The organism is Lentzea kentuckyensis (assembly GCF_002150765.1).
Taxonomy (GTDB): Bacteria; Actinomycetota; Actinomycetes; order Mycobacteriales; family Pseudonocardiaceae; genus Lentzea; species Lentzea kentuckyensis.
In genome coordinates this window covers 49573-100738 of record NZ_MUYM01000059.1, presented here as the reverse complement: position 1 = coordinate 100738, position 51166 = coordinate 49573, and the positions used below count along the sequence as shown (strand labels likewise).

Annotated in this window: 47 protein-coding genes, 2 tRNA genes and 1 riboswitch; of the genes, 18 read left to right on the top strand and 31 right to left on the bottom strand. The window is 69.2% G+C overall.

Annotated features, from left to right (window positions below):
- On the bottom strand, nucleotides 1–466 hold a 466-nt coding region (locus tag B0F77_RS26635; RefSeq protein WP_158102829.1), incomplete at its 3' end, for a GNAT family N-acetyltransferase.
- Nucleotides 467–551: 85 nt separating this feature from the next.
- On the opposite strand from B0F77_RS26635, the gene B0F77_RS26630 reads away from it, so the two are divergent.
- Complete coding sequence (locus tag B0F77_RS26630) at nucleotides 552–1307, top strand: SAM-dependent methyltransferase (protein WP_086665712.1); 756 nt, start codon at nucleotides 552–554, stop codon at nucleotides 1305–1307.
- Here B0F77_RS26630 and B0F77_RS26625 read toward each other — a convergent pair.
- The 3 genes from B0F77_RS26625 to B0F77_RS26615 all read right to left on the bottom strand — a co-directional run bounded on the left by B0F77_RS26625 (nucleotide 1308) and on the right by B0F77_RS26615 (nucleotide 2813).
- A tRNA-Lys gene (locus B0F77_RS26625) sits at nucleotides 1308–1380 on the bottom strand.
- A gap of 6 nt (nucleotides 1381–1386) precedes the next feature.
- Nucleotides 1387–1459: transfer RNA gene (locus tag B0F77_RS26620), tRNA-Gln, on the bottom strand.
- A gap of 16 nt (nucleotides 1460–1475) precedes the next feature.
- Complete coding sequence (locus tag B0F77_RS26615; protein ID WP_143466920.1) at nucleotides 1476–2813, bottom strand: hypothetical protein; 1338 nt, start codon at nucleotides 2811–2813, stop codon at nucleotides 1476–1478.
- Nucleotides 2814–2873: 60 nt separating this feature from the next.
- Here B0F77_RS26615 and yaaA point away from each other — a divergent pair, with 60 nt between their 5' ends.
- The 4 genes from yaaA (at nucleotide 2874) to B0F77_RS26595 (ending at nucleotide 7859) form a co-directional block, all read left to right on the top strand.
- Nucleotides 2874–3602 carry a peroxide stress protein YaaA gene (yaaA, locus tag B0F77_RS26610; RefSeq protein WP_086665710.1) on the top strand — a complete coding sequence of 243 codons (729 nt, stop codon included), beginning with the start codon at nucleotides 2874–2876 and terminating at the stop codon, nucleotides 3600–3602.
- Nucleotides 3603–3814: 212 nt separating this feature from the next.
- Nucleotides 3815–4783 (top strand): serine protein kinase RIO, encoded by a 969-nt coding sequence (locus B0F77_RS26605; RefSeq protein WP_425435726.1) that lies wholly within the window; start codon nucleotides 3815–3817, stop codon nucleotides 4781–4783.
- Between the two features lie 225 nt (nucleotides 4784–5008).
- On the top strand, nucleotides 5009–6562 hold the full coding sequence (locus B0F77_RS26600; protein ID WP_425435725.1) for a DEAD/DEAH box helicase: 1554 nt from the start codon (nucleotides 5009–5011) through the stop codon (nucleotides 6560–6562).
- A 67-nt stretch (nucleotides 6563–6629) separates the two neighbouring features.
- Nucleotides 6630–7859, top strand: coding sequence for an MFS transporter (locus B0F77_RS26595; RefSeq protein WP_086665708.1), 1230 nt, complete (start codon nucleotides 6630–6632; stop codon nucleotides 7857–7859).
- Here the strand turns inward: B0F77_RS26595 and B0F77_RS26590 are convergent.
- The 13 genes from B0F77_RS26590 to B0F77_RS26530 all read right to left on the bottom strand — a co-directional run bounded on the left by B0F77_RS26590 (nucleotide 7772) and on the right by B0F77_RS26530 (nucleotide 22539).
- Nucleotides 7772–8635, bottom strand: a complete 864-nt coding sequence (locus B0F77_RS26590) for an RICIN domain-containing protein (RefSeq protein ID WP_245848668.1) — start codon at nucleotides 8633–8635, stop codon at nucleotides 7772–7774. The two genes, B0F77_RS26595 and B0F77_RS26590, sit on opposite strands and share 88 nt — an antisense overlap.
- 124 nt (nucleotides 8636–8759) lie before the next feature.
- Nucleotides 8760–9968, bottom strand: coding sequence for a uroporphyrinogen-III C-methyltransferase (gene cobA / locus B0F77_RS26585; RefSeq protein ID WP_086665706.1), 1209 nt, complete (start codon nucleotides 9966–9968; stop codon nucleotides 8760–8762).
- A gap of 51 nt (nucleotides 9969–10019) precedes the next feature.
- Nucleotides 10020–10733: a PIG-L deacetylase family protein gene (locus B0F77_RS26580; protein WP_086665705.1), complete on the bottom strand. Its 714-nt coding sequence runs from the start codon at nucleotides 10731–10733 to the stop codon at nucleotides 10020–10022.
- A 44-nt stretch (nucleotides 10734–10777) separates the two neighbouring features.
- Entirely contained in the window at nucleotides 10778–11551 is a 774-nt protein-coding gene (locus B0F77_RS26575) for a S1 family peptidase (RefSeq protein WP_086665704.1), read from the bottom strand.
- Nucleotides 11552–11675: 124 nt separating this feature from the next.
- A complete protein-coding gene (locus B0F77_RS26570) occupies nucleotides 11676–13046 on the bottom strand; it encodes a M36 family metallopeptidase (RefSeq protein WP_086665703.1) in 1371 nt (456 codons plus the stop codon).
- Between the two features lie 103 nt (nucleotides 13047–13149).
- Nucleotides 13150–14406 carry a cobalamin biosynthesis protein gene (locus tag B0F77_RS26565; RefSeq protein WP_086665702.1) on the bottom strand — a complete coding sequence of 419 codons (1257 nt, stop codon included), beginning with the start codon at nucleotides 14404–14406 and terminating at the stop codon, nucleotides 13150–13152.
- On the bottom strand, nucleotides 14403–15233 hold the full coding sequence (locus B0F77_RS26560) for a hypothetical protein (RefSeq protein WP_086665701.1): 831 nt from the start codon (nucleotides 15231–15233) through the stop codon (nucleotides 14403–14405). The genes B0F77_RS26565 and B0F77_RS26560 overlap by 4 nt, the downstream gene beginning before the upstream one ends.
- Nucleotides 15233–16285, bottom strand: coding sequence for a cobalt-precorrin-4/precorrin-4 C(11)-methyltransferase (locus tag B0F77_RS26555; RefSeq protein ID WP_086665700.1), 1053 nt, complete (start codon nucleotides 16283–16285; stop codon nucleotides 15233–15235). Before B0F77_RS26555 ends, B0F77_RS26560 begins: the two co-directional genes overlap by 1 nt.
- Before the next feature lie 30 nt (nucleotides 16286–16315).
- Nucleotides 16316–17695, bottom strand: coding sequence for a cobyrinic acid a,c-diamide synthase CobB (locus B0F77_RS26550; RefSeq protein ID WP_245848666.1), 1380 nt, complete (start codon nucleotides 17693–17695; stop codon nucleotides 16316–16318).
- A complete protein-coding gene (cobO, locus tag B0F77_RS26545; RefSeq protein WP_086665699.1) occupies nucleotides 17689–18303 on the bottom strand; it encodes a cob(I)yrinic acid a,c-diamide adenosyltransferase in 615 nt (204 codons plus the stop codon). Before cobO ends, B0F77_RS26550 begins: the two co-directional genes overlap by 7 nt.
- Before the next feature lie 11 nt (nucleotides 18304–18314).
- Complete coding sequence (locus B0F77_RS26540) at nucleotides 18315–20219, bottom strand: putative cobaltochelatase (RefSeq protein ID WP_086665698.1); 1905 nt, start codon at nucleotides 20217–20219, stop codon at nucleotides 18315–18317.
- Between the two features lie 59 nt (nucleotides 20220–20278).
- Nucleotides 20279–20347, bottom strand: a riboswitch (cobalamin riboswitch).
- 148 nt (nucleotides 20348–20495) lie between these two features.
- Nucleotides 20496–21455, bottom strand: a complete 960-nt coding sequence (locus B0F77_RS26535; RefSeq protein WP_211294036.1) for a threonine aldolase family protein — start codon at nucleotides 21453–21455, stop codon at nucleotides 20496–20498.
- Nucleotides 21456–21477: 22 nt separating this feature from the next.
- Complete coding sequence (locus B0F77_RS26530; RefSeq protein ID WP_211294035.1) at nucleotides 21478–22539, bottom strand: cytochrome P450 family protein; 1062 nt, start codon at nucleotides 22537–22539, stop codon at nucleotides 21478–21480.
- A 43-nt stretch (nucleotides 22540–22582) separates the two neighbouring features.
- On the opposite strand from B0F77_RS26530, the gene B0F77_RS26525 reads away from it, so the two are divergent.
- Nucleotides 22583–23776: an 8-amino-7-oxononanoate synthase gene (locus B0F77_RS26525; protein ID WP_245848664.1), complete on the top strand. Its 1194-nt coding sequence runs from the start codon at nucleotides 22583–22585 to the stop codon at nucleotides 23774–23776.
- Here B0F77_RS26525 and B0F77_RS26520 read toward each other — a convergent pair.
- Both B0F77_RS26520 and B0F77_RS26515 read right to left on the bottom strand, forming a co-directional pair.
- Nucleotides 23730–24188 carry a GNAT family N-acetyltransferase gene (locus B0F77_RS26520; protein ID WP_245848662.1) on the bottom strand — a complete coding sequence of 153 codons (459 nt, stop codon included), beginning with the start codon at nucleotides 24186–24188 and terminating at the stop codon, nucleotides 23730–23732. The two genes, B0F77_RS26525 and B0F77_RS26520, sit on opposite strands and share 47 nt — an antisense overlap.
- 13 nt (nucleotides 24189–24201) lie before the next feature.
- Nucleotides 24202–24936 (bottom strand): serine protease, encoded by a 735-nt coding sequence (locus B0F77_RS26515; protein WP_086665695.1) that lies wholly within the window; start codon nucleotides 24934–24936, stop codon nucleotides 24202–24204.
- A gap of 148 nt (nucleotides 24937–25084) precedes the next feature.
- Between B0F77_RS26515 and B0F77_RS26510 the strand changes: the two genes are divergently transcribed.
- Nucleotides 25085–25693 (top strand): LysE family translocator, encoded by a 609-nt coding sequence (locus B0F77_RS26510; protein ID WP_086665694.1) that lies wholly within the window; start codon nucleotides 25085–25087, stop codon nucleotides 25691–25693.
- Between the two features lie 4 nt (nucleotides 25694–25697).
- On the opposite strand, the gene B0F77_RS26505 is transcribed toward B0F77_RS26510, so the two are convergent.
- The 3 genes from B0F77_RS26505 to B0F77_RS48080 form a co-directional block, all read right to left on the bottom strand.
- On the bottom strand, nucleotides 25698–26690 hold the full coding sequence (locus B0F77_RS26505) for a YcaO-like family protein (RefSeq protein ID WP_086665693.1): 993 nt from the start codon (nucleotides 26688–26690) through the stop codon (nucleotides 25698–25700).
- An 87-nt stretch (nucleotides 26691–26777) separates the two neighbouring features.
- Complete coding sequence (locus tag B0F77_RS26500) at nucleotides 26778–27794, bottom strand: aKG-HExxH-type peptide beta-hydroxylase (protein ID WP_086665692.1); 1017 nt, start codon at nucleotides 27792–27794, stop codon at nucleotides 26778–26780.
- Between the two features lie 79 nt (nucleotides 27795–27873).
- Nucleotides 27874–28011, bottom strand: coding sequence for a hypothetical protein (locus B0F77_RS48080; RefSeq protein ID WP_158102828.1), 138 nt, complete (start codon nucleotides 28009–28011; stop codon nucleotides 27874–27876).
- Nucleotides 28012–28185: 174 nt separating this feature from the next.
- Between B0F77_RS48080 and B0F77_RS26495 the strand changes: the two genes are divergently transcribed.
- On the top strand, nucleotides 28186–29493 hold the full coding sequence (locus tag B0F77_RS26495) for an MFS transporter (protein WP_158102827.1): 1308 nt from the start codon (nucleotides 28186–28188) through the stop codon (nucleotides 29491–29493).
- A 55-nt stretch (nucleotides 29494–29548) separates the two neighbouring features.
- Here B0F77_RS26495 and B0F77_RS26490 read toward each other — a convergent pair whose 3' ends face one another.
- Nucleotides 29549–30859, bottom strand: a complete 1311-nt coding sequence (locus B0F77_RS26490) for a serine hydrolase domain-containing protein (RefSeq protein ID WP_086665690.1) — start codon at nucleotides 30857–30859, stop codon at nucleotides 29549–29551.
- A 53-nt stretch (nucleotides 30860–30912) separates the two neighbouring features.
- Between B0F77_RS26490 and B0F77_RS26485 the strand changes: the two genes are divergently transcribed.
- Nucleotides 30913–31536: a TetR/AcrR family transcriptional regulator gene (locus tag B0F77_RS26485; RefSeq protein WP_086665689.1), complete on the top strand. Its 624-nt coding sequence runs from the start codon at nucleotides 30913–30915 to the stop codon at nucleotides 31534–31536.
- Between the two features lie 5 nt (nucleotides 31537–31541).
- Complete coding sequence (locus B0F77_RS26480) at nucleotides 31542–33734, top strand: tetratricopeptide repeat protein (protein ID WP_086665688.1); 2193 nt, start codon at nucleotides 31542–31544, stop codon at nucleotides 33732–33734.
- Here the strand turns inward: B0F77_RS26480 and B0F77_RS26475 are convergent.
- From B0F77_RS26475 to B0F77_RS26465, 3 genes are read right to left on the bottom strand one after another with little or no spacing between them, the layout of a single operon-like run.
- Nucleotides 33715–34437 carry a S1 family serine peptidase gene (locus tag B0F77_RS26475; RefSeq protein WP_245848660.1) on the bottom strand — a complete coding sequence of 241 codons (723 nt, stop codon included), beginning with the start codon at nucleotides 34435–34437 and terminating at the stop codon, nucleotides 33715–33717. The genes B0F77_RS26480 and B0F77_RS26475 overlap by 20 nt on opposite strands.
- Before the next feature lie 21 nt (nucleotides 34438–34458).
- On the bottom strand, nucleotides 34459–35235 hold the full coding sequence (locus B0F77_RS26470) for a S1 family peptidase (protein ID WP_086665687.1): 777 nt from the start codon (nucleotides 35233–35235) through the stop codon (nucleotides 34459–34461).
- Nucleotides 35236–35250: 15 nt separating this feature from the next.
- Nucleotides 35251–36273: a M48 family metallopeptidase gene (locus tag B0F77_RS26465; protein WP_086665686.1), complete on the bottom strand. Its 1023-nt coding sequence runs from the start codon at nucleotides 36271–36273 to the stop codon at nucleotides 35251–35253.
- 70 nt (nucleotides 36274–36343) lie between these two features.
- On the opposite strand from B0F77_RS26465, the gene B0F77_RS26460 reads away from it, so the two are divergent.
- From B0F77_RS26460 to srmL, 6 genes are all read left to right on the top strand, one after another.
- Nucleotides 36344–37240, top strand: coding sequence for an alpha/beta hydrolase (locus B0F77_RS26460; RefSeq protein ID WP_245848658.1), 897 nt, complete (start codon nucleotides 36344–36346; stop codon nucleotides 37238–37240).
- A gap of 34 nt (nucleotides 37241–37274) precedes the next feature.
- Nucleotides 37275–39149, top strand: a complete 1875-nt coding sequence (locus B0F77_RS26455; RefSeq protein WP_086665685.1) for an ABC transporter ATP-binding protein — start codon at nucleotides 37275–37277, stop codon at nucleotides 39147–39149.
- Nucleotides 39146–39781, top strand: coding sequence for a CatB-related O-acetyltransferase (locus B0F77_RS49955; protein WP_086665684.1), 636 nt, complete (start codon nucleotides 39146–39148; stop codon nucleotides 39779–39781). Before B0F77_RS26455 ends, B0F77_RS49955 begins: the two co-directional genes overlap by 4 nt.
- A complete protein-coding gene (locus tag B0F77_RS26445; protein ID WP_086665683.1) occupies nucleotides 39778–40293 on the top strand; it encodes an AAA family ATPase in 516 nt (171 codons plus the stop codon). The genes B0F77_RS49955 and B0F77_RS26445 overlap by 4 nt, the downstream gene beginning before the upstream one ends.
- A 218-nt stretch (nucleotides 40294–40511) precedes the next feature.
- Complete coding sequence (locus tag B0F77_RS26440) at nucleotides 40512–42392, top strand: patatin-like phospholipase domain-containing protein (protein WP_086665682.1); 1881 nt, start codon at nucleotides 40512–40514, stop codon at nucleotides 42390–42392.
- A gap of 129 nt (nucleotides 42393–42521) precedes the next feature.
- On the top strand, nucleotides 42522–43550 hold the full coding sequence (srmL, locus tag B0F77_RS26435; protein WP_086665681.1) for a PheS-related mystery ligase SrmL: 1029 nt from the start codon (nucleotides 42522–42524) through the stop codon (nucleotides 43548–43550).
- On the opposite strand, the gene B0F77_RS26430 is transcribed toward srmL, so the two are convergent.
- Nucleotides 43523–44317 carry an SAM-dependent methyltransferase gene (locus B0F77_RS26430; RefSeq protein ID WP_086665680.1) on the bottom strand — a complete coding sequence of 265 codons (795 nt, stop codon included), beginning with the start codon at nucleotides 44315–44317 and terminating at the stop codon, nucleotides 43523–43525. The two genes, srmL and B0F77_RS26430, sit on opposite strands and share 28 nt — an antisense overlap.
- A 146-nt stretch (nucleotides 44318–44463) precedes the next feature.
- Here B0F77_RS26430 and lon point away from each other — a divergent pair, with 146 nt between their 5' ends.
- Nucleotides 44464–46812: an endopeptidase La gene (gene lon, locus B0F77_RS26425; RefSeq protein WP_086665722.1), complete on the top strand. Its 2349-nt coding sequence runs from the start codon at nucleotides 44464–44466 to the stop codon at nucleotides 46810–46812.
- A 64-nt stretch (nucleotides 46813–46876) separates the two neighbouring features.
- On the opposite strand, the gene B0F77_RS26420 is transcribed toward lon, so the two are convergent.
- The 3 genes from B0F77_RS26420 to B0F77_RS26410 all read right to left on the bottom strand — a co-directional run bounded on the left by B0F77_RS26420 (nucleotide 46877) and on the right by B0F77_RS26410 (nucleotide 48566).
- A complete protein-coding gene (locus B0F77_RS26420; protein WP_143466919.1) occupies nucleotides 46877–47350 on the bottom strand; it encodes an AMIN-like domain-containing (lipo)protein in 474 nt (157 codons plus the stop codon).
- A 62-nt stretch (nucleotides 47351–47412) separates the two neighbouring features.
- On the bottom strand, nucleotides 47413–47859 hold the full coding sequence (locus B0F77_RS26415; protein ID WP_143466918.1) for an AMIN-like domain-containing (lipo)protein: 447 nt from the start codon (nucleotides 47857–47859) through the stop codon (nucleotides 47413–47415).
- 26 nt (nucleotides 47860–47885) lie between these two features.
- Nucleotides 47886–48566 (bottom strand): polysaccharide deacetylase family protein, encoded by a 681-nt coding sequence (locus B0F77_RS26410; protein ID WP_342746831.1) that lies wholly within the window; start codon nucleotides 48564–48566, stop codon nucleotides 47886–47888.
- Between the two features lie 179 nt (nucleotides 48567–48745).
- Between B0F77_RS26410 and B0F77_RS26405 the strand changes: the two genes are divergently transcribed.
- Entirely contained in the window at nucleotides 48746–49273 is a 528-nt protein-coding gene (locus tag B0F77_RS26405) for a YbhB/YbcL family Raf kinase inhibitor-like protein (protein ID WP_086665676.1), read from the top strand.
- A 238-nt stretch (nucleotides 49274–49511) separates the two neighbouring features.
- On the opposite strand, the gene B0F77_RS26400 is transcribed toward B0F77_RS26405, so the two are convergent.
- A complete protein-coding gene (locus B0F77_RS26400) occupies nucleotides 49512–50708 on the bottom strand; it encodes an HNH endonuclease signature motif containing protein (protein ID WP_086665675.1) in 1197 nt (398 codons plus the stop codon).
- Nucleotides 50709–51166: the final 458 nt, after the last annotated feature.

The window sequence follows — 51166 nt, the reverse complement described above, 5'->3', positions numbered from 1 at the left end:
ACTCGCCCAGTGCCACCTCCAGTTCGTGGAAGTAGCGGTCCGCGCTGAAGCCGAGTTCGGCGCACAACGCGATGTGGCCGGTGGAACGGCTCTCGGCCATGGTGCACGCGACCATCGGCATGGCCGGGTGGCGTGCGGTGTGCAGTTCGCGCGCCATGGCGACGAGCCGCGGCAGCAATTCACGGCCGATGCCGTTGCGGCGGAACTCCGGGTGCACCGCCCCGTCCAGGCGAACGCGGTGCGTGTCCACGGGGGCATCGCGCAACACGACCAAGCCGTATGCCGCGAGGACGCCGTCCACGAGCACGGCGAGCGACCCGCCGGGCAGGTCCGCTTCGGCGAACGACTCGGCGAAGTCCTCTTCGGACAACAGCTCGCCGGTGTCGTCGACCGCCTCGGCCGCGTGGTGAAGCGCGGCCACCACAGGGATGTCCGCTGTCGTGAGCGAGCGCCACACGAGTTCCACGACAACTGAAGCTACGGGGAGGTGATGGGGCCAACAACCGAATAAAGCGTTGCCCTGCCAAGCCGCGAACGCCATCCTGCGTGCGATGACGACACCTGAGATCGCGCCGCTGCACGAGGACCTCACGTTCCACGGACCGCTGTCGAAAGAACGAGCCGCCCGCCTCATCCAGTCCCTGCAACCGCTCGCGGGCGCGCACGTGCTCGACGTCGGCTGCGGCTGGGCGGAGTTCCTGCTGCGAGTGCTGGAGGCCGAGCCGACAGCGACCGGCACGGGCGTCGACCTGGACGCGGCCGCCATCGCACACGGCCAGGCCAATGCCGCGGCGCGAGGCCTCACCTCACGCGTCGACCTGCAAGTGGCCGACGTGGCGCAGTGGCAGCCGGATCGGCCGGCCGACGTGGTCATCGTCAACGGTGCCACGCAGGTGTGGGGCGGAGACCCGTTGCACCACACGGCGAACGCGCTCACGGCGGCGAAAGGGCTGCTCCGCACAGGCGGGAGGCTGTTGCTGGGCGAGGGCTTCTGGGAACGCGAGCCGACCGGCGAACAGCTCGCCGCGATGCCGGTCCCGCGCAACCAGTACGGCTCGCTCGCCGACCTGGTGGACCTCGCACACACGCACGGGTACCGGATGCTCGCGGTGGAGCAGGCGAGCCTCGACGAGTGGGACGTGTTCGAGAACGGGCACGCCCTCGCGTGGGAACGCTGGCTGCGCGCCAACCCGGACTCCCCGCACGCCGGAGACGTCCGGGCCAAGGCCGACCGGGCACGCACCTACCGCCTGCGCGGGTGGCGCGCCACGATGGGCCTCGCCTACGTGACGCTGCAGGCGCCGTAGAGAACACGACCGGGCTCGAACCGGCGTCCCCCCGGATTAAGAGCCGGGCGCTCTACCACTGAGCTACGTGTTCAGGGCGTTCGGCCGGCCGGGCTCGAACCGGCGTCCGCCCGGCCCCAGAGCCGGGTGTTCTACCGCTGAACTACAGCCGAACGCACTACAGCCTGCTCACTCGAAAGCGTCCTGTCCACCCAATACCTCACCGGCAACCGGCTTGCCGCTGAACACCCGTGCCCGACGCAACGCCATGGCCCACAACGGATCCGTGACCGCCACGCCGTGCACGAGCTCCGGGGTCGGGCGGAAGCGTGCGATGCCGCGGTGCGTGCGCGGTGCCGTCCATCCGGAACGCTCGGGCTCCACGCGGTGCTCACGGCACGCCGCCTCCACATCGGCGCGTGTGCACGGAGTCGTGCCGTCGAGCACGTCCCACGGCAACGGCAGACGCGACCACACGGACGTGTCCACGTGCAGGCTGCCTCCCGACTCCTGGTGCCAGAAAGCGAGGTCCGCTGCCATCACGCGCATCGCCTTGCCCGGCCACGCGTCCTCGATCAACGACGTCAGCCCGGAGGCGTGCAGGCAGGCGATCCACCCCGCCCGCGCGGCGTTGTAGGCGCCGGCCAGGGCGTTCCAGGTCGACGAGTCCACGCCGCGCCGCACGATCATGGTCGCCTTGTCGATCTCGGACGACCGCCACAGCTCGGCCAGCGACGACGCCACCGACCTGGTCGCGCTGGACCACCGGCCCAGCAGCTCGCCGAGCTGGTCGGGGCGCAGCCGGCGCAGGACGTCCCACGTCGGGCAGGCCAGCGCGATCATCGCCCAGTCGGTGCCGGCGCGCGCCGTGCAGCGCGCGAAGAGCAGGTCCGCGACCTGGTCGAACGGGTTCTCGCGGCCCGCGAGCGTGAACTCGCGGCGCAGCTTGCGCCGGGCCGTGAAGTAGGCGATGAAGCACCCGGCGTCCGGGTCGGCACGGAACCGATCGGCGTCGATGGCACCGACGAACCCGGCCGCCGCCAGCAGCGTCATGCGACGCGTCTTCCGCGCGCGTTCCAGACGCGTTGCCTTCGCGGACAACCGGCGCAGCATGCGGAAACGCCGGTTGTACTGGCGCTTCGACAGCTCGATGCCCGCCGAGGCGCGTGCCTCGCGGTTGAGCCGGTCGGTGAGGAAGTCGGTGCGGGCCGGGTTCCAGTTGATCTCCGCACCGGCGAGCGCCGCGAACTCCAGCACGGAGATCGGGTCGTCGACGTCGACGTCACCTCCGTCCACCCCGAACAGGAAGCGGGCGGCGGTCACCTGGCGCGCGGCACCGACCGGGCGGGCGTAGTCGTCGCTCATCCCGGTGAAGCCGTGCCATCGACCGGCATGCGTGGCGACGTCGCGGAGCACAGCGCGTTCGCGATGCGTCAGCGACGGCTGTGCCTCCAGCACGAGGGCGGCCACGTCCTCCGGGCGCAGCCGTGCGTCGAGCGAGCTGTAGAGACGGTCCAATGCGTCCACGCATTCCAGAGCACCACGCAGGTCCAGCGGTTTTCGCGGGTTGCCCTACCCTTTCCAACCGTGCTGGTGCTGCTTCCCCCGTCGGAGACCAAGGCGATCGGCGGCGAGGGTGCGCCGCTCGACCTCGACGCGCTGTCGTTCCCCGAGCTCAACCCGGTCCGCGACAAGCTCGTGTCGGCACTGGCCGATCTCGCGGCGGACGTCCCCGCCAGTCTCAAGGCGCTCGACATCTCCGAGCGTCAGGTCGACGAGGTGCACCGCAACGCGGCACTGCGCACGTCGGAAACCACGCCCGCGCTCCTGCGCTACACGGGCGTGCTCTACGACAACCTGGACTTCCCGTCGCTGAAGAAGGCCGACAAGGAGCGGGCCTACGAACGGCTCGTGGTCGCATCGGCGCTGTTCGGGGCGATCCGCGGCGGCGACCCGGTGCCCGCGTACCGGTTGTCCGGCGGCAGCACGCTCCCGTCCCACGGCAGCCTGCGCACGCTGTGGAAGCCGGCGCTGGAGCCGGTCTTGAAGGACGCCGACGAGTTCATCGTCGACCTGCGTTCAGGCGCCTATTCGAGCCTCGCGAAGATCCCGCACGCCGTCGTCGTCCGGGTGATCACGAGCGAGGGCAAGGTCGTCAGCCACTTCAACAAGGCCCACAAGGGTCTGCTCGCGCGCGCCATCGCGACCAGCAGGACGGACCCGAGCGACCTGAAAGGCCTGGTCAAGCTCGCGCAGAAGGCCGGGCTCAAGATCGTGCCGACCGGCGCGAGGACGGCCGACCTGATCACCGATTAATTCGGTTGCGGGCCTGGCGGCCGGCCGGGCAAGCTTCACCGCAGCCGAAGTGCGGCGTGAGGAACGAGGAGGTGCGTGATGTCAGAGCCTGTCTTTGGACGTGGCACCGCATACGCGACCCCGTCCTCCGCCCTTCGCGCCTGATCAGCATCGTTTGATCGCAGAGCGCCAGTGGGGCGGTCACCTTCATCTTTTTTTCTGGAGACCCCACAGTGCGCGAGCACGATCTTTACGAACGCTACGAGTCTGCTTTCGATGGCGCCGACGAAACCATGCGGCGCAAGGGAAAGCGCACCAACAAGAACGCCGTCGACGCGGAACCCACGCGTCGCGGCCGCATGACCGAAGAAGAGAAGCTGCGGATTTCGCGACTGCGCGAGGACCAGCTCAGCACGGCGGACACCCCGGAGGACGGCGATCGCTGGACCACGTGGGGCGACGCCGACCAGGGCCCCAAGCCGTACCCGAGCTGGCTCGTCACCGAACTGGCCGCGGTGGACCGCGAGCTGGGCATCGTGAAGACCGGCAAGGAGGCGGACGTCTTCCTGCTGGAACGCGCGATGGGCGAGAAGGCGTGCCTGCTCGCCGCCAAGCGCTACCGCAGCAACGACCACCGGATGTTCCACCGCGACGCGGGGTATCTGGAGGGGCGCAAGATGAAGAAGTCCCGCGAACTGCGGGCCATCCAGAACCGCACCTCGTTCGGGCGCAACCTGATCGCGGAGCAGTGGGCGGTCGCGGAGTTCGCCGCGCTCGCCAGGCTGTGGCAGGCCGGGGCATCCGTGCCGTATCCGGTGCAGCGCAGTGGCACCGAGCTGCTGCTGGAGTTCATCGGTGACGACGAGGGCAACGCGGCACCGCGGCTCGCGCAGACACGTCCGGACGAGGACGAGTTGCTCGACCTGTGGCGCCAGCTGGTCGCGACGTTGATGACGCTCGCCGAGGCGGGCCTCACCCACGGTGACCTGTCCGCGTACAACCTGATGGTTCACGAGGGCAGGCTGATCATGATCGACCTGCCGCAGGTGGTCGACCTCGTCGCGAACCCTCGCGGCGTCGAGTTCCTCGACCGCGACGTCCGCAACGTCAGCGGCTGGTTCGCCTCGCGCGGCCTGCCGCCGGAGATCTCCGACCCATCCGCGCTGGTGGCAACGCTGCTGGACGTGGCGGGTATGGGGTGAGTCACCTTGCGCGTCCGGCCGTGTCCAACGACACTGCCGGGCGCGCAGGTCATCACCATTGATCAGCTAGACTGTGCTGTACACCGATGAAGGCTTGACGGCCGTTGACCGGTGTTTCCACCCACTCATCAGCGGCGTGACCATCACGCCGGGCCCGTCCTTGTGATCGGCACCGCGGTAGCGCGCGGGGCAGCCTCGAGACGTGCCATGTCCCGGAGGTTTGTTTTGCCATCAATGTCCGAAGGTCGTTCCGAGCGCTCCAACAGCCGCAGGGCACCGCGGCGTCGCTCGGGTCGCCAGGGCAATTCCTCGCGTCCGCAGCAGCGGGTCGAGGAACCGATCGTCGCCGAGCACTTCGAGAGCACGCTGCCGGAAGGCCCGCTGCCCTCGTTCGCTGAACTCGGCCTTGCCGACGCGCTGATCCGCTCGCTCGTCGCCAACGAAATCACCGAGCCGTTCCCGATCCAGGCGGCCACCCTTCCCGACTCCATGTCCGGTCGCGACATCCTCGGCCGCGGTCAGACCGGCTCCGGCAAGACGCTGGCGTTCGGTCTCGCGATGCTGACCCGTCTCGCGAGCGGCCGCTCCATGCCGAACAAGCCGCGCGGCCTGATCCTCGTCCCGACCCGCGAGCTCGCGATGCAGGTGGAGACGGCGCTCACGCCGCACGCCCGCTCGCTGGGCCTGTGGTGCCGCGTCGTCGTCGGCGGCACGTCGTTCCCGCGCCAGATCGAACACCTGCGCCGCGGCGTCGACCTGCTGATCGCCACGCCGGGCCGGCTGTCCGACCACGTCCGTCAGGGCACCTGTGACCTCGGCTCGGTCGAGATCACCGCGTTGGACGAGGCCGACCAGATGGCGGACATGGGCTTCATGCCCCAGGTCCGCGCGATCCTCGACCTGACCCCTCAGGACGGGCAGCGCCTGCTGTTCTCCGCGACGCTCGACGGCGACGTGGACAAGCTGGTCCGCCAGTACCTGCACAACCCGGTGACGCACTCGGTGGCCCCGGCCACCGCGAGCGTCACGACGATGGACCACCACCTGCTGTTCGTGTCCGCGGAGGACAAGCAGAACGTGGTGACCGAGGTGGCCGCGCGCGAGGGCCGCACGATCATGTTCGTGCGTACCAAGCACCACGTCGACCGCCTGGCCAAGAAGCTGCGCTCGGTCGGCGTCCACGCCGGCGCGTTGCACGGCGGCAAGGCCCAGAGCGCTCGCACCCGAGTGCTCGGCGAGTTCCGCGAGGGCACCACGCCGGTCCTGATCGCCACCGACGTGGCCGCCCGCGGCATCCACGTCGACGACGTCTCGCTGGTCGTCCACGTCGACCCGCCGGCCGACCCGAAGGACTACCTGCACCGCGCAGGCCGCACCGCCCGCGCCGGCCAGTCCGGCACGGTCGTCACGCTGGTCACCCACGACCAGCGCCGCGCGGTCCAGGGCATGGCCGCCCGCGCGGGCATCCGTCCGGAGAGCACGAAGGTGCGCCCCGGCGACGACGACCTGGTCCGCATCACCGGCGCCCGCACCCCGAGCGGCGAGCCGATCATCGAACGCGAGAAGCCGGCCCGTCGCGGCGGCGGCAGCGGCGGTCGCCGTTTCGGCGCCCCGGCTGCCGGCAGCGGCCGCGGCGAGTACCGCGGCGGTTCCGGCCGCCGCACCGAGGGCGGCGAGTTCCGCGGCGGCCCCCGTCGCTCGGAGCGTTCCGAGGGCGGCCGTACCTTCGGCCGGACCGAGCGTGGCGCGGGTCGTCCGCGCCGGGCACCGCAGCACTGATCTAGTTCGACGCTGAAGGCCGCTTCCCGCTGCGGGGAGGCGGCCTTCGCCGTGTGTACGGTGCGGCATGGGGCGGAACTGGTACCTGCTGTGGAGCGGCAGCGCCGTCTCGGCGTTGGGAGACGGCATCTTCCTGGCGGCGCTCCCCCTGCTGGCCACGACCTTCACCCAGGACCCGAAACTGATCGCCGGCGTCAGCTTCTTCGGCGCCCTGCCCTGGCTGCTCGCCGCGCTCCCGGCCGGTGCCGCGGCGGACCGCCATGACGGCCGACGTCTGCTTCTCGCGGCCCTCTGGATCCAATGCGCGCTCATGTCCCTGCTCGCCGCCTTTCACAGCACCCACATCGCGTTCCTCTACGGGATGGCGTTCCTGATCGGCACCGCCGAGACCGTGCCGAGGGCGGTGGGGCAGCCGCTCATCAAAGCCACGGTCGAGAACCACCTGCTGGAGCGGGCTAACGGGCGGTTGTTCGCGTCACAGGCGGTGGCGCTGCAGTTCGCGGGGCCACCGTTGGGTGGGTTGCTGTTCGCGATCGCGGTGCCGGCGCCGTTGTGGGTCAACGCGTTGACGTTCGCGATCGCCGCGATGCTGGTCATGTGCATGCGCACCCAACGCAAGGAACCGTCGCCAACGCGACCTAAGGCCAGCGAGGGCCTGCGCTGGCTGATGCAGCACAAGGCGTTGAGGGCTGTCACCGTCGTGTCCGCGACGACGAACCTGTGCATCGCGATGACGATGGCGACGCTGGTGTTGTTCGCCCAGCAACGGCTCGGGCTGACCAACGCGGGGTTCGGCGCGTTTCTCGCCACGCTCGCATGTGGTGGGGTCGCGGGCGGGTTGCTCGCCGAACGGCTGCTTGCCGGCTATCGCCACACGGTGGCGGTGACCGTGGTAATGATTCCGTTGATGTGGCTGGGGATTGCCACGGTCGCCCACAACCTTGCGACGGTTGCGGTGTTCGCGGTGGTGAGTTCGTTCTGCACGGCGGTGTGGGGCGTGGCCACGGCGGCGATGAGGCAGCGGGTGGTGCCCACGGACCTGCTCGGCCGCGTCAGCAGCGCGCAGACCCTGATCACCTGGGGTGTTCAGCCGGTCGGCGCGCTGCTGGGCGGGCTGACTGCGGACCACTTCGGACTGTTGGCGCCTTGGTACGTCGCCATCACGCTGCGCACCGCGGTCGGGTTGTTCAGTCTGAAGCCGTTACGAACTCACTTCTTGGCTGCCGCCTTGAACGTCCACTTGGCAACGTCACCGGAGCAGGACGCCGCGGTCACCTTCCCGGAGGCGTCCCGGTAGCACTTGGTGTTGTACTGCATGTCCGAGATGGTCTTGTTCGGGTTGATCGACCACTGCTGGTTCGGGCCGCCGTCGCACTTTTTCAGCAGCACCTTGCCCGAGGACAGCGTCGTGCACTGCTGCGGCGAGCCCTGTTCCATGAACGCGCCGTGGAACTTGAACTGCTGTGCGGCGGAACCGTTGCACACGGCCGTGGTCAGCTGGGAGCCGGAGGCGCCGCCCTGGAGGCACTTGCCGGTCGAGACGTTCTTGTACTCGCCGTTGGTGGTCTTGGGCTTGGCGCCGCCGTAGCACTCGCCGGTCTGTGTGTTGAAGATCGGCGTGGGGTCGACGGTCAGGTTCGACGGCGGGTTGAGGATGGTTTCCTCCATCACGGGCTTGCCGTCGTCGTGGTAGTTGGTCAGCGCGTCTTCGCAGTCGATGGCGTTCATGGCGTTGCCGCCCTTGCCGCCGACCCACGCGTCGAAGTGCCACAGCTTCGGGCCGCCGTTGGGGCCGTTGCCGTTCCAGTCCTGCTCACAGGAGGAGCAGGAGTCCTCCATGATGAAGTACTTCTTCACGCGCGGGAAGTAGATCTTCGTGCCCGGCTTGGCTTCCTTGCTGGACGTCGCGAAGGTGATCGGGTCCGACCAGGTTCCCTTGCCGCCCGCGGTGTCGTGGATCTTCGGGTAGGCGATGTCGCCGCCCGGCGGGGTGTTGTCGTACCAGCCGTAGAAGGTCCAGAAGACCTGTTGGGGTGCGGCGCTCGCGGGTGAGGAAGCGAACAAACCGGACATCATGAGCAAAATGCCTGCCGCCACAGACAGGGCGCGTTTCATGCGTGCCTCCGCGAGAACCGGTGGACTTAGGCGGCGTGCATGCAGAGTCCACCGGCCGAGCGGCTTTTGTAAAGAAACTTATCTAACTATTTGCGGAAGCAATACCCGCTACCGGACCCACGACGATGATCGCCGGCGGGCGCACTTCCCAGCGCTTCACGTCTTCGGCCAGCGAGTCCAAAGTGGACCGGAAGACGCGCTGCGCGGCGGTGCTGCCTTCCTGGATCACGGCGACAGGAGTGGTCGGAGGACGGCCTTCCATCAACGCCGTGGCGAACGCACCGGCGCGTTCGACGGCCATCATCAGCACGACAGTGCCCTGCAGGCGTGCGATTGCGGACCAGTCCACGAGAGAGCGCGGGTCGTCTGGTGCAACGTGGCCAGAGACGACGACCACCTCGTGCGCCACGCCTCGGTGCGTTACCGGCACACCGGCCAATGCGGGCACACCGAACGCGGACGTCACGCCCGGCACGACGGTGACCGGGATGCCGGCCTCCGCGCACGCCAGCAGTTCCTCGAAGCCGCGGCCGAAGACGTAGGGATCGCCGCCCTTCAACCGGACGACGAACTTCCCCTCCTTGGCGCGGTCGATCAGCGTCTGGTTGATGAACTCCTGCGTGGCCGCACGGCCGTACGGGATCTTCGCCGCGTCCACGACCTCGACGTGCGCGGGCAGTTCCTCCAGCAGCTCGCGCGGGGCCAGACGGTCGGCGACGACCACGTCCGCGTGGGCCAGCAAACGCTTGCCCTGCACGGTGATCAGCTCCGGGTCACCGGGACCGCCGCCCACCAGCGCGACGCCGACCGGCGGAGCGGCCTGGTCCGCGATCCGGCCGTCGCGCAACGCCGCGACCAGCCCGTCGCGCACCGACGCGGAACGACGGTGTTCGCCACCCGCGAGCACACCGATCAACATCCCGTCGTGCGTGCCCGTTGCCGGTGTCACGGCCGTGCCCTCGACGGCGATGTCCGCGCGCACGCAGAACACACGGGCAGCAAGCGCTTCCTCGCCGATCTGCGTGTTCACCTCGACGTTCGATGTGCACGCCACCACGTACCACGCGCCCTCGACGTCGCCGGCCTCATAACGCCGCTGGTGCCATGTCAGCTCCCCCGCATCGACCATGCCCTGGACGGACGGCGTGACGGACGGCGACACGAGCTCGACGGCGGCGCCGGACGCGATCAGGCGGGGCAGGCGGCGCTGGGCGACCGTGCCTCCGCCGACCACGAGGACGCGCCGGCCCCGGAGGTCGAGGCCGGCCAGGTAGTGCTGTTCAAAGGGCATGCGTAGAAGCATCCACACCCGACACGCCGTGTCCAGTTGAAGGGAACATGGTCACAGCCGAAGCAGCTCGAAAGAGGTCGCCAGAACGCCTCCGAACCGCTGTCCCACCGCCTCCGCCATGCCCCGCAGGAACGGCTCGGGCTCAGCCATGTCCCCGCTCAGCGCAGCCAGATACGCCTTGTGCGCGCGTAGCGATTCGACCGAAGCGTCGAACGAGTCGGTGATGTCCACGGCGTGAGTGGCCAACGGCGATGACGCCGCCGCCACGTACTTGACGCCGTTCCACGGTTCGAGTCTCAGTTCCCGGAAGATCCACCGGTTGGCCGCGTCCCGCACCGCGTCGACGGCAGCGCGCCCGACCGCGATGTGGTCCGCCATGTTCACCCCGCCTCCCGGCCAGGTCTCGCGGAAGTTGCCGGTGATCACGAGCTCCGGCTTGTGACGGCGAACGGCGGCCGCGATGTCGCGCCGCAACGGCACGCCGTACTCGATGAGACCGTCAGGGTGGTCCAGGAACTCGACCACGTTGACGCCGACGGCCGCACAGGCTGCGATCTGCTCGTTGACCCGCAACGGTCCGCATTCCGCCGGTTTCATCGTGTCGATGCCGGCCTCGCCACGGCACGCGAGCAGGTACGCGATCTTCTTGCCTTGAGCGGTCCAACGCGCGATAGCGCCCGCACCGCCGTACTCCATGTCATCGGGGTGCGCGACGACGACCAACGCGCTCGACCAGTCCTCAGGCATCGCTTCAAGATCAGCCATGCCCGCAGGATGCGCGTGATCCTGCGGGCATGGCAAGTGAGTCGTTACAGCTGAGCGGTGATCACCGAGTAGTACGGCGCGATGCGGCCGTACACGCCGGGGTAGCCCGCGCCGGCGCAGCCGCGGCCCCAGGACGTGTCACCGATGAGCTTGCCGCCGAACACCAGCGGGCCACCGGAGTCGCCCTGGCAGGTGTCGGTGCCGCCCTGCGGGAAGCCCGCGCACACCATCGAGGTGTTGCTGTACTGCGAGTACGCGGTCTTGCAGGTCGCGTCCGAGGTCAGCGGCACGTTGGCCTGGAGCAGGTACCGCGAGGCGGAACCGCCGGAGGACGTGGTGCCCCAGCCGAGGATCAGCGCGGAGTTGCCGGCCGTGTAGAGCGCGGTGTCGGACGGCGTGGCCAGCGGCAGGGTGGCCGAGTTGATGTTGCGGTCGAGCGTCAGCACGGCGACGTCGTAGCCGGCGGTCGCGGTGGTGTAGCTCGGGTGCACCCAGATCTTGGTCACGTTCGCGACCGTGCCCGCGGTGCTCTGCTTGTCGTCACGGCCGTGCACGACGCGCGTGCTGGCCGGCGTGCGGCCCTTCACGCAGTGCGCGGCGGTGACGACCTTGTTGGCCTTGGTGAGCGTGCCTCCGCAGAACTGCGACCCGGCGGTGGACGCCAGGTAGACGACCCACGGGTACGTCGACGTGCTCGCCCTCGTGCCACCGACGATCATCGGTGAGACGTCGGCGTTGGCGGCCGGGGCCACGAAGAAGATGCTCGCGAGAGCGGACACCACGACGGACACGATCAGGCGATGCAGGGTTTTCGCCATGTAGCCAGTCCTTCCCGATGACGCTGTGTGTGCAGGGTGTAGAGCGGCAGCACACACAGCGTCACGGGCGGTGATTCAGCGGCACAACCGCCACTTGTCTGGTACGGGCGGTTTGACTTTTGACTCAGGCGATTCCACGTGCCGTGAACGCGGCCTTCACCGTGGCAGCGTCCGCGTCACCGTAGAGCGCCTTGGCGGTCGCGACGGTCGCCGCCGCGGCAGCGCTGAACGTCGTCGAGGGCGAGTAGTTGAACTGCGCCTCGAGCACCAGCTTCGCGGCCTTGTCGCGGCCGAACTTCTGGTAGATGTCGAACAACGCGCGCGACCAGATCTGGCCGTCGAAGTGCACCTCGTTCTGCCGCTGGCTCACCGTCAGGTTGGTGTCGGTGCGACGGATGCAGTGCGGCGTCGTGGTCGTGTAGGACGTCGAGTCCCAGTCCATGATGCACGCCAACGGGGTCGTGGTCGTGTCCTTCGAGTCGCGCGAGGACATGATCATCGCCCACCAGTCGCCGAAACCCTCACCGATCGAGCCGGCGTCGAGGGTCGAGCCGAAGCCCGGCACCTGGGCGTCCTGGATCGCGTGGCCGAGCTCGTGCCACACCACCTCGACGTCCTCGGCGTCGTCGACGCCACCGGTGCCGAACGTGATCTGGTCCTTGCCCGGGTCGTAGAACGAGTTGTCGTCGGTCAGGCCGAGCGTGGTGAACTTCTGCTTCTCGTTGTTGACGTTCGTGAAGCCGAGGCTCTGGATGTACTTCTGGGCCTCGGTGATGCCCCAGTACGCGTTGGTCTGCTCGAAGAACGGGTTGTGCCTGGTGTACTCGAACGTGCGGGTGCTGCTCTTGGCGAGCTTGCTCGTGGCACCCGTGACGTACGCGTAGTCGCCCCTGAGGAAGCCTGAACTGTCCAGATTGGTCACCTTGACGGACTTGTAGGCCGCGGCGGGCACGGCCGAGTCGGCGTCGTTGGCGTCCTTGAGGTTCTGGTTCTGCTGCGAGACAACGGGGTTCGGGCTGAACACCTTGCCGGTGCCGTCCGCGTGCTTGACCAGGCTCTCCGACTTCACGACCGCGCCGGTCTCCGCGTGCACCAGCGTGCGCTCGGATCCCTTGCCCTGGTCGGAGATCACCTCGTAGACGAGACCGGTGCCGGGCAGCACCTTGAGGTTCGCGCCTTCGGGCACACCGGCCGACTTGGTCTTGGCGTCCTCGGCGGTGACGGCGGGCGTCACGTCGACCGTGCCGACGGCGATGCGGCCGTCGTCCACGGTCTTCACACCGGTCGCCTTGTCGACGTGCTCGACGTAGTAGGCGCCCAGCACGGGCTTTCCGTCGTAGGTCTGCTCGTACCAGGTGTGCGTGGCGGTCAGCGAGTCGCGGACGGTCAGCAGGCGCAGGCCTTCCTTCGGCGCCGCGGCCTGGGCGTTGATCGCGAGCAGGGACAGTGCGACGCCGGCGGTGCAGGCGACAGCAACGAGACGACGGGCTCTCATGTCGGTCTCCAGTGCTTCGGGCCCGAGGCAGGGGGTGGGCCGTGTGCGTGGCGACGGTAATCAAGAAAACTTCGACAGAGACCCTACGAAAGAAGGAAAAACCTCAGCGATCCCGGATTCCGGGAACAACAATCACGTCGGCTTCGACCGGATTGTCCAACGTTGGCCCGATTCCGAAAGCGACGAATGCGACCGCCGCACCACGAGCAGCCAAATCGCTCGCGCCCTCGTGCCGGACCTCCGTGCCGGGCCGCAACATCGGCGCGACGGACTCGATCGCCTCGGGCGTGCCGACCACGAACGCCGCGCGCCGGATCTCCGCTTCCGCACGGGGTGTGCGTTCCTCCGCGGAGCCCGGTCCGAGTCCGATCAGGGCGAGCCGGCCGCGTGGCAACATCCGCGCCGCGGCCACGGTCACGTTGTCCCGCTTGAACTTCTCCGCCGCGAGCTCGACCGGGGCGCCGTGCCCGAGAAGCTGTGCGCCGCGCACTGCCGCGGCCTCCGCGACGCTCGCGGTGCCCATCGAGTTGCGCACCACCGAACTCGGGTTCGGCACGCCGATCTCGGCGAGCTCCGCGGTCGGGAACGTCAGCAGCTCGGCGGTGTCGCCGTGCCAGAAACCCCAGTCCTCCACGGCGTCCACGATGCCGGGTTCGTCCGCCTTGGCGTCCGCGGTCGCGAACGCCTTGATGGCGCGCAGATCCAGGCCGCCCTGAGCGTCCAGTTCGGCCAGTGCCGCGCCCACGCTCGTGGCCGACGAACCGCGCGTCGACCCCACCCCGACGACGAGCGTGCGCGGCACGATCCGCAGCACGTTCTCCTTGGTCGCGGCGGCCCGGTCGTCGACGACGATCATCCACGTCGCGTCCTCGCCCGCCGCGATGACGTTCGGCGGCAAAGCAGGCAGCGGGAAACTCAACGGGTTGCGCAGCACGACCTTCTCACCAGCCTCGATGGCGGCGACGCACGCCTCGACATCGCCGTCCGCGGTGGCGTCCAGCTGCTCGACGAGCTCGTCCAGCACCGAGTCGATCGACGGGCCGCTGGTCACGACGGCGGTGCGGGCCAACAGGTCCGCGACCTGGCGGGCGATCATGTCCGCGTCACCGGCCAGCGCCACCGCGAAGTGCTGGTCCACGCAGACCACGGCGGGACCGGATCGCTTGTCCCGCAACAGAGGCGCGATCAACCGGACCGCGGCGCCCGCGTCGAGGAACAGGATGGCGGCGGTGAGGCGTGGCCAGAGCTGGTGGACTGCGGGTTTGAACGGACCGTCCGGGACGACCGCGTCGGCACCCAGGAGACCGGCGAGCTCGGCGGCGTCACCGCGTTGGGCAGGGCCGGCGAAAACACCGATCACTTCTTGCTTCCCCACAGCACGGTCACCGGTACCGCCGGAGCGAACCCCGAGTCCAGCAGGCGTGAGGCGGTCCAGTGCACGCCTTCCACCTCGTATCCGGCCGCCTGCAACGCATCGCGGGCGGGCACGATCTCGTCCACGCTCTCCGTCGCGACGACCACGCGGCGCGCGGACACCGCGGCCGAAGCCTTGACCGCCGTGATCTCACCGCGGCCGACGAACACCGCGTCCGGGCGCGGCAACGACGGCGCGTCCAGCTCGGCCTCCTCGACCCGCACGTCGACGCCGTGCGCGGAGGCGTTCGCGATGATCCGCACGCACTGCACGGGATCGGGCTCGACCGCGATCACCGCGGCACCCAGCCGTGCGCACTCCACGCCCACAGCACCGGAACCGGCCAGCACGTCCCACACCAGCACGCCGGGACGTGGGGCGAGACGGGCCAGCACGAACGCGCGGACCTCGGCGCCGAGAACGTGCGTGCGGCTCGCGAACACCTCGTCCGGCAGCGCCCAGCCGTCGTTCGATCGCAGAAACTCGTTGTCCGCCAGGCACAACACGGCGTCCGGCGCGGTCCAGCGCCGGGTCACCGCGTCACGTGGGTCCACAGTGGTCAGTTCGCCGGAGTCCGACACCATGAGCGTGCGGCGCCAGCCCGCGAGGCCGGCGCCGATCTCGGCCGGACCGATGCCCTCGGCCAGCCGCACGATCACGGCTGAGCGGGCGCGGCACACGTTCAGCGCGGGACGCAGACCGTCCGCGGCGTCGACGATCTCGACGGGACGGCCCGCTGCCTCCTGCAATGCCTGCAGTGCCTGCACTGTCATCAGTTTCCGGCGGTGCGCTTGGGCTTACGGGCGGCGGCCGGTTTCTTCTTCGGCGTGGCCGTCGAGGCGCGGACCGTCGGCGGCTTCGGCTTCTCCGCCGCCACCACCGTCAGCTTCGGCTTGGGCGCGGGCTCCTCGGCGGGCTTGCGAACCGACTGCTGTATTTCCTCGACCGCCGTCCACGCCGGGTTCGACTCGGCGGCGGATGCCGGAGCCGGAGCTGGAGCTGGCGCGGCGGCCGGGATGGGCTCGTCGACGCGGGTCGCGATGCGGGAGGCGGCACGGCGTGACCAACGGGTCGGGCGGGCGGCGCGGAGCGGCTCGTCGACCGACGCCGTCGCCGAGGCCGAAACACGGCGCGTGGGCGCCTTCACCGCGGCACCGACCAGGAACAGCGTCGGGCGGTACAGCTTGTGCTGCTTCACCACCGACTCCAGCTCGGCGATGGTGGTGTGCACGACCAGTTCGTCGGCCTGGCTCACCTTGTACGCCACCACGACCGGCGTCTCGGCCGGGTACCCGCCCTGCAGCAGCTTCTCGACGAACTGACCGGTGCGCGCGCCCGAGACGGTGGCGGCCATCGTGGTCTGCAGCGCGGCGAACTCGCGGACCAGCTCGCTGCTCTCGGGCGAGATCAGCACGGTCGACGACGCCTCGGTCAGCGTGAGCTCGCGGCCGATCTTCGCGGCGGCGGCGGCCACGACGGAGACACCCGGCACGACCTCGACCTCGAGGCCGAGACGCACGCACAGGTCGTGCTGCTCCTGCACGCCGCCACCAGTGGCGGCGTCGCCCGCGTGCAGCCGCACGACGACCTGGCGCGACGCGGCGGCACGGCGGTACAGGTCCGTGATCTCCTCAGGCGTCACGCGCGAGAAGTCGACCAGGTCGGCGTCGCCGCGGGCGTGCTCGCGGACGCACTCGGCGTCGACGGCGCTGGGGGCCCAGATGACGACGTCGGCTTCGGCGATGCGGCGCGCGCCTCGGAGAGTGATGAGGTCGGCGGCACCGGGACCAGCGCCGACGAAGGAGACCCGACCGGTCGTCGTCACGACAGCTCCACAGGGGTTTCGGGGAGAGGCTTAGGCGAAGACCGTACCGTCTGCCGCTCCGGCCACGAACGGGTGGCAGGCCCGCACGAAACGGGCTACCGCTTCCGGATCACCGGCCGGGTGCGTGTGGAGGTACGACGCGTGCACACCGCCCACCACGAACCCTTCCGCGACGGGCCGTGAATCGACGCCGCGCCAGTGCCACGCGGGCGGCGCCGAGTGCGGTGTGGACAGCTGGGTCCGGTGGAACTCGTGGCCGGTCACACGGCTGCCCGGCGGGTGCAGCGGCGAGCCGGCAGACGCCACGGCGTCCCGATATCCCAAGGTCAACTTCGGGGTCATGAACCCGTCGGCGTCGAGCACGCCGCACATCGGGTGCCCGTCGAGCGACCGGGACAGGTACAGCAGCCCACCGCACTCGGCGTGCACCGGCGCACCCGATCGAGCGAACCGGGCGACGGCCTCGCGCAACTCGGCGTTGGCCGACAAGGCTTCCGCGTGCTGCTCCGGGAATCCGCCAGGAAGAACAAGCCCCGCGGTTCCTGCCGGAAGGGCCTCGTCCTTCAACGGATCGACGACCGCGACGGCCGCGCCCGCCGCCTTCAGCACCTCGACGTGCTCGGCGTAGCCGAACGTGAACGCCGGTCCACCCGCCACGGCGATCAGCGGTTCGCCCTCGACGCGCTCGACCTGGGGTTCCCACGCGGACACCGCCATCGCGGGCACCGACTGCGCCAGCCGGCGCACCGCGTCGAGATCGACGTGCTTGGCCACCGCGGCGGCGATCGCGTCCACCGCCGCGACGGCCTCGGAACCGTGCTCCGCCGCCGTCACGAGCCCCAAATGCCTGGAAGGCAAGGAGAACTGCGAGTCGCGCGGCAACACGCCGAGCACGTCGAGGCCGACCTCGTCGCACGCCGACCGCAGCACCTGCTCGTGCCGCTCGGAGCCGACCTGGTTGAGGATCACGCCGCCGAGCCGGACCGTCGGGTCGTAGCCGCGGAACCCGTGCAACAACGCCGCGAGTGACCGGCTTTGCCCGCGCGCGTCCACGACGAACAGCACCGGCGCGTTGATCAGCTTCGCGACGTGCGCGGTCGAGCCGACGCCTGCGGTGTCGACCCGGCCGTCGAACAGGCCCATCACGCCCTCGACCACGGCGATGTCGCAGCCCTTGGACCCGTGCGCGAACAGGCCGGGAATCCGGTGTTCGCCGACCATGACCGGGTCGAGGTTGCGGCCGGGACGGGCCGTGGCCAGCGAGTGGTAGCCGGGGTCGATGTAGTCGGGTCCCACCTTGAACGGCGCGACCCGCGACCCGGCCCGGCGCAGCGCGGCCATCAGGCCCGTCGCGACCGTGGTCTTGCCGCTGCCCGAAGCCGGGGCCGCGACGACCAGCCGGTTCACCACTCGATCCCCCGCTGGCCCTTCTGTCCGGCGTCCATCGGGTGCTTGACCTTGGTCATCTCCACCACGAGGTCGGCGGCGGCGATCAGCTTCTCCGGCGCGTACCGGCCGGTGATCACGACGTGCTGGTGGCCAGGCCGGTTGACCAGGGTGTCCACCACCTCGTCGACGTCGATCCAGCCCCAGTGCAGCGGGTAGGTGAACTCGTCGAGCACGTAGAAGCCGTGGCGTTCGGACCGAAGCCGGCGGGAGATCTCCTGCCAGCCTTCGAGTGCGGCCGCGGCGTGGTCGTCCTCGGTGCCCTGCTTGCGCGACCAGGACCAGCCCTCGCCCATCTTGTGCCACTCGACCGCGCCACCCTCGCCGGTCTCCTCGTGCAGCCGGCCGAGCGCCTTGAACGCGGACTCCTCGCCCACCTTCCACTTGGCGGACTTCACGAACTGGAACACACCGACGTCCCAGCCCTGGTTCCAGCCGCGCAGCGCCATGCCGAAGGCCGCCGTCGACTTCCCCTTCATCTCACCGGTGTGCAGCATCAGCAACGGCCGGTTGCGGCGCTGGCGCGTCGTCAGGCCGTCCTTCGGCACCTCGGTGGGTTGTCCTTGAGGCACTGGTTTTCTCCTTATGCGGCCCGGACGACGCCGGCGAGGTGGTCGGCGCTGAGCTGGTCGAGGCGGACGCAGGTGCCCTGCATGGCCTCGGCGATCTTCTGCGCGAGGCCGAGCCTGATGTGGCCCTGTTCGCAGTCCACGACCACGACGGCGGTCTGTTCGAGCAGGCCGGCGGCCTTCAACGCGTCCTTGGTCGGGTCGCCGCCGAGACCGGACGACGTCGCGCGGCCGTCGGTCAGCAACACGACGAGCGGGCGCTTCTGCGGGTCGCGCAACCGTTCGATCTCCAGCACGCGGTGTGCCTTCAGCAGTCCGTCCGCGAGCGGCGTCCTGCCTCCGGTGCGCATCTTCTTGAGGCGCGTCGCCGCCGCGTCCACGGACGTCGTCGGGGGCAGAGCCACTTCGGCCTGGTTGCCGCGGAACGTCACCACGCCGACCTTGTCCCGGCGCTGGTAGGCGTCGCGCAGCAGGGAGATCACCGCGCCGCTGACGGCCGACATCCGCTGCCGTGCCGCCATCGAGCCCGAGGCGTCGACGACGAACAGGACGAGGTTCGACTCCTTGCCCTCCCTGACCGCCCTGCGCAGATCTCCGGCGGTGAGCAGGAGTCCGGGGCCGCTGCGGCCGCGTGCCTGCTGGTGCGGTGCCGCGTTCATGAGCGTGTCGACGAGGTGCAGACCATTTCCGTCCACTTTGGACGAACGGACGATCCGGCCGGTGCGGGCGCGAGCCCTGGAACGCTTGCCCGGCGCACCTTCGCCGACTCCCGGCACCTCCAGCAGCCGCGCCTTGAAGGCGGGCGCGGGCTCCGGTGCCGGCCGGTCGGCAGGCGCGTTTCCGTTGCCAGCCGGGCCTTCCTGCGGTTCGGGCAGCTCGCCACCGCCGGGGCCGTCGTCGTCAGGGCCCTCGTCGGGCTCCTCCGCGTGCTCGGCCGCCTGCCGCATCGCGTCCTCGAGCTGCTGTTCCTCGATGCCGGGCTCGTCGAACGGGTCGCGGCGGCGCCGGTGCGGCAGGGCGAGCCGGACCGCGGTCTCGACGTCGGTCTCCTCGACCTCGGTGGCCCCCCGCCACGCCGCGTGGGCGGTGGCGGCACGAGCCACGACGAGGTCCGCGCGCATGCCGTCGACCTCGAAAGCCGCGCAGACGGCGGCGATCCGGCGCAGCTCGCTGTCCGGCAGCGAGACGCGGGGAAGGTGCGCGCGGGCGTCCGTGATCTGCTGCTTGAGCCGGGCGTCCTCGGCCGCCCACCGCGCCGCGAACGTCACGGGGTCGGCCTCGTAGGCGAGCCGTCGCCGGATCACCTCGGTGCGCACGCCGACGTCGCGCGCCGCCTTCACCGCCACGGTCAGCCCGAACCGGTCGAGCAGCTGCGGCCGCAGCTCGCCCTCCTCCGGGTTCATGGTGCCGACCAGCAGGAACTGGGAGGGGTGCGAGATCGAGACGCCTTCGCGTTCGACGTGCGCACGCCCCATCGCGGCGGCGTCGAGCAGCAGGTCCACGAGGTGGTCGTGCAGCAGGTTGACCTCGTCGACGTAGAGCACGCCCCGGTGCGCCGCGGCGAGCAGCCCGGGCTGGAACGCCCGCACGCCCTCGGTCAGCGCCTTCTCCAGGTCGAGCGACCCGACCAGCCGGTCCTCGGTGGCGCCCACGGGCAGTTCGACGAGCCGGGCCGGCCTGCGCTCGGTGCCGTCGTGCGGCGCGTCCGGGCAGTCGGCGCTGCCGGGCACACAGCCGAACCGGCAGTTCCGCGACACGTCGAGCTCGGGCAGCAGCGCGGCCAGGGCACGCACGATCGTCGACTTCGCGGTCCCCTTCTCGCCGCGCACGAGAACACCGCCGATGCCGGGATGCACGGCGTTCAACAGCAGGGCAAGGCGGAGGTCGTCATGTCCGACGACAGCCGAAAAGGGGAACATGCTCGGCGAAGTCCTTCCTCGGGTGTCCACGCCCGCGGTCGGTGGGTGAAGAGGGGGACGAGTTCCTGACTCCCAGACCACGTCTGGTCACAGTCGCGGGACGGCGCCGGATTCGCACCGGCTTCCTCGCGCTCCCCTCACAGCCCCGGCATCGTCGCATTTCGCACCTGCGGGACCAACAGCCAGGTGAGCGACATCGCGCTATCGCTGGCCATGAACGGCGCTTTTGTGGACCTGAGGTCCACAAAAGCGCCGTTCATGGCCAGCTCGAGTGCGTCAGAGCAGGCTCTGGAACTCCGCCCAGGCCTCCCGGACCTCGTCCGCCGTCCACTCCAGCGCGGGCCCGGCCACCGTCACCTCGGTCTTGGCGAGCGTGCCGTCCCGCCAGAACGACCCGAGGAACTTCCCGCTCAGCTCGGTCAGCCGGGTCGGGTCGCCGGGCAGGTGGAACGCGAACTGGTGGGTGTGCGGCTCGGGCAGGCCCATCGCCTCGGCAACGACCTTGGCGTGCGCGACCTGCGCGCCCAGTCGAGGCAGCACGGTGTCCAGGCCGTGCATAGCGGAGAGGGCCGCCGGCCACTGCTGGAACAGCATGCCGCCGTACCGGTGCCGCCAGACCCGCGCCTGGTCGATGAAGTCCTGGGTGCCCGCCAGCGCCGCGCCCGAGATGCCTTCCAGCGACTTGTAGAACGACACGTACACCGAGTCGAACAGGCCGGCGATCTCCTCCAGCGGCTTGCCGAGGCCGTGTGTGCTCTCCCACAGCCGCGCGCCGTCGAGGTGGACCACCGCGTCCCGTTCCCGCGCCGCGTCGACCGTCTCGGTCAGCTCGTCCCAGGTCGGCAGGACGAACCCGGCCTCGCGGTCCGGCACCTCGACCAGCAGCGTCCCGAACGGCTCCGGGCATCCCGCCACCTCCGAGTTGCGGACCTTGATCGGACGCAGGCCCGACAGCACGGTCAGCGCGTCGTCCTCGTGATGCAACGGGTGCGCGGCAGGGTGCATCGCCACGATCGGGTTGTGGGTGCGGTCGGCCCAGCACTTCAGCGCGATCTGCTGCGCCATCGTTCCCGTCGGCACGAACAACGCCGCCTCGGTGCCCAGCAGCTGCGCGACCCGCTGCTCCAGCGCGCCCACCGGGCCGCCCTCGCCGTAGCGGTCGGGCTCGACGTCCGGCACGGGGCCGAGTTCGTCCAGCAGGGTGCGCTTCGTGACTCCGGAGAGCTGGCGGTTCAACACCCCAGCATCAAACCTCAGGTCAGCGGCTCACGGCCACTGACTTGGGCGCGCGGAACGACAGCAGGTTCAGCCACTCCGGATCGTCGCCGACGAGGTGCAGCGAAGGCTCGTGCTCGGCCACCGTCCGCAACGCCACCGCGGCTTCCAGCCGGGCCAGTCCGGCGCCGAGGCAGAAGTGGCGGCCATAGCCGAACGCGAGATGGCGCGGGTCGCTCTCCTTGCCGCTCAACAACAACACGAGCTCAGCACCGGCAGGAACGCGCACACCGGACAGCACGACCTCACGAGCGGTCAGCCGCCTCCAGGTCACCACGGGCGTGTCGGTCCGCAGCACGTCCTCGACGAACGACTCCGCGACCCCGGCCGAAGGCAGACGCGCCCACAACGCACGGTCGGACAAAGCTCGCCGCAACGCCGTGGACAACAACTGAGTCGTCGTCTCCTGGCCGGCGATCAGCAGGAAGTAGCAGAGCCCGGCGGAGTCCTCAGCGGACACACCGGCGTCGGCCAGCGTGCAGAACAACTCGCCGTCACGAGCGTGGTAGCGCTTGATCAGCCACTGGTGGAAGTCGCCGACGTCGTCGACCAGCTCCAGCTGCCGTTCGCGGGAGATGTCGCCCCAGAAGAACTCCAGCGAACCTGAGCTCCACCGCTTCAGGGTTGGGATGTCGACGTTCTCCAGGCCGAGCAGCTCCATCAGCACGATGGCGGGCAGGTCCCAGGCCAGGTCCCGCACGAGATCTGAGCCACCCAGCCGTTCCAAAACCAGCGAACGGATGCGAGGCTCCGCGGCGGCGACGCGCGACGGTGTGAAGAACGACGCGACCAGGCGCCGCAGGCCGGTGTGCGACGCTGACCCGTTGTTCGCCAGGGTCGGCGGCAACGAGAAGCGGGCCCTGACCAGGGAACGCAACGCGGCGGGCGCGACCGGCGTGACGGCGGTCAGGGCGTTGTCGGGCAGGAACGTCACGGGATCGGCGAGGACCGCGCGCACGTCGTCGTGGTCCGACACCACCCAGCGGCCGTCGGCGAACTGCACCGGCGAGGTGAGTTCGGCGCGGGTGAAGGTGAACAGGTCCACGAACGGCACGCTAGTCGGCGGATGGGAGACTCAGTCGGTGACCGTGAGCACAACTGAGGCGATTTCCAGTGGCGGTGAGTCGACGTTCGACTGGATCGACGTCCGCTCTGAAGCGCGTGCCAAGGCGGGTCTGACCCGGCGGGTTCGGCCGCGCACCGCGGACTCGACGGACCTCGACCTCGCCAGCAACGACTACCTGGGCCTCGCCAAGGACAAGCGCGTCGCGGGTGCCGCGGCCGCAGCCACGCTCAAGTGGGGCGCGGGTTCCACGGGATCACGCCTGGTCACGGGCTCGACGGAGCTGCACAACGAGCTGGAGTACGAGCTCGCGAACTTCTGCGGCGCGCAGTCCGCGCTGGTGTTCAGCAGCGGCTACCTGGCGAACCTCGGCGCGGTCACGGCGCTGACCGGTCCCGGTACCGCGATCGTCGCCGACCAGCACATCCACGCCTCGCTGATCGACGGCACGCGGCTGTCCAAGGCGGACGTCGTGGTCGCCGGTCACTGCGACGTCGGCCAGGTCCGGCACGCGCTGGAGACCCGCGGCAAGCGTCGCGCGATCGTCGTCACGGACTCGGTCTTCAGCGTCGACGGTGACATCGCCCCGCTGAACGAACTGCACGAAGCCTGCCGCGCGACCGGTGCGGCGATGGTCGTCGACGACGCGCACGGACTCGGCGTCGTCGGTCCCGGCGGACGCGGCGCGGTGGCCGAGGCCGGCCTCATCAAGGCGCCGGACGTGGTCACCACGCTGACGCTGAGCAAGTCGCTCGGTTCGCAGGGCGGCGCGGTGCTCGGCCCGAGCCGGGTGATCAAGCACCTGATCGACACCGCGCGCACGTTCATCTTCGACACCGGTCTCGCGCCCAGCAGCGCGGCGGCGGCGCTGGCGGCGATCAAGATCCTGCGCGAGGAGCCGGACCGTCCCGAGCGCGCCCTGACCGTGGCGCACGACCTGAGCAACCGCCTGAAGGAGGCCGGTTTCCAGGTCAGCACGCCGACGGCCGCTGTCGTGAGCGTGCGGGCGCCGTCGCCGGAGCAGGCGTTCCAGTGGGCCGAGAACTGCCGCACCAACGGCGTGATCGTCGGCTGCTTCCGGCCGCCGTCGGTGCCGGACCAGATCAGCAGGCTGCGGCTCACCGCGCGCGCCGATCTGACCGAGGCCGACATCGAGCGCGCGGTGCGCGTGATCAGGGAGTGCGCCGCATCCGCAGGTGTGGAATCCCGTCCTCGATGAACTCCGCACCTTCGGTCACGAAGCCGAACGACGCGTAGAAGTCCGCCACGTACGTCTGCGCGTCGAGCACGCACGACGTGGCGCCGACGTCTGCCAGAGCGGCCTGCATGAGCCTGCGGCTGAACCCACGTCCGCGCGCCATCCGTGCGGTGACGACGCGCCCGATGCGGAACGTGCCGTCGGGTTCCTCGAGCAGCCGCAGGTACGCGAGCGGGTTGTGCGATCCATCGGATTCCAGCCAGAAGTGCCGTGTGCCCTGTTCGAGGTCACGGCCGTCAACGTCGCAGTAGACGCTGTTCTGCTCAACGACGAACACGTCCTGACGCAGCCTCAGGATCGCGTAGAGCTGGGAGGGACTCAGGTCGAGTCCCCACTGCCGGCGCAGGGTCGCCGGAAAAGGTGTGGTTCGCACGTCACCGTGGATATCAGAAGCCCAGTATGGATCGGTAGTGAGCCAGCCGGGTGTAGACACCAGGTTCATCCGCGCGCGCACAACCGCGGCCGAACGACACGACACCCGCGAGCCTGCCCTTGACGACCAGCGGCCCGCCCGAGTCGCCCGTGCAGGCGTCGCGGCCCCCGCGCCCGGCGCAGAGCATCGCGCCCGGCCGGTAGTCCGGCTCCTTCAGCACGCACTCGCCGTCGGACAGGATCGGCACCGTCACCTTGCGCAGCGTCATGGCCGGTGGGGTGCCCTCGGCAGTCCGGCCCCAGCCGAGCACGACCCCGTCGTCGCCGACCTCGCCGAGCGCGATCGTCCGGTACGGCAACGACTGGGCCAGCGTCAGCACGGCCACGTCGTCGCCCTTCGTGACCTCCTGGTAGTCGGGATGCCGCCACACGCTCGCGACGGCGGACTCGACGCCGTCGCCCTTGACGCGCAGGTCCGTGCGTCCCGCGACCACGCGCAACTGCTCGGCCGGCCGCTGGTTCTTGCCGAGCACGCCCTTGAGCGTCGCGCAGTGCGCGGCGGTCATGACCTTGTCCGGTGCGACGAGCGCGCCACCGCAGATCAGCTGACCGTCCGTGGTGGTGATGGCCACAACCCACGGGGTGTCCGACACCCGCGCGGGTGTCCCCCCAACGATCGCATCGGCCGTCGACGCACCGCTGACCAGGGCGATCACCGCCACCAGCACGGCAAACCGCTTACCCCTCACGGACCACTCCTCGTTGCGCCAGGTGGACGATTGGTCACCAACCGTAGCGATCGCGCTAGGACGGCGTCAAAACCGGAGATTCTCGTGTTAGTGTCGCGTCACGCCGAAGATTTTACGGCCAGTGGTGTAGCTCACGGGGGTATGTACGGTGTTGTTCGACTTCGGCCAGGTTCCGGCCTTTCTCATCGCGTGCGCGGTCGTCATCGTGACCCCCGGTGTTGACGCGTTCCTGTTGCTGCGCACGTCGTTGCGTTCCGGCACCCGCGCCGGCCTGCTCGCGCTGGCGGGCATCCACACGGCCGCCGCGGTCCAGGTGGCCCTGGTGATCTCGGGCCTCGGCGTGGTGCTCGCGCAGTACCCGATGGTGCTCACGGCGCTGCGCTGGATCGGCGCCGCCTACCTGCTCTACCTGGCGATTTCCATCGCGCGCGGGCTGCTCAAGCGCACCGGTGACGAGCAGGAGGAGGTCATGAGCGACCGGCCGTTCCGGCAGGGCTTCCTGACCAACATCACGAATCCGAAGATGATCCTGTTCTCGCTGGCGTTCCTGCCGCAATTCATCGGATCGGGTGAACCGGCGCCGCAGCTCGCGATGCTCGCCGTGGTGTTCCTCGGACTGGCCGCGGTGTGGGAGCTGATGATCGTGCTGGCGGCGTCCCGGGTGGCCGGGCGGCTGAGGCGGCCCGGCGTGACGACGGCGCTGGACGCGGTGTGCGCGGCCGTGTTCCTCACGATGTCCGTGGGTCTGGTGCTGTAGCGGATCAGGCGATCGGGTCGTGCGGGATCTCGTGAGCGTGCAGCGCACGCAAGTCCGAGAGAGTGGGGGCACCGCGCAGGGAAGCCCGGACCAGGTGGACTCCTTCGGTGTCCAGCAACGGGGTGACGAGCAGTTCAGCGTCGGGACCGAGCAGCCGCAGGGCCACAGGGATCTGCTCGGCGAACGTGGCAGGGGCGACTGCGACGCCGCCCGGCTCGATCCGATCAGCCAGGACCTGTTCGGTCTCCGCCTGGGCCTCGCCGGTGCGGATCCGCACGACCCTGTCGTGAGTGGCGTTGCTCTGCAGCCTGCCGTCATGACCGTGCCGGGCGTCGGCGAGGAGCAGCGCTGACTCCCAGGTGGCCGAGGTGACGGCGGAGGTGAACCGGTCGCGTACGGCCGCTCCGACGAAGACCCCCGGCACCTCGGCGGTCGTGGTGATCACAACCGCCAGCGGGACGGCCGCCAGACCGAGGACGCGGGTGCGGACTCCGGCTGTGTCGGTGTGGTCGGAGACCTGGCGGAAGCGGACCCGGCCGGTGTACCAGACCGCGCCGATCAGAGCCCGTTCCAGGGCCTCACCGATGGCGTGGTCGACGGCCTGGTGCGCGGTGTGGCCGAAGCCGAGGCCGACGGAGGTGGCGTCGTCGAGGAAGACGTCCTCCGCGGGGATCATGAGCGCTGGATCGGGAGCCGGTCCGGCGACGGTCCAGCGAGCGGAGACCGGGAAGTGGCCGGCGGCCGGCCCGGCGACGAGTTCGTGAACGTCACGGAGTGCGAGCAGCCGTTCGGTCAGTTCGCATTTGGCCACGAACTCCGCCTGCTGCCGAGTGGCGCGCAGCGCGAACCCGCCCAGCCGGAGGGTGTCCTGTCCGATGCCGATCTCCATCCCGCACTTGGCCGCCCAGCCCGGCAGCGGGAAGGAGATCGGGTAAGAGGCCACGGGCACTGACGGCAGCGGCGGCTGGTGCCGGGCCTCGGCGAGCAGATCGTCCACGTGGCCTCCCGTTCCATTGGATGGTCGTCGGCGGATCACCCCGCCGACGCTGGGCGTTGTTCTTCCGTCGCCGGTGCGAAGAGCTGGTCAGACGGCGGTAGCGCAGTAGTCCAGCAGGTCGCGCCCGCCCTGGGTGAGGGCGTCGCGGTGCTCGGAGATCACCTCGACGCACTGCTGGTGCAACAAGGTGAATTCGGCCAGCTTGTCAGCGAGTTCGGCCTGGCTGACCGGAACGTCGGCGGACTGGAGCCGCCGGAAGGTGTCGATCAGCTTGGTCTCGACGTACAGGGCGTGGACCACGCCGGACAGCGGACGGGGGTCCTTGCGGACCGGAGAGGTCACGGTGCGGTCGTCCACCACGAGCGGGTCGTCGACGATCGCGGTGTAGAGGCGGTGATGCGCGGCCTCGTGCGTGAGGTGGTCGGCGAACCAGATCCAGGGCGCGATGTCCTCGTCCGCCTCGCGCACCAGAACGCAGCCGAAAAAGGCCGGTGCGGATGCCCCGCGCACGGGCCTTCCCCGAAACACACCGATGTCGCTGACCAATTCGGTGATGTCGTCGTGGGCAACCGGTGCGGCGACCTTCAGCGTAGCCAGCACGGATTCGATGATCTCCCGCAACCGGGAGAACTCGGCGCCGGGAATCGGGGCGATGGCGGCGGGTACGCGGTGAGCCGGGTCGTCGAACTCGGCGGACCGCGCTTCCTGTTCCAGCGCGAACTGCCGGAATCGCCGGTGGAACAGGTTGTCCTGGGTGAACGAGTGGACGGTCAACCCGGCGGCGACGGGTTCACGCAGCACCTCGTCGAGTTCCTGGTACACCGCGGCCAGCTGCTCGGGATACACCTGATCGCCGATCAGGAGACTGAACTCGGCGTGGACGTGCGCCAGTCCCGGCGACAGGCGGGCGCCGTCCAGGCTCTCCAGGACGCGACTGCACTCGGCGGGCAGCCCGAGCAGATCCTCGGTCGTGGCGGCGAAATCCCTCAGGTCAGCCAGCATCCGCGCGTGATACGCGACACGGATCGCCTGCTGCAGGCCAGGCCGATGGGTGAGTTCGTAGATCGTGCGCAACGGGATGGACTCGATCGAGAGCGTGTTCATGGATTCCCCCAGGTCAATTATCGAGCGAAAGCCGGAAGAACGGTTCTCCCGTCCCGACCGGAACGGGAGAACCGCACAATCAGATCAGCTGACCCTTCGAGAAGAGAATCGTCGACGCGCTCACCTTCAGCGCCTCGCGATCCTTGATAGGCCGAAACTCGACCGACTTCTTCGCCGAGGAAGGCCCGTTCTCCTTCTTGACATCCTGAACGTTCACGACAAGAACCCCCAAAACCTGGAGAGAATGAACATTGCCCCACCACTTCTACCAGAATTGACCACGAAAGAATCCCAGTTGCACAACCCACCCCAAACGGACTGTTTGTGCAACTGCCACCAGGAATTGTTGAGAAATCCTTGGCCTCGCGCCGTACCGGATAGGGTCAGGCAGGTGAGACCACGGAGGAAACCAGCCGACCAGGCGGAGGAGGACACCGGAAAGGCCGCCGTGCTGCGGCACCCCAGGTTCCTCCTGCTGCTGTCCGCCCGCACGTGTTCGACGCTGGGTACCGCGGTGGCGACGACAACCCTGGCGTTCGCCGTCCTGGCCGTGGGCGGGTCCGCCACCCACATCGGTGTGGTCGTGGCGGCCCAGCAACTCGCGCTGGCACTCGCGATGCTGGTCGGCGGGGTGCTCGCCGACCGCTTCCCCCGCCATCGGGTGATGGTCGTCGCGGACGTGCTCGCCGGCCTGGCCCAGCTGGCGATCGCGATGCTCATGCTCACCGGCATCGCCACGCCTACCCACCTGATCGTGCTCGCGGCCGTGGGCGGCGCGGGCGCGGGGTTGTTCTTCCCTGCCGCCCAGGGAGCGATCCCGCAGACCGTCCCGCGCGCCGGGGTGCAGACCGCCAACGCGCTCCTGCGGTTGACCACCAACCTCGTCACCGTCGGTGGAGCCGCCCTGGGCGGCCTGCTGGTCGTCACGGCCGGCGCAGGCTGGGCCATGGCTGTGGACGGGGTCTCGTTCCTGCTCAGCGCCGCACTGCTGTGCCGCCTGGCCCTGCCGTCAGCTGACCACGACGAGAGCGGATCGCTGCTCGCCTCCGCCAAGCAGGGCTGGCGGGCCGTCGCTCGCCGCCCCTGGGTCTGGCACGGCATGGTCCTCTACGGCGTGGTGGCCCTGGCGTACCTGCCCGCCCTGCGCGTGCTGGGCCCGATGACCGCCGACAGCGAACTCGGCGGCGCCGGCGCGTGGGCCGCCATCATGGTCGGCAACTCCGTGGGCCTGATCGTGGGCAGCCTGGTCGCGATGCGCTGGACGCCCCGCCGTCCCATCGCGGTCGGCATGGCCGCCACGGCCCTGCTCGCACCGCAGTTCCTCTTCATGGCCCTGAGCGCGGGCACCACGCCCATCGCCATGGTCGCGGTTCTGTCCGGGATCTCGGTCTCACTGATGGGGGTCTACTGGAACACCGCGTTGCACCACCGCATCCCAGCCTCGGAGCAGTCCAGGGTCAGTGCGTTCAACCAGCTCGCCAACATGTCCATCGGACCGCTCGGCCTCGCCCTCGCGGGCCCGGTGGTCTCCCTGATCGGCCTGCACTTCACCCTGTGGATCGCCGTGGTCCTGATCGTCATCCCCTCTCTCGTCGGCGCCGTGCTGCCTTCGATGCGCGCCATCACCAGCGACCTGGCTCCCGGCTCGTCGACTGCCACCGACGCCTCGTCGCGCACGGGCGCCGGCTCGAGCAGGTAGCGTTCTGGCACTCATGCCCTCACCATGCCGGCCGGTCTTCTGGTCCGAGAGTTGATCATTTTGGGCAGACCTTGGGAGCGGCGCGCATCCCGATGTAGCAGTAACCGTTGTCGAAGACGACCGGCATGAAGTCGTCCTGGAACGACGACCCGGCGCCGGTGGCCGCGAAGACGTTGCGGGACACCGGAACCAGCTCCATGTCCATCGACGGGTAGATCGCCATGTCGTCCACGAACTCGTACCGCGCCTTGCGGCCGTTGATCGTGATGACGACACCCTCACGCCGGTAGACCCCGTTGAACGGCGCCATGTCGACCTCGAACGGCTCGGCGGGCGGCGCGAACGGCGGCGGCATCTCGACGCCGAACCGGCCGAGGAGCTCACGCAGGATCGCCGACGACAACGGGCGCGCGCCGCCGCCGTTGGTCAGCAGCGCGATGGCGATGCCCTGCTCGGGAAGCACGCGGAGGTAGGAGTACTGGCCGGTCGCGGCACCGTCGTGACCGATGCCTGGCGTGCCGACGAAGTCGTAGAGCGTCCAGCCCAGACCCCAGCCGTCCGCGTTCACGGTCCACTTGTCCGGCACGTCGACCTGACGTTCCTGCATCAGGGCAACGGTTTCCGGCTTCAGCACGGCGTTGTCGAGGTGCGCCTTCGCCAGCCGCACGACGTCACCGGCGCTGGCGCAGACCGCGGCGGCCGGTCCGGCCGCGCGCGGCATGAGGTCCCACACCGGCGCCGGCGCACCGCCGAAGTGGCCGATCGCGGCACGGAACCGGAGCACCTCCTCCGGCAGGGTCACGGTGTGCGCCAGGCCGAGGGGCGTGAGCACGCGGTCGGCGAGCGCCTGGTTCCACGTCGTACCGGTGAGCACCTCGACGATCCGGCCGAGCACGACGTAGCCGGCGCCGCTGTAGGAGACGGTCGAGCCGGGCGGCACGTCCTGGCCGAGCTTCACGCACGCTTCGAGATACCGCTCGATGCAGTCGTCGCCACGGCCCGTGTCTGGCTGGAAGTCGCCGCTGAGCCCGCTGGTGTGGCTGAGCAGCTGCCGCACGGTGATCCGGCTGGTCGCCTCGGGGTCGGCGACCCGGAAGTCCGGCAGCACGTCCACGACCCTGGCGTCGAGGTCGAGCAACCCCTCCTCGACCAGCGACATCACCAGTGTCGCCGTGTAGATCTTCGCGACCGAGCCGAGCTGGAAGACCGAGTCGGTGGTCGCCTCGACGCCAGTGCCGGTGTGCAGCACACCGCTGGCGAACTCGTGAATCTCGCCGTCGACCAGTACGGCGAGCGTGGCGCCGGGAACGCCGTGCTCCTCGCGGAGGGTGTCGAGCAGGTCCTGTGCGTACATCGTTCGCGTCATGCGAACACTGTACGCAGACCGCGAAACTGTACGCAAGTGCGTACAGTGGACGCATGGTTTCTTCGGTGTGGACGCGGGAGCAGCGACCGCGGGCAGGGCTCAGCCGGGAACGGATCGTGGCCGCGGCGGTGGAACTGCTGGACGCGGACGGGCTGGAGGCGTTGTCGATGCGCACGCTCGCCGCCCGCATGGACACGAGGGCGACCTCGCTCTACCGGCACGTGGCCAACAAGGACGAGCTGATCGAGCTCGTCGTCGACGAGGTGTACGGCGAGATGGAGGTGCCGCAGGGCGAGCGGTGGCGCCGGTCCGTGGCCGATGCGGCCAGAAGCCTGCGCGCCATGGTGTTGCGGCACCCGTGGGTCGCGTCGGTGTTCGGCCAGGTCGGGCTCGCTGAACTGGGACCGAACCTGTCGGACCGGTCGGCCCGGTTGCTGGCGTTGTTCACCGACAGCGGTTTTCCCGGTGAGGAGGCCGACCTCGCGATGAAGACGGTGCTCGGCTACGTGATCGGGATGACCGTGAGCGAGGCGGCGTACCTGCGGCTGCTGGCGCGCAGTGGCCAGTCGGAGGACGAGTTGGCACTGCCCGGCGTAACGTCGAAGGCGTTGCGGGACAAGACTTTCGAGTACGGGCTGGAACGCGTGCTCGCCGGACTGGGCGAAGGCAGGTCGTAGGCACAGTGGCGGATCGACTGCGGGCGCTGCGCGACGCGCTGGCCGCACGCCCCGGAGAACCGGTCCCGTTCGACGCGCTCGCCGCCGCCGTGTGGCCGGACGAACCGCCGAAACACCCGCGCGCCGCCCTGCGCACGTTGGTCAGCCGGCTGCGGGGCACCGAGCAGGTGGTCACCGAACCGACCGGGTACCGGCTCGTGCCGCGCCCGCCCGCGCCGTGCCAGCTGCCCGCCGATCTGCCGGACTTCGTCGGCCGCGAGGAGGAGATCGCGCGGCTGGAGCTGATCGACGCGCCGGTGCGGGCGATCACCGGGTTGCCAGGCGTCGGCAAGACGGTGCTGGCGGTGCGGGAGGCGCACCGGTTGCGCGAGCAGTTCCCGGACGGGCAGCTGTACGTGAACCTGCGCGGATACTCCACCGGGCCGTCGATGACGGTCCAGCAGGCGCTGGCGCGGTTCGTGAAGGCACTCGGCGGCGGACCGAACGACGACTACCGCGAACTGCTGCGCAACCGGCGGGTGCTGGTGGTGCTCGACAACGCGACGGCGGACGTGATCGCGCCGCTGCTGCCGGCCACGCCCGGTTGTGCCGCGTTGATCACCAGCCGCCAGGACCTGCCGCAGTTCACGCAGGTCAGGCTGGGCGTACTGGCCGAGCAGGAGGCGCACGAGCTGCTCAAGGGCATGCGCGTCGACGGGGACACCACCGAGCTGATCGGGTTGTGCGCGCGGCTGCCGCTGGCGTTGCGGATCGCCGGGGCGAACCTCGCCGGGCGGCATCTGCCGGACTACGTCGGGGAGCTGAGGGAGCACCGGCTCGAGGCGTTGGAGATCGAGGACGACGACACGGCCGTGCAGGCGACGTTCGACCTCTCCTACCGAAAGCTGTCGGAGCAGGCCCGGCGGACGTTCGACTTCCTGGGCGCGGTGCCCGGTCCGGACATCCCGCGCGGCCTCGCCGGCCAGCGGATGGACGAGCTCGTCGCCGCGAACCTGGTGCAGCAGAACGGAGATCGCTTCCAGCTGCACGACCTGCTGCGCCTGTACGCCCACCAACGAGCCACCGCACAGGACCGGCGGACTCTGTTCGACTGGTACCTCAAGCGGGCGGACGGCGCCGACGCCGTGCTCAACATCGGCTTCACCCGGCTGTTGCCGCCCTCGGCCGACCACGTCCCGTTCGCGGACCGCGACGAGGCGCTGGCCTGGTTCGAGGCGGAGAGGCTCAACCTCGTCGCGCTCGCCCAGGACCAACCCGATGCCGGGCTGGTCGTGGCCATGCGCCCGTACCTGCTGCAGTCGGGTTACTACGCCGATCTGCGCACGGCCGCGGAGGCCGCGCTCGGCGTCGAGGCCGGGCAGCGGGCGGCGGCGATGCGGGTCTGCCTGTCCTACCTGGACTGGCGGTTCGGCGAACACCGGACGGCGATCTCGCACTGCGAGCGGGCGATCGCCGAGTTCCGCGCCGCCGGGCGGGAAGCAGAGCAGGCCACCGCGCTCAACATCCTCGCCGGGATCTACCACGACCTCGGCGAACTCGACCACGCGAGCAAGTACCTCAGCGAGGCGTTGCGGCTCTACGGACCGAACGGCATGCACGCGCAGCTCATCGGCGGTCTCGGCAACCTCGGCCTGGTCGAGCTGGAACTGGGCCGGCTCGACCAGGCCGAGGAAGCGCTCCGGCGGTCCGTGGCGCTCGCCAGGGAGAGCGCCGACCTGCAGCACACGTCCAACGGGCTCAACAACCTCGGCGTCGTCCTGGCGGCACAGCACAAGCACACGGAAGCCGAGGAAGCGTTCGCGGAAGCGCTGGACCTGTCGCAACGCCACGGACTGCGGCCCATCGAGATGTCCACGCGGGTCGAGTACGCGGAACTGCTCATCGCGACCGATCGACGTGAGGAAGCGCGCGAACAGGCGGAACGCGCGCTCGAACTGGCCGGCGAGGACGACCTGTTCATCGAGGTCGACGCGGGTCTGGTGCTCGCCGAGGTGAACCGTTCGGTCGCCGAGTACGACGAGGTGCTGCGCCGCGCCACCGAAGCCGGGTTCCGCATCATCGAGGTACGTGCGCTCGCCGGCAAGGCGGCACTGACCCACGACGAGGCGTTGTACGGCAAGGCGATCGAACGAGCGGAGTCGGCCGGCCTCCGCTACCGCGCCGACCTCGTCAGGGAACTCAGCTCAGGTACGTCGTGACCCGTGTGTAGACGCCGGGCGTGCCGGGACGAGCGCACCCGATGCCCCACGACACGATCCCGGCGAGCCGGCCGTCGACCACGAACGGACCGCCGGAGTCGTCGATGCACGAGTCGATGCCGCCCTCCGGGTAGCCCGCGCAGAACATGGCCACGGCGTCGTAGCGCGCGTAGACCGCCGCGCACTGTTCGTCCGCCACGATCGGGATCGACGCCTTGTGCAGCAACGGACTCTTGTTCGTGTCGGTCTCCGCCTGCCGCCCCCAGCCGTACACGACACCGACGTTGCGCGCCGCGTACACGTCGGTCGTACCGGCGACGGGCAGTACCTGGTACGGCATCCGCACGGCGAGCGTCAGCAACGCGATGTCCTTGCCGCGCGAGGGAGTCGAGTACCCGTCCACGAGATCGTACTTCGCGACGACGGACGTGCTGCCGCCGTCGGTGCGTAGATCCAGCCGGCCGCCGACGACGTTGATCGAGGCGGGCGTGCGGTCGTGGACGCAGTGCGCGGCCGTGGCGACGACGTTCGGCGTGATCAGCGCACCGCCGCAGAACTGGTAGCCGGACGACGTGGTCAGCGCGACCATCCAGGGCGCCTCGCCGGCGTTGTCCACCACGACACCGCCGACGATTCTGGGCTGTGCGTGCGCCGGGGTCACGGTGATCACGAGCAGAGCCAGAACCGCTGCCAGCAGACGCATGCGCCCACTGAACCGAGGGGTCTACGGGTCGACAACTCCAGGCGGCAAAGCATCCACGACCGAGTGAAGATCCTTCGCGTATCGGGAGAGCCGGACGTACACGCCGGGCTTGCCCCTGCGCGCACACCCCTCGCCCCACGACGTGACGCCGACGAGCTTGCCCTGCGCGACGATCGGGCCGCCGGAGTCGCCCTGACAGGTGTCGATCTTGCCGCCCTCGTAGCCGGCGCAGAACATGTCGGTCTTCACGAACTGCGGGTACGTCTCGACGCAGAACTCGTCGGACAGCACCGGCACGGTGGCCTGCAGCAGGTAGCGGGACGTCTTGCCGTTCTCGCTGGTGCGGCCCCAGCCGAGCGCCCGCAGCTGCGTGCCGGGCTGGTAGAGCGCCCGATCGGCCGGTTCCGCGATGGGCAGCGGGGTGTACGGCAGCGCCGTCTTCAGGGTCAGCACGGCCACGTCCTCGCCCTCGTCGGCGGAGACGTACTGCTTGTGGATCCAGACGTCCACCGGCATGACGGAAACGCCGGAGTCGCGATCTTGCTTGTCCTCGCGACCTGCGACAACCCGCAGGTCAGAGGGCGAGTGGCCAAGGGCGCAGTGCGCCGCGGTGAGCACCTTCGTCGGCGCGACGATGGTGCCGCCGCAGAACTGCGCGCCGCGGTCGTCGGTGAGGTAGACGGCCCACGGGTTGGCCTCGATGGACGCCCGCTCGCCGCCAACGACCTGCTCGTTGGCGGCGGCGGTGCCTGTTGCGGCTAGCAGTGCGGAGAGAACCAACACCAGGAGTCGTCTCATGACTCCAGATGGTAGCTACTCCGCTGGGCCGTTCGGACTAACTTTGCTCCAAACCCTGCCCGCCGCGCCCATGACCGTCTCGCCGATGTCGTTGATCGTCTTGATCAGCGGGTCGGCCGAGTTGCTCATCGACTCCTTGTACGAACGGGCGGCGGACTTCACGTCGTCGGTGAGGTTGCTCGTCGGCCGGTCGTCCTCGCGGCGCGGGTACGTGCCGGTCAGGATCTCGCGGTACTCCTCGCTCGCCGACCAGCGCTGCAGCTCGGCGGCCCGCACCACGACCAGCGGGTGCGAACGGGTCTCGGTGTGCAGGAGCTTGAGGATGCTGTCGCGGATGTCCTCGACCTCCTCGTACTCCTGAGCCTGGGCGAGGAACGACGCGATGTCGACCTGACCGCCGAGGTCGCCCGCGAGCGCGAGGTGCGTGCGCAGCGCGGCCTGCGGGTCCTGGCAGGCCAGCAGGCCTGCCCGGTCGCAGGACAGCTCGGTCTTGCGCTGCCACTCGCGCAGCGCCGCGATGACCGCCCGCATGGCGATGGCGCCCGCGGGCACCCACGCGAACGACGTGGTCAGGTCGATGAGCCGGCGCAGCAGCGTGTTGTAGAGCGCGTGGCCCGACATCACGTGGCCGGTCTCGTGACCGATGAGGAACCGCAGCGACTCGTTGTCGAGCAGGTCGACCGAGCCGGTGCTGATCACGATGAACGGCTTGTCGATGCCGTAGGTGTAGGCGTAGGCCTGCGCGCTGCGCTCGACGAAGAGCTCGGGCACCTCGTCGAGGTCGAACGTCGCCGCCACCTCGTTGCGGATGCGGTCGAGCTGCGGATACTGCTTGGGGCCGACCCGGACGGAGGAAGCCACCTGCAGCAGGCGCTCACCCCGCTCGGTGAAGGCTCCGGCGACCGCCTTGAGGATCGGTGCCACGGCGGGCACCGCCCTCAGCACCGCGAGGGCGCCTCGGTCGGCAGGATGCTCATAGGCGCGCGGGCTGATGCCCATGAAACGCACCCTCGATGACTGTTCTATATCCCCCGTCACACCACCCAGGTTAGACACGATCCGGACAAGGGTGCACGGAATCGGCGCCGGATGGTTGCAAACTTGCGCGGTGAGCAGCGACGAAGACACCACCGTTCTGCCGTTGCGCGGCGGGGCCGCAGCGACCCTGGTCCGCCGGCGCGCCGCGGCCAACGACCGGGGCGCGATCCTCTACGTGCACGGTTTCGCGGACTACTTCTTCCAGGAGCACGTGGCCGAGCACTACACGGCCCAGGGCTACGACTTCTACGCGGTCGACCTGCGCGGCTACGGCCGGTCACTGCGCGACGGCGAGGTGCCGAACTACACGACCGACATCGCGGTGTACTTCGAGGAGATCGACGCCGCGATCGCCGTCATTCGCGAAGAGCATTCGCGGGTGGTGCTCATGGGGCACTCGACGGGCGGGCTCACCACGTCGTTGTGGGCCCACGAACGCCGCTCCAGCGAGCTGATCAGCGCGTTGGTGCTCAACAGCCCGTGGCTCGACGTCGTGGAGCCGCCGTTCATGCGGCAGGTCGTGAAGCTGATCGGACAGCTCGCACCGAAGGTGAAGATCCGCGCGAACCTCGGTGAGGCGTACGGGTCGGCGATCCACAACTCGCGCAAGGGCGAGTGGGACTTCGACCTGAAGTGGAAGCCGCTCGCGGGGTTCCCGGTGCTGGCGGGGTGGATCCGGGCGATCCTGATCGCGCAGGAGAAGGTCCACAGTGGACTCGACGTGCGGGTGCCGGTGCTGGTGCTGCACTCCGACAAGAGCATGCTCAACGCTCGCGAGTGGAGCGAGGACGTCGCCAAGGCCGACGCGGTGCTGGACGTCGAGGGCATGAGGAAGTGGGGTCCGAAGATCGGGACCTCGGTCAAGGTCGTGGAGATCAAGGCGGGCATGCACGACCTGTTCCTGTCGCCGGAGCCGGTGCGCGCGGCGGCCCTCGCCGAAGTCGACGAGTTTCTGAAAACAGCTTGACCTCGTTGTAGGTCGAGGTTCGAGACTGGTCGTCATGAACATCGACTTCAACGCCTGGTACGCGCTCGAAAGCGCGATGCAGGACGAGAAAAGCCGTCGGGTGAGCCGGGCGACGTTGAAGCGTGTCGCCCGGTTCGCCCACCCGCAGCGGCGGGCCGTGTACGCGTTGCTGGCCACCTCGTCCCTCGCCGCGGTGCTCGCGGTGGCGTCGCCGGTGCTGGCCGGCCGGGTCGTCGACACCATCATCGGCGGCCGCGACTTCGGGCTGGTCGTGTGGCTCGCGCTGGCGATCGCCGGCGTGGCGGTGCTGGAGGCCGGGTTCTCGCTCGCCGAGCGGTGGCAGTCCTCGCGCGTCGGCGAGGACCTGATCCTGCGGCTGCGCCAGGCCGTCTTCGACCACGTGCAACGGATGCCGATCGCGTTCTTCACCCGCACTCGCACCGGTGCGCTGGTGTCGCGGCTGAACAACGACGTGATCGCGGCCCAGCGGGCGTTCTCCGAGACGATCTCCGGTGTCGTCACCAACGTGATCGCGCTGATCCTGACCCTGGCCGTGATGCTGACGCTGTCGTGGCAGGTGACGGTGCTCGCGATGGCGCTGCTGCCGATCTTCCTGTTCCCGGCGCGGCGGATGGGCAAGCGGCTGGCGTCCATGCACCGCGAGGCCGCGAACCTCGACTCGGCGATGACGACCCAGATGACCGAGCGGTTCTCCGCGCCGGGCGCGACGTTGATCAAGCTGTTCGGCCGGCCGGCGTTGGAAAGCCTGGAGTTCGGATCGCGGGCTCGGCGGGTGCGCGACATCGGCGTGCGGACGGCCGTGGCGCAGTGGCTGTTCCTGGTCGCGTTGACGCTGGTGTCCTCGCTGGCGTTGGCGCTGGTCTACGGCCTGGGCGGGTACTTCGTGTTCGCAGGTCAGATGGCGCCGGGCACGATCGTGACGCTGGCGCTGCTGCTGACCCGCCTGTACGCGCCGTTGACGGCGTTGGCCGGGGCACGCGTGGATGTGATGACCGCGCTCGTGTCGTTCGAACGGGTCTTCGAGGTGCTGGACCTGCCGCCGTTGATCAAGGAGAAGCCTGAGCCGGTCGCTGTGCCCGAGGGGCCGGTCGCCGTCGAGTTTGCTGACGTTCGCTTCGCCTACCCGTCCGCGGACAAGGTGTCGCTGGCTTCCCTGGAGGAGGTCGCTTCGCTCGACACTCGCGGTGGCGAGGAGATTCTCGGCGGGATCTCCTTCGTCGCCGAGCCCGGTTCGCTGATCGCTCTGGTCGGCGCCTCGGGTGCGGGCAAGTCGACGATCGCGTCGCTGGTGCCCCGGTTGTACGACGCGGATTCCGGCACGGTCCGACTGTCCGGTGTGGACGTTCGCGACCTGTCGTTCGACTCGATCCGCGAGACCGTGGGCATGGTGACGCAGGACGGGCACCTGTTCCACGAGTCGATCGGCGCCAATCTGCGACTGGCGGCGCCGTCCGCGACCGACGAGGAGATCTGGGACGCGCTGACGCGGGCCCGGCTGGCCGACCTGGTGTCGTCACTGCCGGATCAGTTGGACACCGTGGTGGGCGAACGCGGCTACCGTCTGTCCGGTGGCGAGCGGCAACGGCTGACCATCGCGAGGTTGCTGCTGGCCAAGCCACGCGTGGTGATCCTGGACGAGGCGACCGCACACCTGGACTCGCGCTCGGAGGCGGCCGTGCAGGAGGCGTTGGTCGAGGCTCTCGCGGGCCGGACCTCGCTGGTGATCGCGCACCGGCTGTCGACGATCCGGGCGGCGGACCAGATCCTGGTCGTGGAACGCGGTCAGATCGTCGAGCGTGGTACGCATGAGTCGTTGCTGGCGCTGGAAGGCCACTACGCCAAGTTGTACCGCACGCAGTTCAGCGAAGAGCCGATCGGAGCACCGTGACCATTCCCTCGCCGGACAACCTCTACCCGTTGCCGGACATCGCGCGCACGGTGCTGCTCAAGCCGTTGGTGAAGAACCCGCAGATCGAGGTCGGCGAGTACACCTACTACGACGACCCTTTCCACGCCGAGGAGTTCGAGCGCCGCAACGTGCTCTACAACTTCGGCGCGGAGAAGCTGGTCATCGGCCGTTACTGCGCTTTGGCTGAGGGCGTCCGGTTCATCATGTCGGGCGCCAACCACCGCACCGACGGCGTGTCGACGTTCCCGTTCACGATCTTCGGCGGGGTGTGGGGCGAGAAGACGCTCGACATCGCGCTCGGGGCGGAGAGCCGCGGGGACACGGTGGTGGGCAACGACGTGTGGATCGGATACCAGGCGTTGATCATGCCCGGCGTGCACATCGGCAACGGCGCGATCATCGCGTCCGGCTCGGTGGTCGTGTCGGACGTGCCGGCTTATGGCGTGGTCGGCGGAAACCCGGCCAAGTTGCTCCGGAGGCGGTACAGCGACGAGGAAGTCGAGCTGCTGGAACGGATCGCGTGGTGGGACTGGCCGGTGGAGAAGGTGACCGAGCACGTCCGCGTGATCATGCAGGGCACGCCGGCCGAGCTGGCGGCGGTCGCGGAGTGAAGGCGCTGCTCGTCACCGGCCCGGTCGGGGTGGGCAAGACGACGGTGGCCGAGGCCGTCGGCGACTGGCTCGCCGCGGCCTCGGTCCCGCACGCGGTGATCGACCTCGACTGGTTGCGGTTCAGCCGGCCGAGCCCTGCGGACGATCCGTTCAACCTGGAGCTGGAGCTGCGGAACCTGCGCGCCGTGGCCCGCAACTACGCCGAGGCCGGCGCGCACCGGCTGGTGCTGGCGGGCGTGCTGGAACGCCGCGCGGACCGCGCCCGGTACGCCGAGGCGATCGGGACGAAGCTCACCGTGTGCCGGTTGACGGCGGACCTGTCGGTGATCCGGAAGCGTCTCACCGCGCGGCACCACGAATCGGCCCTGCAATGGCACCTGAACCGCGCGGAAGAACTCGAGAAGATCTTCGCGGAGGCCTGGGTCGAGGACTTCGTGGTCGCCGCCGACCAGCCGGTGGCCGAGGTGGCGCAGGACGTCGTCACGGGTTGGCTGGCCGCGGAACGCATCTGATCAGCTTGTCCGGCAGGCGCCGGACTGCCTGTACTCGTTCCTGGAACGCTTGCATCACTGGGATGGTGGTCTCAGTTGGCGGTAGAAAAGTGCTAAGGCAAGCGCTTGCTGATCACGCCAACCGCTGCCAACCTCCGTGCTCAGCGGAATGAGATCGATTCGACGGCGTCCGAGTGAACTTCGGCGACGGACGGCGCTGATCGCGCGATCATGAGCACATGGAGTACGACCGCTACTGCGACCTGACCATGCGCGGCGGCACGACCAGCGGCGTCGTGTATCCGCTCGCTGTCGCATCGCTGGCGCGCCATTACGAGTTCAAGCAGATCGGTGGCGCGTCCGCGGGAGCGATCGCCGCGGCGTTCACGGCGGCGGCCGAACGCGGTCGTGCCTCCGGTGGCTTCGAGAAGCTCACGAAGCTCATCGACTGGTTCATCTCCGGCACCGGTGCGGACCAGTGGCGGCTCGCGCAGCTGTTCCAGCCCACGGACAAGACCCGTGCGCTGTACCGGATCGTCGTCGCGACCATGCAGAAGCGCGAGACGACGGGGCGCAGCGCGATCTCGTGCCTGTTCTTCGCGTTGCTCGGAGCCGTTGGCCTGCGGGCGAAAGCGGTGCTGACGCTGATGGCGTTGCTGTGGCTGGGCGGGCCTGTGTTGTTCTCGGCGTGGCTGGCGCCGGCGGACTACCCCGGCTGGCTCGCGACGCTGGTCGTGGTGCTGGCAATCGCTTGCGTGGTGCTGGTGCTGTGGCCGTTGCGGTCGAGTTTGCCTTGGCCCGCATGGGTGTTCGCCGCGGTACCTCTTGTGCTCGGGCTGGCGTTCTCACGGCACTATGCGACGGCCGCGATCGTTCTGCTGGTGTGGCTGGTGCTCAGCCTCGCGGCGGTCAGCGCGTTGACGGTCACCTACGGGTATGCCATGCAACGGTATTTGAAGCACAACGCGCGGTCCATCCACTTCGGACTCGTGCCGGGCACCGGTGACTTCACGCCGTCGTGGCTCGACCGGCTGGCGGGCATGCCGAAGTCCACGGGCGTGCCGCCGCTGGCCGACTGGATCGCGGACCAGCTCGACTCGCTGGCCGGCACCGAGCACGCCGTGACGTTCGGCGACCTCGGTGAGATCAACCTGGTGCTGATGACGACCGACCTGTCGGAGGGGCGGCCGTACCGGTTGCCGTTCAAACAGGAGTGGCAGTACTGCGAGGAGTGTCTCGGGTACGTGCTGCCGCGCCGGGTGGTCGAGCAGATGAACGGACCGGCGACCGCCGTGAAGTGCCCGCAGCACGAGCACATGCCGTTGCGCGACCTGCCCGGACGGGACCGGCTGCCGGTCGTGCTCGCCGTGCGGATGTCGCTGTCGTTCCCCGGCCTGATCGCCGCGGTGCCGCTGTGCCGGGACGGGCGCGTGCACTGGTTCTCCGACGGCGGCATCACCAGCAACTTCCCGATCCACTTCTTCGACGCGCTGCTGCCGCGCTGGCCCACGTTCGGCCTGAGCCTGCAGCCCTATCCGAACGGCGACACGAACGAGGTGTGGCTGCCGGAGCAGGACGCGTCGACGTCCGGCGCGCGCTACGCGTCGCTGAACACGATGCCGCGTTTCCTGGTGTCCATCTTGGACACCTTCCTGGACTGGCGGGACACCATGCAGTCGGCGCTGCCCGGCTACCGCGGCCGCATCGCGCACGTGCGGCAGGCGGACGACGAGGGCGGCACCAACCTGTTCATGCCGCCGGCCACGATCAGGAAGCTCGCGTTGCGCGGCCAGAAGGCCGGTGACCTGCTGCGCGAACGCTTCGAGCAGCAGCAGAACACCGACCGCTATCGCTGGATCCGGCTGCGCATGGCGGTGCGCGAGTACCAGGAGCTCGGTGTGCAGGCCGCGGACCGCGACGCGATGTACGAGGAGCTGCTCGCGCGGTTCGAGATTCCCGAGGAGCTGCACGAGTGGTTCCGCACTCCCCCGGCCGACGGTGATCCGGACCGGGCCGGGGTCGAGATCGCGCTGGACCACGTAGGGCGCTTGAAGGACGACGGACCGTTCGACGGAGCGCCGCCGGTGGATCCGGATTTGCGGCTGACGCCACCCGAGTAAGCGCGCTAACCTGGGTTCATGACGCGATTTAGCCGCCCCCGACCTGCGTGGGTGGCGCGCGCCTGAGAAACCTTCCCGTCGGTCGGGGGACTCCGCATCCAGGAACCCAGACCGAGAACGGGAAACCCCATGTACCGCACCGATGAACTCGTCCGCGCCCTGAACGTCCGCGATCTCTCCGATCCCGCGCAGGGCCCGCACGCGATGCAGTTGCTGATCGCCGACCTCAAGGCGGCCCTGCACAATCCGCGGGAGGTCCGGCACCACCCGCTCGTGCCGGTCGAGCACAACTACGAGCATCTCGGTTATCCGTCCGACGCGATCACCCGCGAAGCCCGCTACACCAGGTACGTCAGCGAGACCTGCATGCTGCGCAGCCACACCACGGCGATGATCCCGCCCGCGCTCAGGGAAGCCACCCCGGACGTGACACTGGTCTGTCCCGGCCTCGTCTACCGCCGCGACACGGTCGACCGCCTGCACACCGGCACTCCGCACCAGCTCGACGTGTGGCGGATCAGCACCGGCCAGGAACCACTCGACGACCTCATCGACACCGTCGTCACCACTCTGTTGCCCGGCAAGCGATATCGCGCGGTCGACGCACAACACCCGTACACCACGCACGGCAAGCAGATCGACGTCGAACAGGACGGTGAGTGGGTGGAGATCGGTGAGTGCGGGCGGGCCGCGCGGCACGTCATCAAGGACCACCCGCACGGCCTCGCGATGGGCCTCGGCCTGGACCGGATCCTGATGCTGCGCAAGGGAATTCCGGACATCCGCCTGCTGCGCAACGCCGACCCGCGCATCGCGACCCAGATGCTGGACCTCGACGAGTACCGGTCGATCTCACGGCACCCGGCCGCGATCAGGGACATCTCGATCATGGCCGATGCCCACGAGGACATCGAGACATTGGGAGACCGGATCCGCGCACTCGTGCCGGAGGACGTGGTCGAGGAGATCACGATCCTGAGCGAAACCCGGACCGAGGACCTGCCGGCCCACGTCCAGGAACGACTCGAAGCCCGGCCGGGTCAGAAGAACGTGCTCATCCGCGTGACGATGAGGGCGCCGGAACGCACCCTCACCGACCGCGAGACGAACGAGATCCGGGACCGGCTGCTTCAGGGCTTGCGCGCGACCGCGCCGTAGATGCCGGTGTGGTCCCCGAAGGAGTCCGGGCGCCAGTCGTTCACCGGGACGACGCCCGGCTCCAGCAGCTCCAGACCGTCGAAGAACCTGGACACCTCGGCGTGCGTGCGCATGGTGAGCTGGTTGTCGGAGTTGTTGTAGATCTTCTTGATCTTGGCGGCCTCGGCCTGTTCCTCGTCGGTGAGGGTGTCCCAGGAAGCGTGCGTGATCGACAGGTAGGAGCCCGACGGCAGGTCCGCCATGTACTTCGCGACGGCCTCGTACGGCTTGTCGGAGTCCGGGACGAAGTGCAGCGCCGCGATGATCAGCACGCCGACCGGCCGGGTGAAGTCGAGGATCTCGCGCGCGGCCGCGATGACCGACGAGGTCGCCCGCAGGTCGGCGAGCACCGCAGTGGCGTTGGGGTTGTCGGCCAGCAGGGCGTTGCTGTGCGAGACGGCGACGGGCTCGAAGTCGACGTAGACCACGCGGGCGTCCGGGTTGTCGTGCTGGGCGATCTCGTGGACGTTGCCCACGGTCGGAATGCCCGAGCCCAGGTCGAGGAACTGGTCGACGCCCTCGGCGGCGAGGTGGCGGACGACCCGGCGCAGGAACGAGCGGTTCGCCTGCGCGCTCTGCGCGACGCCGGGGAAGAGCTGTTCCACCTGCTTCGCCGCGGCACGATCGGCTTCGAAGTTGTGCGAGCCGCCCAGGTAGTAGTCGTACATGCGCGCCACGCTCGGGCGGGTGACGTCGACCGTGGACGGGACCCACTTCAGCTCTTCCATCACGGGCGCATCCTTACTCGTGTGCACACGAGTGTCCACCGGCCTCACCCGTTGTGCGGCTGCTCGCTGACAGCGAACACCGGAGGGGAACACCATCACGCTCCAGTTGGTTGAGCGATGCAGACTCAACTTTGGAGGGTGACGTGATGGGCGAGACTCTGGCCCTGCCGGTACTGCCGCTGGACGACGTCGTGGTGCTGCCCGGCATGGTGGTGCCGATCCGCATCTCCGGTGCGGACGCGAGCGCTGAGGCCCGGGCGGCCGTAGACGCGGCTACGACCGCGGCAAATCATCAAGTGCTGCTCGTCCCACGTCTGGACGGGAAGTACGCGGCCGTGGGCACACTGGCCGAGATCGAACAGGTGGGCCGCCTGCCCGGTGGCGAGCGCGCCGCCGTCGTGCGTGGCACCAAGCGCGTGCGCATCGGCACGGGCACCACGGGGCCGGGCGCGGCGCTGTGGGTGAACGCGACGATCGCGGACGAGTCCCCGATCACCGAGCGGACGCGGGAGCTCGCCCGCGAGTACCGCGCCCTCGTGACGAACATCCTGCAGACGCGCGGCGCGTGGCAGATGGTCGACTCGGTGCAGCAGATCACCGACCCGTCGGCGCTGGCCGACCTCGCGGGCTACGCCTCCTACCTCGACGAGAAGCAGAAGATCTGGCTGCTGGAGACGAGCGACGTCACCACGCGGCTGGAGAAGCTGGTCGAGTGGGGCCAGGCGCACCTGACCGAGCTGGACGTCAACGAGACGATCGCCAAGGACGTCAAGGAAGGCGTCGAGAAGCAGCAGCGGGAGTTCCTGCTGCGCCAGCAGATGGCCGCGATCCGCAAGGAGCTGGCCGAGCTCGACGGCAAGCCCGCCACCGAGCAGGAGGACTACCGGGCCCGCGTCGAGGCCGCCGAGCTGCCGGAGAAGGTCCTCAAGGCCGCGCTGGCCGAGGTCGACAAGCTGGAGCGCACCTCCGAGCAGTCGCCGGAGGTGGGCTGGATCCGGACGTGGCTCGACACCGTTCTCGAAATGCCGTGGAACTCCCGGACCGAGGACTCCTACGACATCAAGGCCGCGCGCGAGATCCTCGACGCGGACCACGCCGGCCTGGACGACGTGAAGCAGCGCATCACCGAGTACCTGGCCGTGCGCAAGCGCCGTGCCGACCGCGGCATGGGCGTTGTCGGCGGACGCCGCTCCGGCGCCGTGCTCGCCCTGACGGGCCCTCCCGGCGTGGGCAAGACCTCGCTCGGTGAGTCCGTGGCGCGGGCGATGGGCCGCAAGTTCGTGCGCGTCGCCCTGGGTGGCGTGCGCGACGAGGCCGAGATCCGCGGTCACCGCCGCACGTACGTCGGCGCGCTGCCGGGCCGGATCGTCCGCGCGATCAGCGAGGCCGGTTCGATGAACCCGGTCGTGCTGCTCGACGAGATCGACAAGGTCGGCTCCGACTACCGCGGCGACCCCACGGCGGCGTTGCTCGAAGTGCTGGACCCGGCGCAGAACCACACGTTCCGCGACCACTACCTGGAGGTCGAGCTCGACCTCTCGGACGTCGTGTTCCTCGCGACCGCGAACGTCCTGGAGTCGATCCCGGCGCCGTTGCTCGACCGCATGGAACTCGTGCAGCTCGACGGCTACACCGAGGACGAGAAGGTCACGATCGCCAGCGGGCACCTGCTGCCGCGGCAGCTCGACCGTGCCGGCCTCACTGCCGAGGACGTCACGTTCGACAAGCCCGCACTGCACCAGCTGGCGAGCGAGTACACGCGGGAAGCCGGTGTGCGGCAACTGGAACGGGCCCTCGCGCGCATCCTGCGCAAGGTGACCGCGAAGGTGGCCCTCGGCGACTCGGAACTGCCGGTCGTGGTCGACCAGCCGTCGCTGAAGTCGTACCTGGGCAGCCCGAAGAACGCGCCGGAGTCGGCCGACCGCACCTCGGTTCCCGGTGTGGCAACGGGCCTGGCCGTCACGGGCGTCGGCGGTGACGTCCTGTTCATCGAGGCCTCGCTGGCCCCCAAGGACACCGGCGCGTCCGGCGTCACGCTGACGGGTCAGCTGGGCGACGTGATGAAGGAGTCCGCGCAGATCGCGTTGTCGTACCTGCGAGCACACGACGACCAGGCGGCATCGCTGGACGGCCGTGGCGTGCACATCCACGTCCCGGCGGGCGCGGTGCCGAAGGACGGACCGTCCGCCGGCGTCACGATGACGACGGCCCTGGCCTCGCTGTTGTCCGGCCGCCCGGTGCGCTCGGACGTGGCGATGACGGGCGAGATCTCGTTGACCGGCCGGGTGCTGCCGATCGGTGGCGTGAAGCAGAAGCTGCTCGCCGCGCACCGTGCGGGCATCACGACCGTGCTGCTGCCTCAGCGCAATGAGCCGGACCTGGACGACGTGCCGGAGTCGGTGCGTGAGCAGCTGACCGTGCACTTCGTCTCGGACGTGGCCGAGGTGCTGGAGCACGCGCTCTCGAAGGAGACCGTCGCCACCGTTGCGGCGTAAGGGTTCTCAGACCCCTCGTGGGGGCAGTAGCGGCGACTGCTGTCCCCACGAGGCTTTTTCGTTGCTACAAGCCGATGTCGATGACGATCCTGTTCGGGTTCGTCAGCGTGAAGACCCGATGCCACGAGTTGGCGTTGCCGTATCCGACGGCGATGCCCAGCGTGGCTTCGAAGTCACACGTCAGCGCGATCCGGCGGACGTTGTTGAGGTTGGGCGGCTCGAAGTTCCGCGGCCCGGTGTAGGTGGGGTTGCCGTTGTCGTCGTGCGCGGCGGCGCCGATCAACGTGACCTCGAGGATCTCGTTGCTGTTCGGCATCGAGATCGGGTTGCCGGAACCGCAGTCCGACACGCTGGTCACTTCCCGGACCCGGTGCTCGGTGGGCAGTCCGGACATGTCCAGCACGATCCGGTTGTAGCCGGTGTGCAGACCGGTCCGGATGTTCGACATCGTCGGCGTGCTCTGCGCCGACGCCATCGGGGCGAGCGTGAAGACCGCGAGCACTGCCAACAGCACCGCGGCCAAGCGTCTGTTCTTCATCATGGCCCCCTCTCAGGGTTGCTCGATGAAAGAACAGACGCGTGACCGCCGTCACAGTTGCGTCAGCTGTGGTAGATGTCCACCACATAGCGCAGCGGGCTGACGTAATAGCCCGCCACGACGCGCGGGTTCCGGTGGTTCACCCCGATCGCGATCGACAGATCCGCCTCGAAGTCGCAGGTGAACACGACGCTCTGCGCGGTCGGCAGACCCGTCGTGATGTTGCGCGACTTCTTGTAGAGCTGCCCGTCGGCCGGCTGCAGCCGCACCTCGATGAACTCGACCCCCACCGCCGAGATCGGCTTGCCGGAGCCGCAGCTCACCGGCTCCGAGATGGTGTTGATGCTGACCGGCACCTGGTCACCGGTGAGGTCGAACACCACGCGGTCGTACGCCGCGTGATGCCCGGTCCGAACGTCGGTGAGCTGCGCGTAGTTCGCGGCCGACGCGCTCGGCACAACCATCACCGCCATCACGACGGCGATGAGCACAGCGAAAATGCGCTTCATGAAGATCCCCCTCTTCACGGATCCAACTACCCCAGAAAGTCCTCCAGCGGCACCGGAGTGAGTCCATCCTGCTTGGCCCGGTTCAAGAACGCGGTGAAATCCTCAACGAACGTTGTACGGAAGTGCATCAGCACGATGTCACCGGCCTTGAGCTTGTCCCCCTGCTGGAACTGCACCCGCCCGTCGTTGACCGCCGCCGTCCAGTTGACCAGCGCCTTGAACCCACAACTGGCCGCCGCATGGCGCGTCGTCGCGTCGTAGTTGCCGAACGGCGGCCGGAACAGCGTCGGCCGCTTGCCGTAGTCGGCCGCCAGGAAGTCGGCGTTCCCGCAGATCTCGTTCTTCTGGAAGTCGAACGGCTTGCCCTGCAGGTTCGGGTGGTTGCTCGTGTGGCTGTGGACCGTGACGGGCAGGCTCTTGAAGTAGTCCTTGTGCCCCTCGGCGTACTTCGTGTTGAGGAAGATCGACGGCCACACGCCCGCCTCGATCATCAACTCGCGCGCCTTCGGATGCTGCACCGCACCGTCGTCGATCGTGATGAACACATACGGCTTGTCCATCGGAATGTGCGTGACGACCGGCACCATCCCGTCCACGACCGAAGGCGCCTTGGCCTGCACCGTCCCGTACGGGTACGGCGGCTCGAACATCCGCTTGGGCCGCTCCGACGTCGTGGTCGTCACCGGCGGCGACGCCGTCGTGAGCACAGGCCCACTCGACTCGGCATCGGGCCGCTCCCCACACGAAACCAGCCCGACAACCAGCAAAAACGCAGCGCAAAGCCGCAACCTGGACATCAAAATCCCCCTCCACGCGAAAGACGTCGCGCAGGCCCTCATGGTTGCACGGGGATAGGCTCGAACTGATCACAAAAAGGAGGAGTTCCATGAGCCTCGAGCGCCCAGTAGCGCCCGACCCCTACCAGTTGCTCCCACAGGTGGGCACCTTCACCGTCACCTCCACGGACGTGCGCGACGGCGAACAACTCCCCGACGCCCAGGTCTTCGAAGGCGGCAACACCTCACCCCAGCTCTCCTGGTCCGGCTTCCCCGCCGAAACCCGCAGCTTCGTGGTCACCTGCTACGACCCCGACGCCCCCACCCCCTCCGGCTTCTGGCACTGGGTGGCGGTGAACCTCCCCGCAACCACCACCCAATTGGACACCGGCGCAGGCACCTCAGACGCCACACTTCCGGGTGACGCCTTCCACGTCCGCTCCGACTACAGCACCCGAGCCTTCGGCGGCGCCGCCCCACCCAAGGGCGACCACCCGCACCGCTACTACTTCGTGGTGCACGCCGTGGACGTGGACAAGCTGGACGTGGACGCCGACGCCTCCCCCGCAGTGGTGAGCTTCAACCTGGCCTTCCACACCCTGGCGCGCGCAATCATCACGCCGACCTACCAGCACTAGACGAACACGTCCTGGATGGCGCGGCCGCCTGCGGGCAATACCGGGCCGGGTCATTTCATCGCCGCTTCGCGACGATTGCGATTGGGGCTTGACTTCGGGGCCCTTGCGAGGCGCGTATCGGCCTTCAAAAGCCGGGCATATAGAGCGCCCGGCCGATCCGAACACGGTAGCACCTCACACCCGAAGTCAAGCCCCAATCGCGCGGTGGTCACCTCTTGACCGCTTGACCGGCGGGGCATCAGGCGGCGTGGATCAGATTGCGTCTCAGCCTGCGTTCCGAGTCGAGCCACTTCGGCGCATAGAAAGTTGGCAGGCCGTGCACCATTGCCACTTCCCATTCACTTTGATGGACGAGCGTATGGTGATGGCGACAGAGCAGGACCCCGTTGTCGACCGAAGTATCGCCGCCGTCCGCCCAATGGCGAATATGATGGCCGTCGCATTGTTTGGGCGGTCTGCCGCAGCCGGGGAAAGCGCAGCCGCGATCACGGGTCACCAGGATCCGGCGGATTCCGGCCGGGAAGGTGCGGGTCTTGCGGCCGATGTCCATCGGCTGCGACTGCGTGCCCAGGATCAGCGGAATGATGCCCGCGTTGCAGGCGAGCTGACGGACCTGGTCGACAGGGACGCGCTCGCCGTTGTCCAGCGTGGCCTGGCCGACCTGGGCGGCGAGGTCGTCGTAGCGCATCGTCATCGTCAGCGTGACCGGCTCGCCGCCGTGCTCCGGCAGCTGGTCGGCACGCAGCATCAGGTCCACCAAGTCGGCCAAGGCGTCGCCTTCACGCTCGGCGCGTGATCCCAGGTCAGGACCGTCCTCGACGGTCTCCGGACGGGGCTTGGCCAGCGGGTCCAGCAACGCCTCGTACTTCGCGCCGGTGACCGCGTCCAGCAACGCCCTGATCTCCAGCATGCCGTTCTTCCAGCGCATCACATGCTGGTTGACCGGCGGCACAGGCTCGGCGTCACGGGGCTCGGGGTCGTTCTGGTAGAGCCGGTAGGCCAGCTTCTTGCCGAACTCACGCACCGCACTGGGCTCGTGCTCCCGAGCGAAGCTGACGACGGAGTCCTCGGCTTCGGCGGGCAGGGCCTTCATGACCTCGGCGACCACCGCGACATGCTCGATCGACAGCGCGCCCTCGGCCGCAGCCGAGGCGGTCACCGGGAGTTCAGGTGCGAGTTCGCTGCCGGTCGGGGTGATCTCGCTCGCCAGCAATTCGGCGTTCGCGACCCATTTCCTGGCCATGGTGAGATCCCAGCGGACCGCGTGCCGCAACACCCGCACCAAATTCTTGTACCCGAGTTCGCTCGCAGCCCCACGCCGATCCAACTCGGCGACCTTCTGCAAGATGGAATTCTCGAGAACCTGCTTCTCCGCCACGTCATCGACGATGCCGCGCAGCAGCTCGTCAGTGGGGAGGAGTCGGGTTTCGATCACATGTTCTACCCTACCGCAAGATCACGAGACAATAACGAGACAAGCAGGGCACAATAGAGTGAATCGCATATCGCGGAGACGACGCGAAGGCGAAGCCGAGCTGCTTTGGCGACGCCGAAGGCGAGCTGTTTTCCCGTGCGGACCGCACCAACTACGGAACTGGCAGCCGCCCAACGCACCAGGCGTGCCATCAACCCGCCCGCGGCGCTGGACCCCGATCAGATTGGCGGGGGTTTGGGGGCAGCGCCCCCAAGGGGAGGCACGCAACCGCATGGTCGCCGCCCGCAAGGCGACCACCCTCAAACTCGCGCCCCGCTCGGAACGTGACACGCCCCGCGCAAGGTGACCACGCGCCCGGTCGCGCCCCACCCGAAACGCGACCCGCCCACCGCAAGGCAACCACCCACAAGGTCGCGCGCTAACGCAGGCCCCCGACCCGGCAGGGCCCCGGCAAAGTC

Coding starts and splice junctions, on each gene's coding strand:
- B0F77_RS26475 (WP_245848660.1), bottom strand. CDS start 34,437: ATGCGTCTGCTGGCAGCGGTTCTGGCTCTGCTCGTGATCACCGTGACC.
- B0F77_RS26560 (WP_086665701.1), bottom strand. CDS start 15,233: ATGACAGTGCAGGCACTGCAGGCATTGCAGGAGGCAGCGGGCCGTCCC.
- B0F77_RS26440 (WP_086665682.1), top strand. CDS start 40,512: ATGGAGTACGACCGCTACTGCGACCTGACCATGCGCGGCGGCACGACC.
- B0F77_RS26415 (WP_143466918.1), bottom strand. CDS start 47,859: ATGAAGCGCATTTTCGCTGTGCTCATCGCCGTCGTGATGGCGGTGATG.
- B0F77_RS26630 (WP_086665712.1), top strand. CDS start 552: ATGACGACACCTGAGATCGCGCCGCTGCACGAGGACCTCACGTTCCAC.
- cobA (WP_086665706.1), bottom strand. CDS start 9,968: ATGCCCTTTGAACAGCACTACCTGGCCGGCCTCGACCTCCGGGGCCGG.
- B0F77_RS26420 (WP_143466919.1), bottom strand. CDS start 47,350: ATGAAGAACAGACGCTTGGCCGCGGTGCTGTTGGCAGTGCTCGCGGTC.
- B0F77_RS26490 (WP_086665690.1), bottom strand. CDS start 30,859: ATGACGCGAACGATGTACGCACAGGACCTGCTCGACACCCTCCGCGAG.
- B0F77_RS26455 (WP_086665685.1), top strand. CDS start 37,275: ATGAACATCGACTTCAACGCCTGGTACGCGCTCGAAAGCGCGATGCAG.
- B0F77_RS26485 (WP_086665689.1), top strand. CDS start 30,913: ATGGTTTCTTCGGTGTGGACGCGGGAGCAGCGACCGCGGGCAGGGCTC.
- B0F77_RS26595 (WP_086665708.1), top strand. CDS start 6,630: ATGGGGCGGAACTGGTACCTGCTGTGGAGCGGCAGCGCCGTCTCGGCG.
- B0F77_RS26590 (WP_245848668.1), bottom strand. CDS start 8,635: ATGTCCGGTTTGTTCGCTTCCTCACCCGCGAGCGCCGCACCCCAACAG.
- B0F77_RS26405 (WP_086665676.1), top strand. CDS start 48,746: ATGAGCCTCGAGCGCCCAGTAGCGCCCGACCCCTACCAGTTGCTCCCA.
- B0F77_RS26580 (WP_086665705.1), bottom strand. CDS start 10,733: ATGGCTGATCTTGAAGCGATGCCTGAGGACTGGTCGAGCGCGTTGGTC.
- B0F77_RS26430 (WP_086665680.1), bottom strand. CDS start 44,317: ATGGAAGAGCTGAAGTGGGTCCCGTCCACGGTCGACGTCACCCGCCCG.
- B0F77_RS26570 (WP_086665703.1), bottom strand. CDS start 13,046: ATGAGAGCCCGTCGTCTCGTTGCTGTCGCCTGCACCGCCGGCGTCGCA.
- B0F77_RS26500 (WP_086665692.1), bottom strand. CDS start 27,794: ATGAACACGCTCTCGATCGAGTCCATCCCGTTGCGCACGATCTACGAA.
- srmL (WP_086665681.1), top strand. CDS start 42,522: ATGTACCGCACCGATGAACTCGTCCGCGCCCTGAACGTCCGCGATCTC.
- B0F77_RS26575 (WP_086665704.1), bottom strand. CDS start 11,551: ATGGCGAAAACCCTGCATCGCCTGATCGTGTCCGTCGTGGTGTCCGCT.
- B0F77_RS26470 (WP_086665687.1), bottom strand. CDS start 35,235: ATGAGACGACTCCTGGTGTTGGTTCTCTCCGCACTGCTAGCCGCAACA.
- lon (WP_086665722.1), top strand. CDS start 44,464: ATGGGCGAGACTCTGGCCCTGCCGGTACTGCCGCTGGACGACGTCGTG.
- B0F77_RS26540 (WP_086665698.1), bottom strand. CDS start 20,219: ATGTTCCCCTTTTCGGCTGTCGTCGGACATGACGACCTCCGCCTTGCC.